Origin of the sequence: Bacillus sp. S/N-304-OC-R1 (assembly GCF_019749375.1) — a bacterium.
Lineage (GTDB): Bacteria > Bacillota > Bacilli > Bacillales > Cytobacillaceae > Cytobacillus.
The window spans coordinates 57,672-110,543 of sequence record NZ_JACWFE010000014.1 but is presented as its reverse complement, the minus strand read 5'-3'; the positions used below and the strand labels follow the sequence as shown (position 1 = coordinate 110,543).

The window sequence follows — 52,872 nt, the reverse complement described above, 5'->3', positions numbered from 1 at the left end:
TTGAGGGAACAAACTCTCAATTAAAATAGTCTAGTGGCGATAGCGAAAAGGTCACACCCGTTCCCATCCCGAACACGGAAGTTAAGCTTTTCAGCGCCGATGGTAGTTGGGGGCTCTCCCCCTGTGAGAGTAGGACGTCGCTAGGCTATATACATATTATTCCGCAGTAGCTCAGTGGTAGAGCATTCGGCTGTTAACCGAACGGTCGTAGGTTCGAATCCTACCTGCGGAGCCATTTTTAAATTAATCTAGATGAGCAGGTAGTTTTTGTGCTTCCATAGCTCAGCAGGTAGAGCACTTCCATGGTAAGGAAGAGGTCAGCGGTTCGAGCCCGCTTGGAAGCTTACCATACTATTACAATATATGGCCCATTGGTCAAGCGGTTAAGACACCGCCCTTTCACGGCGGTAACACGGGTTCGAATCCCGTATGGGTCACCAAAACGGAGGATTAGCTCAGCTGGGAGAGCATCTGCCTTACAAGCAGAGGGTCGGCGGTTCGATCCCGTCATCCTCCATTAATTTGCCGGTGTAGCTCAATTGGTAGAGCAACTGACTTGTAATCAGTAGGTTGGGGGTTCGAGTCCTCTGGCCGGCACCACAAATAAAAAATTATGGCTTTAAAGCTTGCCTTCTTTGAATGGTAATTTTTTATTTTTGTGACAAAGACCAAAGGACTTTGGAGCATGTTATAATAACTAACTTTATTTACACTATGGTGGGGTAGCGAAGTGGCTAAACGCGGCGGACTGTAAATCCGCTCCCTGAGGGTTCGGCGGTTCGAATCCGTCCCCCACCACCATTTTTTTTAATAAAAACATTAAAAATGGGACAAGATATCATTAGTCCTTTTTATTTTGTAAAATTTGATAAATCTTTGAATTTATTTTGTAGTAATATGAAGATTATGTCGGAATAATTAACTACAGAAGTATTTCAAGGAAGGTTACATCAATGGGCTATAGCCAAGCGGTAAGGCATCGCACTTTGACTGCGACATGCGTTGGTTCGAATCCAGCTAGCCCAGCCAATTTTTAAAAACTTCTGCGAAGCTTTGCTTCTCCGAATGGTTTTTTAAAAATTTGCGACAAAGACCGTAGGACTTTGGAGCAAGTTTAGGACTACAATCTTTATAAAAAATATTTAATATGAGCCATTAGCTCAGTCGGTAGAGCATCTGACTTTTAATCAGAGGGTCGAAGGTTCGAGTCCTTCATGGCTCACTTATTGTTGAAAAAACCTTTAGGAAAATCTATTCCTAAAGGTTTTTTTGTTTTTTAGAAAAAATGAACGGTTTTCATCGTTATGATGTCTTTGGTCTAAGAGAAGCATAACATAAAAATTACCAATTACATTTCAAACTAGAATACTTCTGCATAATGTGAGTGAACAAGAGTAGAAATTTTAAGTTAATTCTGCATATATATTCAGATTTTTGTCGAGTTGAGTCAATTCTCCGAAAGGGGTTAAAATATAGCTATGTAAATAATTCATCGTATGTAGGAGGACATAATTAAAATGAGAAAATTAGCTATTATTGGGATGCCTATGGATTTGGGGCAAGCAAGACGTGGAGTAGATATGGGCCCTAGTGCCATTCGATATGCAGGTGTAAATGAGCGATTAAAAGAATTATTTGATGATGTACATGATAAGGGTGATATTGCAGTTGGCAGACCGGAAGTGGAGGTTGATCCTGTATCTAACTTGCGTAATTTACATTTAATCGCAGAGAAAACGGAATTACTCGCTAAAGAAGTTGATCAAGCAATTCAAGATCAGGCCTTTCCACTTGTTCTTGGCGGAGATCATAGTATTGCAATAGGGACATTGGCAGGTGTATCCAAGCATTATAAAAACCTAGGTGTTATCTGGTATGATGCTCATGGAGATTTAAATACTGCTGAAACTTCACCATCAGGTAATATTCATGGTATGCCACTTGCTGTTAGTTTGGGCATGGGTCACCCGCTGTTAACAAATGTGTCCGGCTATGCTCCGAAAGTGAAGCCTGAAAATATTGTTATTATTGGAGCACGCTCTCTAGATGAAGGAGAAAAGGTCCTTATTAAAGAGCTTGGCATTAAAGTGTACACAATGCATGAAATAGACCGACTAGGAATGACAAAGGTGATGGAAGAAACAATCAACTATCTCAAGGAAAAGACTGATGGTGTTCACTTGTCACTAGATTTAGATGGTCTTGATCCACATGATGCTCCAGGTGTTGGAACTCCGGTCAACGGTGGAATTAGCTATCGGGAAAGCCATTTAGCCATGGAGATGCTTGCTGAAGCAGAATTGATTACCTCCGCTGAGTTTGTCGAAGTAAATCCTATCTTGGATGAGAAAAATAGAACAGCATCTGTAGCTGTAGCATTAATGGGATCTTTATTTGGCGAAAAGCTTTTATAAAATAAAAAAAAGTTAGGCAGAGCTATCTAAAGCTGCTGCCTAACTTTTTTTGTGCGCTTTTCGTATAAATTAAGAAGCTTGTCCAATTTTTTACTGATGTCGACGACTTGTGGGCTAGTTAAAGAAGAATAGGATGCCATTTCAATCATTTCTTTTCTGCAGTCTTCTATATCTTTTATTAGTTTACACACACACATAATACCAGCCCCTTTTTTCAGTGATGGGTGCTTAGGTTATGACACTTTACTTTTGAAATTGCTTGGAAGTTCGAGGATGAAAATCCCTAAGCAAGTAAATATCAATTCATCAAATTTATACTATAATTCCCACAATCAAAAATTATTAAACCACATCAGTAAAAATTTGTTAATATAGTTATAGTGGTATTTTTAAAAAAGTGAAACCTTTTCCGCTATCGATCGTAATATCGATTAGCCGCATAGAGCGGAGGTAAAAGAAAATGGAGACAATCGTAAAGAAAAGGATTAAGCAGGTATTAAAAGGAGATCAGGACGCTTACGCAGAAATAGTAGAAATCTATAAAGAGAAGGTTTATTTGATTTGCTACAGAATGCTAGGGAATAGACATGAAGCAGAGGATATTGCACAAGAGGCTTTTCTGAGAGCTTACGTTAACATTCATAGTTTTAATATAAATTTGAAATTCTCTTCATGGCTTTATCGAATTGCCACGAATCTTTGTATCGATCGTATAAGGAAGAAGAAACCAGACTATTATTTAGATGCAGAGGTAGCAGGTACTGACGGGTTAACAATGTATTCCCAAATTGCAGCTGATACGAGTCTCCCTGAGGAGGATTTAGAAAGTCTGGAGCTTCAGGAGACGATTCAACGAGAAATATCTAAGCTCCCGGAAAAATACCGTACCGTGATAGTTCTAAAATATATCGAGGAACTATCGTTGAATGAAATTAGTAAAATTTTGGATTTACCTTTAGGTACGGTTAAAACAAGAATTCATCGGGGAAGAGAAGCATTAAGAACCCAATTACGATATGTATAAGATAAGTATAATATGAAGAGGGTGAGAACTTTGAAGTGTCCAGCAGAAGTGGTTCTTTATATGCATGAATATTTAGATGAAGAGATCTCAGCCGAACATGAAGCAGAGTTAAGAGCACACTTGCAAAGCTGCAAGGACTGCCAAGCGCATTTCCATGAACTGCGAAAGACTATTGCCTTTGTCCGAAGCACTTCACATATAAAAGCACCAATCGATTTTACTGCGAATGTGATGGCTAAACTGCCGAAAGAGAAGCGGAAGGTAGGATTTCAGCGCTGGATTAGGCAGCACCCGCTTTTTACAGCTGCTTCTCTATTCCTTGTCCTTATGGTAGGAAGCTTATTTTCTTCATGGGAACAAGATCACGAGTTCTCGGTATCAAAACAGCCAAATTTAGTTGTGCAAAATGATACAGTCATTGTTCCTGAGGGAGAAGTAGTAAAAGGTGATGTCATCGTTAAAAATGGGAAATTAAAGATAGAAGGACAAGTAGAGGGGAATGTAACCGTTATTAACGGTGAAAAATATTTAGCTTCGGCAGGTCAGGTCACTGGTGAAATTCAAGAAGTGAACGCTGTTTTTGACTGGATGTGGTTTCATATCAAAAAAACTGCAAAAGAGGTAGTCAGTATTTTTGATGGCAGTGATCCAGAGACTGTTAAGTAACAATTAGTAATGGAATCTTGCTCATTAGGCAGGATTTCTTTTTTATTTCAATCACTTTACATAAAGTACACACGAGTGGTATTCCATGAATTTATGATATAATATGTAAGCTAAGTATATGAATAAAAGTGGCTTTCAATATATATTTGGAGGAAGGATAATGTCGTTTTCAGATTTCTCTATACTGAAATTATTAGCAAATACTGTTGACATTCTCCTCGTATGGTATGTCATCTATAAACTTATTGTCATTGTTAAAGGGACGAAAGCTGTTCAGTTGGTAAAAGGGATATTTGTCATTCTCCTTGTAAAAGTAATCAGTGATAATTTCCACCTCCAGACACTAGGCTGGATGATGCAGCAAGTACTTACATGGGGATTCTTGGCGATTGCAATTATATTCCAGCCTGAACTAAGAAGAGCTCTTGAACAATTGGGCAGAGGACGATTCTTTTCTAGATCAAGCAATCAGGAATCAGACGACCAGGAGAAGATCGTAGATTCAATTGTCAAAGCTGTTGATTATATGGCCAAGCGCCGCATCGGGGCACTCATTTCCATTGAACGTGAAACGGGAATGGGGGACTATATTGAAACGGGCATTGGGCTAGAATCAAAAATTTCGTCTGAATTGCTTATTAATATTTTTATTCCTAATACTCCACTTCACGATGGAGCTGTTATTCTACAAAAAAATCAAGTGGCTGCTGCAGCATGCTATCTTCCATTATCAGAAAGTCCCTTTATTTCAAAGGAGCTTGGAACTCGACATAGAGCCGCTCTTGGAATTAGTGAAGTGACGGATAGTATAACTGTCGTTGTTTCAGAAGAGACAGGCAGTGTGTCACTAACGAAAAATGGGGAGCTTCACCGTGACCTGCAAGCAGAAGACTTTAAAGAAATGCTTACAAATGAGTTAATTACACAAAGCCGAGTAAAGCAAGCTTCTTCCGCTCGTTGGAATTGGAGGGCGAAGAAAAATGGATAAGTTAATTGACAAGCTGATTGACACACGCTGGTTTATGAAAATAATTGCGTTAATTCTCGCATTGCTTCTTTTTACATCTGTTTACGATCCGCAAAAGGATGTTTCAAATATTAATGTGCCAAGCGGTGAGGATTATGAAATCCTTTCAGATATTCCAGTGAAAAGTTATTATGACACTGATAACTTAGTCGTTACAGGAGTTCCTGAAACTGTAAAGGTTACATTACAGGGTCCAAAAAATGTTCTACAGCCCGCAAAAGCGCAGAGAAATTTCGAAGTATATGTTGATCTCTCAAATGCAGAAATTGGTACAAAAAGGGTTCCGTTGGAAATTCGCAATCTGTCTGACAAGCTGAAAGCAACGATTGATCCTGCATATGTAAATGTCAACATTCAAGAAAAAGTAACGAAGGAATTTAAAGTAGATGTAGAGTTTGATAAAACATTGCTAGAGGCTGGTTATATTTCAGAGCCGCCTGAAGCAGAGCCAAAGACAGTTAAGATTACAGGGGCAAAAGATGTTATTGACCGAATTAGTTATGTAAAAGCAACGGTAAATATCAGAGGTTCTGTTAAAGAAACAGTTAGAAGGGAAGCGCAAATTCAAGTACTGGACCGGGATATGAATAAGCTCAATGTTACCCTCGATCATGAGATGGTGGATGTCATAATCCCAGTTAAAAGTTTAAGTAAAACGGTGCCGATAAGGATAGTTGAAAAAGGAAGCCCTCCTGATGGTATCAAGATTGACTCTATATCCCTTGATGTTAATGAGGCGAAGATCTATGGAGCTCAAGAGGTGTTAGACCGGACAGATAGTGTAAGAGTAGAAGTGGATGTCAGCAAGATTAATGGAAATACAGAAATGTCGCTGCCAGTCATTATTTCTGACGGAATAAGTGAAGTAAATCCCAAAACAGTAAGAGCGACGATTAGTACAAGTGAAAATCGGTTAGATACTCAGCAAGAAGAAGATAAGGATGAGAATAAAACGTTCTCAAATCTCCCAATTAATTTAACCGGCCTTTCTAATCAATACGAGGCAGAAGTAGTATCTCCGAATAACGGAGCAAGTTTAACTGTTTCAGGGAAAAGCAGTGTTATTGATCAATTAAAATCATCCGACTTTCTCGTTTTTCTAGATCTGACTAACTTAGGGACAGGGGACTATGATGTGAAGATTAATGTCACTGGTCCGCCAAATGTCAATTGGAACTTGGCAAATGATGTTGCAAAAATCACGATAACACAAAAGGAAGCTTAACGATAAAGTAAAATAAGTTTAAAGGAGCGTATGCTTTAATGGGTAAATATTTTGGTACAGATGGGGTACGTGGAGTTGCGAATAGTGAGCTAACACCTGAATTAGCTTTTAAATTAGGCCGTTTTGGAGGATATGTATTAACTAAAGATAAAAACCGTCCAAAAGTATTAATTGGCCGCGATACACGTATTTCTGGCCATATGCTTGAAGGGGCTCTTGTTGCAGGTTTATTATCAATTGGAGCAGAGGTAATGCGTTTAGGCGTTATCTCGACTCCTGGGGTTGCCTATTTAACAAAAGCTCTTGGAGCAGAGGCAGGAGTCATGATTTCTGCTTCGCATAATCCAGTAGCAGACAACGGAATTAAATTCTTTGGACCTGACGGATTTAAGCTTTCAGATGAACAGGAAAATGAAATTGAACAGTATATGGATCAAGAAGAAGATCAGCTTCCAAGACCAATTGGTGCTGAGCTTGGACAGGTGAATGATTATTTTGAAGGCGGACAGAAGTATTTGCAATACTTGAAGCAAACAGTGGATGAGGACTTTTCAGGGATACATATTGCGTTGGATTGTGCCCACGGAGCGACTTCATCTCTTGCTTCACACTTATTTGCGGATTTAGATGCTGATTTATCGATGATTGGGGCATCACCAAACGGTCTCAATATCAATGAAGGTGTTGGATCTACCCATCCAGAAACACTTGCAGCCTCCGTTAAGGAAAAGGGTGCTGATGTGGGTTTAGCATTTGACGGTGACGGGGACCGACTGATTGCGATTGATGAAAATGGCGAAATCGTAGATGGCGATCAAATTATGTATATTTGCGGTAAATATTTGAAGGAACAAGGAAGACTTCGCCAAAGCACAGTTGTTTCTACGGTGATGAGTAATTTAGGTTTTTATAAAGCATTAGAAGCTAATGGCATTAAGAGCATCCCAACTGCGGTTGGCGATCGTTATGTTGTCGAAGAAATGAAGAAGAATGGCTATAATCTTGGCGGTGAGCAATCAGGTCATATCATTTTTCTAGATTATATTACGACTGGCGATGGGCTATTAACAGGGATTCAGCTTGTTAACATTATGAAGATGACGAAAAAGCCTCTATCGGAGCTGGCAAAAGAAATGCAAAAGTTCCCACAAAAGCTTGTTAATATTCGTGTAACAGATAAGCATCATGTAACTGATAATGAAAAAGTAAAGGCAATTATTTCAGAGGTGGAAAAAGAAATGAACGGCAATGGCCGAATTCTAGTTCGTCCATCTGGAACGGAGCCGCTTGTTCGTGTAATGGCTGAAGCTCCTACAGAAGAGCTTTGCAGTTCATATGTAGAGAGAATTGCAGCAGTAGTTGTGGAAGAAATGGGATTAAAAGAAGAGTAAGTGGCAGCGTGCATAAGGGAACGAAAAGGTTCTCTTATGCATATTTTTATGGTATGGGGATTTTCCCCCTATAGTTTTTAATTGACTACAGAGTTTTTTGTGTGTATGATATTACTGTTTTTGTAAATTCAATTGAAAGGTGGATAGTTCTTTTGCTAGAGAATAAGTAGAAGCGCCTGGACTAATTCAAGAGCGGAAGTGAATTAGTTGACGAGGAGGAGGTTTATCGAAGTATTCGGCGGATGCCTCCCGGTTACGAGCAAACCGTTATCACATCTTTAAAACATTAGGGCAACTTAATGCACAAAGAGATGGGAATGCTATTCATAAGAGGACGATTGATTTAAACTGCCACTGTAAAGTCAATAAAAGGCTTACTAGTTGCTGTCTTAGAAAAAACGTCAACAGTAAATTACAGAGATAAGGGGCAAGAAACGCCCCAACCGGCTTCTTGCCCCTTCTATTTTAGGAGGAAAAAAAGAATGTGCGGTATTGTAGGATATATTGGAAATAGTGATTCGAAAGAAATTTTGCTCAAAGGCTTAGAAAAGCTTGAATATAGAGGATATGATTCAGCAGGAATTGCCATCTTGAACGAAGACACGGTTCATGTTTTTAAAGAAAAGGGCCGTATTGCTGATTTAAGGAATATTGTCGATTTTGATATTTTTGCACAGATAGGAATTGGCCATACACGCTGGGCAACACATGGGGTGCCAAGTGCAACAAACGCTCACCCGCACCAAAGTGCATCCGGCCGTTTTACACTTGTTCATAATGGAGTTATTGAGAATTATGAAATCTTAAAGCGTGAATATTTGCAAGGCGTACCATTTAACAGTGAAACCGATACAGAGGTTATCGTTCAATTAATTCAATTGTTCGCAAATGATGGATTAACAACACTGGAAGCGTTCCGTAAAACGCTTAAGCTGTTAAATGGCTCCTATGCAATTGCTCTTTTAGATGAGAAGGACCCTGAAACAATCTATGTCGCTAAAAACAAAAGCCCGCTGTTAGTTGGATTAGGTGACATGTTTAATGTAGTTGCTTCAGACGCAATGGCAATGCTGCAAGTAACGGATCAATATGTAGAATTAATGGATAAAGAAATTGTAATTGTAAGAAACGATCATATAGCGATTCAAAACCTAGAGGGTGAAATGATCGAACGTAATCCATATACGGCTGAGTTAGATCTTAGTGATATTGAAAAGGGCACATACCCGCACTATATGCTGAAAGAAATTGATGAGCAGCCTTTAGTGATGAGAAAAATCATTCAAGCTTATCAAGACGAACAGGGCACATTAACCATTGACCAGGATATCATCCAGGCTTTGAATGACGCTGATCGCATTTATATCATAGCAGCAGGAACGTCCTATCATGCAGGTCTTGTTGGAAAACAGCTCATTGAGAAAATGGCCAAAATCCCTGTTGAAGTACACATTTCAAGTGAATTTGGCTACAATATGCCTTTACTTTCTGAAAAGCCGTTATTTATCTTTATCTCACAAAGCGGAGAAACAGCTGATAGCCGTGCTGTTCTTGTGAAAATTAAAGAAATGGGCTACAAAGCCATTACGATTACAAATGTACCAGGTTCTACTCTATCACGTGAAGCGGATCATACCTTACTGCTTCATGCAGGCCCTGAAATTGCAGTTGCTTCCACAAAAGCTTATACAGCTCAGCTTGCTGTCCTGGCTATTCTTGCTGAGGTTACAGCAAAGAGCCGCGGAATTGACCTTGAACTAGACCTTGTCCATGAGCTTGGCATCATTGCTAATGCAATGGAAGTGTTATGTGATGAGAAGGAAGAATTTGAATCCATTGCACGTGAGTTTTTATCTGTTACTCGCAATGCATTCTTCATTGGCCGTGGACTTGATTTCTATGTTGGCCTTGAAGGAGCATTAAAGCTGAAGGAAATTTCCTATATTCAAGCAGAAGGGTTTGCTGGAGGCGAATTAAAGCACGGTACAATTGCTTTAATCGAAGATGGCACACCAATCATCGCTATAGCTACTCAAGAAAGTGTTAACCTGAACCTCCGAAGCAACATACAAGAAGTTGCAGCGAGAGGAGCCAACGCGTGCATCATCTCTATGAAGGGTCTGGAAGCGGATGAAGACACATTCATCATTCCAGCCGTGCACGAACTATTAACACCTCTTGTCTCTGTCATTCCATTACAATTAATTTCTTACTACGCTTCTTTACACCGTGACTGTGATGTTGATAAGCCAAGGAATTTGGCAAAGAGTGTGACTGTGGAGTAAAGGATTTTTAGGGGAAAGTTTACGTTGTTCACCCTTAATAAACTTTGGGTTTACACAATAATGTGTGTCCTTAAATAAAAAAGTCTGGTCAAGACCGAAGGAAATCAGGTGAAAGTCTGGTCGCCTTTCGGTCTTTTTTGCATGGGAAAAGCAGGAGAAAAAGCTCGAGTGAAATAAAAAAGGTAGGGGAAAAGTGGGAGAAAAAGTAGGAGAAATACAGGATTTTTGGACAAAGTTTCTTATGTCTGTGACCATGAAAATTGGGTACAAGTTTAGACAAAAGTGGGGAAAAAGACGGACAAAGATTTTTATGTGTCAACAACAGAACGAAGGTAAATGGATTACCAAAAATTTTGAACGTGAAGTTGTTCGTACGCTTTCCTAAACAATCGGGCGCAATTCTTGAAAAAGAATTGTGCCTTCTTTAGCTTTAGGGCCATTTAATGGAATAAATAAAATTGGAACTTACATTTGATAAATATTGTCTTAAATGTAAGTTCCATTTGAGTGTAATAATTTAAATTTTAGTCAGTTATATTTAATTAAAATATTATTTAACTTTTCCTTCATACATTCAATTAATTCAGATGGACTTTTAATAAAAGCTTCTTCACCAAAACTAATAAAATAATTACAGAAAAAGTAAATATCACTTTTTGAAATATTACCTTTCAAAATTCCAGTTCCATCTTCTCTTTTAGACAACTCTATATTTGCCCATTTTTCCGATTTATACATTTCCACTCCCTTGTTAGTTAGTTCCACATTTAATTGGTATGTATATTCTTTAGAATTAATAAGGCTAAAACGATTTTTTAAATAAATATTTGATAAATCTATAGGGCGATTATTTTCATCACGTTCTACGGATTTTATACGATCACATCTAAAGACTCGATAATCCTTATTTAGAAAATTATAAGATGGACAATACCACTTTCCTCCATTTGCATAAATACCAATTGGTTGAATACTTCTATTAGTCATTTCCCCATTTTTTTCATACTTTATTATAAGTACTTCCTGTTCGATTGATGCTTCCAATAATCGCTTTAAAAATGGGATCTTTTCCTGTTGGTAAACAGATACAAAATCAACTCGATTTTTCATTTTATCAATCGCATCTCTTATATCTCCAGCAAGATTTAAATAAAATTTCTTTTTTATAGATTCATACTCAGTATCAAAAGGAAGGGAAATGTAGTGTCTTAAAGCATGAATCGCAAAAAAAATAGAGATAGCTTCATCTTCACTAAAAGCAATTGGAGGGAGAATTCTTTCATTTAGGACTTGATAACCACCATGAGGACCTGCTTCAGAATATAATGGGACACCCATCTCACTTAATTCTTGCAAATCTCTCAATATGGTCCTTTTTGAAACCCCAAATTCTTGCGCTAATTCCTTAACGGTAAATCTTTGCTTTCGATTAACCATCATTATCATTTCATTTAATCTTTTTGCCTTAGACATGCATACCTCCAAAAAATAACAGTGACATAAGTTGTCACCATCATAATATATAATCACAAATAGATAAAGAATAAAGGAGATGTGAGTCTAATTAGAAATTCCTAATAAATACTATGAAAGTAACTGAAAAAAATAGGTCATTACAGCTCAATTGAATGGATTATGGAGGAATTAAATATGTATGTAACGGTTTTAGACTTTATTAGGGAATGGAATTGGGAAACAACGCTAACTCAAAAAGTGTTGGATGGTTTAACGGATAATTCATTAAATCAAAAAGTTTATCCAGAAGGTCGTACACTAGGAAGAATTGCATGGCATTTAACAACAAATATTCCAGAATACTTGGCTGAATTTGGGTTGAAGATAGATGTAGTAAAAAATACAGAAGATGTCCCAACATCTGCTAAAGAAATTGCTGAAACCTTTAAAAATATAAGTTCAAAAGCAGCCCAAATTATTGAACAACAATGGACTGACGAATCCTTAAGGGAGGTACAAACTGCTTTTGGAAGAGAACAATCAAATGCTACGATTATTATGGGACTAATCAAGCACATTGTTCATCATCGTGGACAAATTACTATTCTTATGCGTCAAGCAGGAATAAAACCTTTTGGGGTTTATGGTCCACCAAAAGAAGATTGGATTCATTTTGGGGTGGAAAATCCACCACTTTAATAATATTGTGCTAATGGGGATTTTCTCTAATAAGGTTATCTTCAGCAAACGGGATCATTGTCCCAACCAGCCTCTAATATGTTTCAACAAGTAGGCTGTGAACTGTTTTGCGGACAGGATCCATACGTTCTACCCCGGCTACAGTAATCATATATCGATATAAAAAATGCTCGACTAGAAATATCTGACTGACCTTATAATACGAAAGGGCCAGATAGTTTAAGAACATAATAAATGTTAATAATAGGTGAATCTTAGTAATTAAGTCTCATGGGTATCGCTTAACGAATAATGCCGAATTGTTGGCGAAGGAAACAGCACCTGACAAACAGGTAAAGAAGCAGAAACTATCGTGAGTTTGTCCGATACACATTAAACCATATGGCGAATAGAGTCCAAAGTTATTGGGGGCTATAATTATTGTATTTTTAATTATTATTTCTAATTCTAATAATGTGAACAAAAACATAAGCCAAGAACATTGGTTTTCTTGGCTTACTGTCCAGCTATAGGTTTAATAGCGAAGTTAATCCTTTTATTGAATATCCCTAGTTAAATTCACCATCATATCCTCATCCATAGGGCCGACTATTTTTTTAGAAATAATACCATTTGAATCAATAATATACGTTGTAGGAATGGTAAAAGCTTGATATTGTGTTCCAATTGCTGCGTTTTCGTCCAGGGGAATTGGGAAGGTAAGTCCGTATGCCTTAACAAAGGTCTTAATAGCCTCCTTGCCATTATCTATTTGTGTTAGGTTTACAGCCAATATCTCAATCCCTTTATCCTTATTGTTCTCATAGAAGTTTTGCATATGTGGCATTTCTGCCTTACAAGGCGGGCACCATGTAGCCCAAAAATTTAGCATGACTTTTTTACCCTTATAATCAGAAAGCCTTACTATTTCACCTTCTAGGGTGGTCAATTCAAAATTAGGTGCAGGATTGCCTTCTTGAAATTGTGAAAGATCAGAGCCTGGAATGCTCTTACTATTCGTGACTTCTTCTTTTTCTTTAGCAAGGTCCTTGTTTCCCTCAACAGAATAGGGTTTCCATAAATTTACGACTATAATAGCGACAGCCAGTATTAAAATAGCGAAAGATAATAAGTTTTTCTTCAAAATTTACTCCCCCTCCTTTTGATTGTGGAAAGAATGAGCATCGTTATTCCAATCCAAGTGAAGGATAATACCTCCACCGAAAGAAATGAATGGAATATACTAGAAACCAACAATTTCAACATGATAATCATGATTAAGATTTGATTGGATAATGATAGTTTATTCTTTTTAAGTAAGATTAAAAATCCTGCTAATATGCTGAAGTGAAGAATTATTTCAAGCGTTTTTTGTTGTAATATCTTCATAACTAGTTCATTACACAAAAAATAATACAGATATATTTCACCTGATTCATCATTAATAGACGGATGTTTCTTCAAGGCGAAAAAAAGCAGGTAAACGGACAGAATGACTAATGCGAAAAAATGCCCTTTAGTTCCTCCATTAAAATAGACGATGGAAAGTGGCATATCTAAAAACATGTTGAGATTAAACACGATATAGCTAAGTTTCCAAACAAGAAAATATATAAAAGAAGCAGTCCAATACCATTCGCCTGCTTTTTTTCTAGTCATAGTTATATTTAGTAAAGGTGCCAGAAAAAGGGCTGCTAATGAAGAAGCCCATATTGCAGGTATAGTTAAGCTGCCAAAATGGAAATAACTCAAAATTATTCACCATTTAACGGTAATATTTCAATCGTAAAAGTTATATCGATTGATTGAATGACAGACTGAATCATTCCACAATTTTTTATTACTAAATGAGCAATTTTATCTGCCTGCTGTTGTGTAATGGAAATTTGTAACTGAACATAAGCGGTGATGGAAATCTTTTCAATTCGATTCGCTTCATCCGGATTTCTAACAGAAGAAACTTCCATCTCAATTTTCTCGTATACTTGTCTTTTCTTTTGCAAAATATTTCTTAGCAAAGTTCCGCTGCAGCCTGCTAAAGAAGAGATGAAAAGCTCATATGATCGAAACCCGATTTTTTCATTAGGAGAAATTTGTATATTGCCAAAACCTAAGTTTGCTATAATGCTTTCCTTTTCAATTGTATATCTCATCATTACCACCCCTCTGAATAAGATTATAAATTTTGTTTGTTAAGGAATGATTAAGAGCAACAATTTTAATCATGCAAGCTTTATAGAAGTATCCCTTCATTTTATAAAAATGGGAGATTTATCAAAAAGGTATGACGGGTGCCATCCGTTTTTAGTCCAATATCTCCTTTGTGAGCCTCTATAATGCTTTTTGCGATGGCAAGACCGAGCCCTGCGCCACCTGATTTTGTGCTTCTTGACTGTTCTAAGCGGTAAAACCGTTCAAAGATCAGGTTCTTTTTTTCTGGATCAATGACTTGACCGGTATGAATAAAGGTAATGACATAATGATGATTTCTTATTTCTCCGTTAACTTCTAGTTTTTCTCCAGTGTTATAATCTAAAATATTTTGAAGAAGATTTGTAAACACCTGCATGAGACCGTCTTTATTCCCTAAAATGCTAGCATTTTCCGTATGGATGTGAATGTCCGTAAATTGATTATGCAGCTTCAAATGAAAGGCTGTTAAAGCTTCTGTTATCACATTGTTTATTTCTATTTGTTCAAATGACTTTTCTAGAAAATAGATTCTATTGTTCCAAGAATTCAATTCGGTAATTAGTTCGACAATTCTTGTAATCCGCCTAGATTCTTCTAGCAGTGACCTGAATAATTCAGGATCCCCTTCAATCACTTGATTTTGCAGAGCTTCTAAATAACCGTTTATATTGGTCAAAGGAGTCCGAAGCTCATGTGCAATATCACGAAGCATTTCCTCTCGCTGTTCTTGAACAGAATAGAGTGTTTCAGACATTGAATTAAAATTTTCAATCAGTTCCTGCAGTTCATCGGAAGTGGATATAGGGACTTTAGAAGGGGGGATGCCCTCCTTTATTTCTTTCGCAGCCTTTGATAGATGCTTAATAGGTCCTACAATTTTTTTTACAGAAAAATAATGAAACAGTCCTGCAGTCAAAAAGGCAAGGGTGCTTACAATCCACAGAAATCTATTCAGTGTATCCACAAAGTCCTGTCCGACTACTTTTTCGGAATTAACCAAAAAACAGGCGTAATCTTTGACTGACAATCCTGCAAGGAGAATGACTAGCAAAATGACAAGACTATTTAAAGCAACCAGCCTTGATAATACGTTGGACAATTTCCTATAGACCCACAAATTTATACCCCATTCCTCTCACAGTTTGAATATATTCTTTAGGTGTCTTTTCTTTAATTTTTTCTCGCAAGTTCTTTATATGAACATCAATGGTTCTATCAGACACTGCTTTTTCATTATTTTGATAGATATAATCAAGAATTCGTTCTCTTGATAGGACCTGGTTGGGATTCTGCATGAATGAATGAAGTATCTTGAATTCAAAATGAGTTATGTCAAGCTGCTCTCCATTTATCCACGCTTCTCCTTTTGCCGGTTTGATTGTAAATCCATTAAACGTTAGCTTTCCACAGCGGCTAGCGGTTCTTCTTAATACCGCCTCGAGCCTGACCATTAATTCAGCTGGGCTGAAAGGTTTCACAACATAATCATCTGCTCCTAATCTGAAGCCGTGTATTCGGTTTTTTTCCGACACCTTAGCTGATAGCATAATGATGGGCATCATGCTTTTTAAATCCTCTCGAACCCATCTGCAAATCTCTTCACCGCTGATTCCAGGGAGCATTAGATCGAGCAGCAATACACAAGGATCAAGCTGTTCGATTTTTTCCTTTGCTTCAAATCCATCAACAGCTTCGATTACTTCATAGCCTTCTTTTTTTAAATAAATTTTAACAAGATTTCGGATTTTGGGATCATCCTCCACCACTATTACCGATTTTCCAATTAAGTTATTTTGAATCAAGCTGGATCACCCTTTTTTAAAGTTGAAACAAACTATAAGCTGATAGCCAAGCACTAATTTTTTGCATTTTCCCACTTAACACAAGAATTCCAAGCGTAACCATTACCATGCCATTAATTACTGCAAGCTTGGACAAGTATCTATTAATTTTTCGCATCGTTTTTAATGAATAGGAGATAACAATTGAGATAATGAAGAATGGAATGGCCATTCCGAGAGAATAGGCACCTAGTAGGAATATTCCCTGGACCAATGTGTCAGATGAGCTTGCCAATAATAATATGGACGAAAGGGCAAGTCCAACACATGGAGACCATCCACTTGCAAATGCCATTCCTAGCAATACAGAACTGAGTATATTTTTAGATTTTTGTTCTGATTGAATTCTCTTTTCTCTCATTAAAAACTTAAATTTTAAAAGACCTGCCATTTGTAAACCAAATATGGTAATCAGTAAACCAGCAATCTGCATAATTATGACACGATAATTAATCAGAATTTTCCCGATAAAACTCGCTGAAGCCCCTAGAGCAATAAAGATTAAACTAAAACCAACAATGAAACCGATAGAACGCAAATAGAGTTTTGTTCGATTCACTTCCAGTTTAGAATCTTCAATTTTACCACCAGTTAAATGGGTAATGTATGCTGGCAATAAAGGAAATACACATGGCGAGAAAAAAGAGAATAAACCTCCTGCTAGAGCAAACAAGATTCCAATATCGTTCATGAAACTCACCTCTTTTTGTATCATTATGAAGATGCTTTGTTAAAATTTGATTAAGAAACATTAAAAAACAAATATTGATTTTATATCTATTCGATAATAATGGATAAATGGTAAATAATTGTTTGTTATTTTATAATCGGACTAATTCTATTTACAGAAACTTCACTTCAGAGGCAAGACACATTGGTACAGTTTTCAAGAATCTATTTCTCTATGTAAAGAAGTTGGAATGTATGTTGTTGTTTACGGGTTAAGAAATGTAGGTTTAACTAATACTTTGGCATATCTTATTCAGGGAACAGCAGATCAAGGGCTATTTCCGCAACGCTTGGAATGGGGTTCATTGCTGCCATTCTATCTTCTATTATGAATAACATGCCAACTGTCATGATAGATGCATTAGCATTAGCAATTGCAAATATAAATACAAGTGGAGTCATAAGAGAAGCACTTATTTATGCGAATATAATAGGTTCCGATCTTGGCCCTAAGATTACACCAATCGGTTCTCTAGCGACATTATTATGGCTACATGTTCTATCACAAAAAGGGTAAAAGCTATGAAAGAAGCTGGAATTGATATCTCAAATCAGACGTCTGATATTATTCATCCGGAAATATTAAATAATGCTTATTTAGTAGTTACATTATGTAGTGATGCAGCAGATAAGTGCCCGTTAACACCACCACATGTTAAGCTAGAGCACTGGGGATTGGATGATTCAGCGAAATCTGAAGGAACAGAGGAAGAAAAATGGGCCTTTTTCAAGCGTGTTCGTGATGAAATAGGGAACCGAGTCGAACTGTTTTTAGATTCAGTAAGATAATTCATAATACCCAAAATTACTCCTTTAAACGGATTTAAGAATATAGTATATGCTCTATTTTACATTTCCCCCTTATCGAAATTTGTGTATTAGTGCACTCTACTATAATGAAAAAAGAGATATTTGATTTATCATTATGAACATATTTAGTTATTCAATTAAAGGGCGCAATTGTTGAACAACATAGCTAGGAAATGTTCAAACTTCTTTATAAAAACCAAACTTAAATCTGCTGAAGAAGAATCCATTTTAAAAAAATGAATTCTATTTATTTACCGTAAAAATAGGTTTTTAAGGAGTTTTCTGATCATTAAAGCAATATTTAATTGTTATAAGAGGTCTGTTAAATAAAAAATGTGTAAATTTTTAGATAATTTAGAAATGAGTGGGTTTATTTGTGTTCTTTAAAGAATATTGACTAACCGTATGTTGCTATGCACATATAGAAAGGCTTGTAGCCTTAATCTGTCACAGGACTTTATTAAGATTTTAGAAACTGAGCTTCGTATACGAAATATTGATTATCAAAAGAAGACCATTAAAGTTAAAACTCTAAATTAATTTTCCCTATATTGTGTTACCCACCGTACTTTTCAAAATTCAAATCCTCCATTTAATGTAATTTTATAAAAAAGATTAATAATTTATAATAAAGTTTGATTAAAAATCCTGTGTTGATATACAGGATTTTTTTGTTCCATAATCGGGCCAATTAATTGAGGAAGGAATATCAAAAAAATTGAATATTTATGGTAATGATAGTATGGTGTTTGTAAAAGATTGTACTTAACGAACAAGCAGGTTAGACCGCTTGTCGATTTTTTATTTAACTGCCAATGCGGTTTTAAACATTCCCGTTGCAGGTAGCTGATCAAAGAATGACGGAAGGGGAAATTGCACGTATTGTCAGGGTTATTTTTAGCATCTTATGATTTAGGCTTTTCTTTAGGTGGGATACTAATGGGAATTGTAGTTCAGTTCGGTTCATATCCGATTATGTTTGCGACCCGTTAGTAATTGGCTTAGTTGCGATTGCATATAACTTTACTGCTCGCTCAACAAAAGAAGCACTCTTGATGAATACGAAAAAAATAATTAGATGAATATATAATGAATGTAGAAAACGAACCTTGTACAGTAGGTATCATTTGAGCAAAAATATCTTCAAAAGAAATTATATATAAGCTGTTATCCAAATTTAAATAATTGACAGCAATCATTTATCGTTATAAGATTTAATTCGTAATTATTACGATTTACTTTAGTTAATTGCTAATATTCTTAAAATCATGCAAAATAAATATTCGATTTAAATCGAAATAATTTCGAATTAAAGATAGTTTGGGAGGTAAATGAAAGTGAAAAGATTTTTAAGCTCATTTATTATTTTACTGTTACTGATAAGTGGTTGCTCCAATACAAGTTCAACAAAAAGTGAAAAAGCAAGTGAAGGCTCTAAAAAATTGCAAATTGTCACTACTTTTTATCCAGTGTACTATTTTGCTCAAAAGGTGGCTGGTAGTTCAGCAAACGTTGAACTATTAATACCAAGTGGTGTTGAACCACATGATTGGGAGCCAACGACAAAGGATATGGCAAAGATTCAAGATTCAGATGTTTTTATTTACAATAGCCGTTACTTCGAAACTTGGACAGAAAAAGTATTAAAGAGTATTAACAATTCTAATTTAAATGTTGTCGAGGCTTCAAAGGGAATTGAATTGATGGATGCACTAGAGTCAGAAGAAGAGGACGAACATGATCATTCGGAGCATACATCTTCTAAAGATCCCCATGTTTGGCTTTCTCCTGTATTAGCCCAGCAGGAGGTTGACAATATTACTAAGGCTTTAGAACAGGCAGATCCGCAAAATAAAGACCAGTTTCAAAAAAATGCAACGGCTTTAAAATTGGAGCTTGCCGATTTAGACCACTTATATAAGGAGACCATTGATCAAGCGAAGAAAAAAGAATTTGTTACACAGCATGCTGCATTTGGATATTTGGCCAAACAATATGGCCTTACTCAAATTCCTATTGCAGGATTATCACCTGATGTAGAACCAACATTAGGAAAATTAGCTGAATTAACGGATTCAATGAAGCAAAAAAATATCAAGATTATTTATTTTGAGGAAATGGCATCTTCAAAAGTGGCGGAAACATTAGCGAAAGAAATAGGTGCGAAAACTGAAGTTTTAAATCCATTAGAAGGTTTAACGAAAGAACAACAAAAACAAGGATTAGACTATATAGATGTTATGAAAGAAAATCTAGAGGCATTAAAACTATCGATTCTAGAGTAATTTTTTTATGTGAGGATATAATAAAAAGTTTGTTATGTATAGACTTTTTATTATATCTTCTTTTTTGGGTGAAGTTACTTTTAAGTTTTGTAGTTCTAAAGTTTAACATCGAACTTCAAGAATCTGGCGCGATTGAGGAAGAACTAAAGCCTAATTTCTCACTAAAAATACTAAGAAATTAGGCTTCTTCATCTCGTTGTAAATTCAGGATTTTATTCTACACCTGATTGGTTAATTTAAGGCGAAGAAATGGTTTAAATCTAATATATAATAATCCCCAGTTCCTTAAGTTAGGTATACAACAATTGCTTCAAATAGACCACGTTAAATAACGACCCTTCAAAAAGCAATGAAAACTACAGTAAACTGAGGTCCTCAGCCATTTAAGGCAGCTTCTTAAGCTGATAAGTTACTGCAAAACAGGTTTTATCAGCTAATCTGAAATGATTATAAAATTCTAATGTTAATCGGATAAATATATGGCTCCTTAGGCTCATTGACTTTTGACCAATCAGTTATTTTTATAAAGGGAAGCCCCATCCCATTATAAGTAGTGATATCCAAGACTCCATTTACTTCTATCCAAGTATCAGTATGATTGACGATGCTTCAGGAAGTTCTGTAAGAAATCCGACAATGCTTGCATCTGCTACACAGTGGGTAATAACAAATCTGGCTATTACGAGCTGATCTTGTTCAAAGCCATCCTCTTTATATGCAAAACCAGTTAATTGTATGGGTTTTCCTTTATATTTATGGAGTCCTTATGAATTTCCTCATAATAGGTTGAAAATAAGTAATCTTCCATAACGACGCTAGGTTTTTGAGCTAGCATTTTCTTCAATTGTTCATAATCTTCCTCTGACATTTCTTTCTGGGCAGTTAAATGCGGATCCATTTCATGCTCTTCTAGTTGGGCTGGATCTTCAAGGTTATTATTTTCCGAAATATCACTTTGATCAACTTCGTTATTTTCATCAGGTTGATTAGATTCCTTGCTTGTTTCTTTTTATTGCTGCTGTTTCTGATTCGCAATAATGGCCATGCCTCCCTTTTTATTAGCAATGGAAGCATCAAGGACCTTGGCTGGGAGCAAGAAGCCCGTTATTAATGGAAAAACAATCACCGTAAGAGAGTACCTTCTTTGAATTAAAAGGTGTGTCACCGTGATCATGGTGATGGCAGCAATTATCTTCGCCATGATGGCAATGATGATGTTTGTGTTCCTTGGCTGTCCAAATTCTTGTCAGCTGGATAAGAAATAATACTAGAAATAGTATCGCTGCTGTAATACTTAAGTCTTCATACTTAGGATTAATATATTTCGTAATCTCTCCTGTAAAATGAAGCATAAAAATAAAGACCGTGAAGCCTAATAAAATTAGAGCTCTGATAGCCTGCTGAAAATGAAAGTTCATAGATTTCTCCCCTTATAGAAAGCCTGACACTAATAGTAATGAAACAAAAATGATTGCAGCAACGAATGCTAGTACAGTCATAACAAATTTAAATCGAAAGACACTTAGCATCATCAGAGTATTTTTATATCAATCATAGGTCCAAAAATCAAAAAGGCTAAAATAGATGGAGTTGGAAAAATGCTACTAAAGGAAGCACCAATAAATGCGTCCGCTTCAGAGCAAAGGGATAACACATAAGTGAGTCCCATCATAACGATTATGGATGAAGCGGGACCGTTCCCGGCTTCTAGCAATGCTTTTGCTGGCATATAGGTTTGGACAAAAGCCGCCAAAAATGCTCCCATTATTAAATATTTCGCCATATCAAAAAATTCATCAATCGAATGGGTTAGCATGGACCATAGCCGCGTGATAAAATCCTCTTTTGGCTGTTTATGTATGTGAACAGTGGTGGCAGATGATTTGAATTGTGTTCCTTTGAAAAACAGGCTGACAGCAAATGCAACCATGACAGCATTGATAAAACCTAACCCCATGAGCAAACCTGCAATCGTCATATTATTACCAAAAGCCATGTAAGTGGAAGCGATCACAATGGGATTAATAAGAGGACCTGTCAGTATAAAGCCCATAGCTGCATATATCGGTACCCCTTTGCCAACGAGTCTCCGTACAATAGGAACAATTCCGCACTCACAGGCGGGGAACAATGCACCAACTACACAGCTCATGATTACCGCCAAGACTTTATTTTTTGGGATGCGGATGGAGAATTTGCTATATAAATTTTTTTATTAATAAATCTTGCATTGAAGAAAACTTTATAATATTATTTAAATCGTAATTATTACGTTTTATACAAAGAACTCTTTTCCACAAAGTCAGTAGGTGAGAAGTGTATATTCCTCCCTCAAGAGTTTCAGTAAGTTATAAAGTTTTGTGGATAGCTACAATATATAAATCGTAATGATTTTGATTTATAAAAAGAGGTGAAGAAAATGGTTGAAAAAATTCCAGTTACTGTCTTAAGTGGATATTTAGGTGCAGGGAAGACAACATTACTAAACCACGTATTATCGAATCGTGAGAATAAAAAGATTGCCGTCATTGTAAATGATATGAGTGAAGTGAATATCGATGCTTCTATGATCAAGCAAGGCGGATTTACTAGAACAGATGAGAAATTAGTAGAGCTTCAAAACGGCTGTATTTGCTGTACATTAAGGGAGGATTTAATTATTGAAGTTGAGAGGCTTGTACAAGCAGGAGATATTGATTATATCTTAATTGAATCTACTGGAATTTCAGAACCTATTCCTGTTGCACAAACATTTACATATGTAGATGAAGGTCTAGGGATAAACTTACCTGATTATTGCAAGCTTGACACAATGGTAACCGTAGTAGATGCGAATCGATTCTGGCATGATTTTGCATCTGGTGAAAGCTTGCTCGATCGTAAGGAAGCAATGGATGAATTTGATACACGTGAAGTTGTTGACTTATTAATTGATCAAATAGAATTTGCCAATGTAATAATTTTAAACAAAGCTGATTTAGTTGATAGGGAAAGTGTTCAGGAGTTAACGGCAGTTCTTCAAAGGCTAAATCCAGATGCTAAGATCATTGAGAGTTCACATGGTCAAGTGGAACTAAAGGAAATTTTGCATACAAATTTATTTGACTTTGAAGAAGCAAGCCAAGGCGCAGGTTGGATAAAGGAATTAAATGAAGAGCATACACCCGAAACAGAAGAGTATGGCATTTCATCGTTTGTTTATCGGAGAAAAAAGCCGTTTCACCCTGAAAGATTTACGCAGTGGCTTGAAGAATGGCCAGAAGACATCGTTCGGGCAAAAGGCTTCTTTTGGCTAGCCACTCGAAATAATATGACTGGATTATTGTCACAAGCTGGGCCATCTATCATTCTGCAAGGTGCAGGGGAATGGATTGCTGCTTATCCGGAATTGGAAAGAGAACAGATTCTAAAGGATGAACCAGAATTGCTTGAAAAATGGGATGAGCAGTATGGAGATCGAATGATCGAACTCGTTTTCATTGGGGTTGACATGTCACAAAATGAAGTTGAAGCATCATTGGATAAATGCTTACTTACGGATGAGGAGATGCAAATGGATTGGAATGATCTGAAGGATCCCCTTCCTCCATTTATTGCAGCAGCACAATAGTCGTAAGCTCGGCGGATATCTGCAACTAATGTGCAAATATCCGCCAGATTTCAAAATTATCCGTCATTTCAAAATTAGGAGATGAAAAACATGAGAGTGAAAATCACATTGGCATGTACAGAAACAGGTGATCGTAATTATATTACGACCAAGAATAAAAGGAACAATCCAGACCGCATTGAGCTAATGAAATACTCCCCGCGTTTAAAAAGACATACGCTGCACCGTGAGACGAAATAATTAAATAAGAATTTTTCTTTAAGGCCGATAAAATTATAGAATTAACGGAATTTATCGGTCTTTCATATATTCTCATTTGCTGCAGCTTCTTGGATTAGTTGATCAGCCTGTATTAATTTCTCTTTGATAGCTTCTTATCGCTACGGTAAAGAACAAGGATTAGATGATTTCATGGCAGACTTAACCACCGAATGAATCATAGACTGTGAAGATAAAAGAAGAAATCAAGAAAAAATTTGAAACGCATTTGGACGATGAAACGCAGTAACCTTATTCAACGATCAGGCGCGATTGTTGAATAAACTAGTAAAGAACATTTTTATAATGAAAACAACCGGTTTTATGGCAAATGTTACAACTATTAAAGAACTTTCTTTTTTTCATTAATTACACGTTATTGATTTTAATAGGATTTTTATAACATTTAGTAAAGGACTATTTTTTATACAACAGTGTTGTTTACCGATATTAATGTTAGTAACTATAAATTAATGTCGGTAACTAAACAAAATTGTTGGTGAATATACATTAAAGTAAGTAACTACTGTAATATTTATAGTTTGATAAAAATAATTGATAATTAATAATAGAGTTTGATTAAAAATCCTGTTTTTATTTGCAGGATTTTTTCTTATTCCATAATCGGGCCATTTAATGGTATAAACTATTGTGGAAATGATTGGAATTTGAAATGATTGTTATTAAACTAGACGGTAATTACATAACGAGAAGGGAAATTGAGGGGATTAAATGGAATTTTTTTATTAAGAATATTGAAGAATTAAAAACTGATTAGAAGTGTTCATCCTTATGAAGAACTAATAATTAACCTGATACCAATATTAAGCTAACTGTGTAAGTGTTCAAACGGAACTTTAGTATTGTTTTACCTTTGTTTAAAATAGTAAAAAACTACTATTTTTGTTAAAACGTGTTGAAAAATGGCGAATTTTAATGGAAATTACCATGCTAAAGTTTTATTATAAAAGTATCAGTTTGATAAAGGCAAACTTATTGAAAGATAAGGACGCAAAGCCACGAGTCTAAGGTGATAAGCTATGATAGTCGGGTTACCAAATGATTGGATACTGTTACCTATGATAGAATTAGCCTTTATCATACAAGTCCACCAATCTTTTTGGTGGGCTTTTTTTAAGATAGTTTTAGTGAATCTTAATTATTGAATAAATGGAAAAAAGGAGGAGGGATGATAAGTGACTGTGTTATTTGGTACAGTTGAATACTTTGAAAGAGAAATTTACAACTACCTGAATGAGAATCAATTAAAAGAAATAAGTGGAGATTCTCTACATGTCATTTTTTCAAAACTAAAAAGAGAACTTTTATATGATTTTGTTTGCGATGAAAGAATTCGGCTTGAATGTTTGGAAAATTTAAAATATGCAATTAGTATGATTACACATGGTAAGGAAGCAGTCGGAGTTTAGATAATTTTAGAAAGGTGTTATTTAAAAGATATCTTCTTTTTAATGTGGATTTAAACATCTAAACAGATATACTTCCTATAGTCAGAAATCAGCCATATGATTAATATAAATAGGAGCGTAATAGCAGAAAATGCAAAAAGAAAAGAGTGAATTTTCCGATAAAAAGAGGGCAAATGCAGGGGATATTATTCTTTTTGAAAGAAAAAGTAACATATATGAAGGTAAAGTGTTTCTTGTTCGGACTAATAGTGTATTAGTCGAAATTTCAAATAAGGATGCAAAAGCATTAGGATACGAACAACCAAATACAGTTGTTCGGCATGGGAAATATAATCTAGTGTGAATTTGAGAATCCAATTAATTGGATTTGGAACATTTGAAGTACGTGAACGTTAGCTAGAAAAGGACGTAATCCACAAACCGGTGAAGAAATAGATATTGCTGCTTCTATAGTTCATGCGATTAAGCTAAGTAAGGCGCGTTTATTAGGAACGCTCCTTTTTTATTTAAAGAGCACAAGTTTTCAAAAAAATACCCAAGCGGCTTTGTGCCAGCTCATTCAGAATAGGAACTTCAATTATATCTTTTTGGTTGGAAAAAATGAGGACGATTTCCTGATTTTTGAAAATATTTGATTGAAGGTTTAAAAGAGCATATATAAAAATATTTTAAAAGTAATATATAATAAGATAAATAAAACAAACTTCAATCGAAAGATGATGATTTCATGAGAAAATTAATATACTTTTTACTATTTATCGTGACTTTGCATGCATGTCTTTCACTCCCACTTTATATTCATTTTGAAAAATTTAATTTGATGGATTGGCAACGAAGAGTGTTCGAATGGAACTATATCGGAGTATTCTTTAATTACATTTTGTTCGTTCTGTTTATTGTTATAACAAAAACTAAACCAAGGGAAATTGGTCTGCATTCGGGCAGATGGAAAGAGACATGGTTATGGTATTTATTGATTTTATCAAGTGTCATAATGATTCCAAGGTGTATCGATTATTTTTCTAAAGGCGGTTTATTTTTCTCTTTGCCATCTTTAAACACTTTTTTCTTTCAGCTAATATTTGTGGCAATTGGGGAGGAATTGGTTTGGAGAGGGGTTGTTCAAAAACAATTTGGAATTTGGTATTCTGCTGTTGGTTTTGGGTTAATTCACTTCCTACCTTCTTTAGCAAATGGTGGTACATTCATGAATGCTATTTCTTACGGATTTTTTACATTTCTGCTCGGGTTAGTATTTTCTTGGGTTCGCAAAAAAACAGATTCACTTTATCCAAGCATTCTCTTGCATGGCTTGAATAACATTTTGAATTACTTGATTAAATAAAAAGGTTTGCCGAGCATCCATAACTAAATTTCAACAGATTACAACTTTCTTTCAATGAAACAGGTGTTCTTTAGACAACTAAATGTAACCTATCAGCTTAAAGCAGCAACATTATCATTATCTACATTAGCTTTCTTCTGGATTGAGAAAGGGTATAGCTGGTTAGGATTGTGGGAAACAGACAAAGTAGAAACACCATATCACCCCTCTTTAAGACACATTGCGTTACACGTTGACATTGAAGAAATTCAATCTGCGAAAGAATGGCTAGAACAAAAAGGGATACAAGTAAGGCCCAGTTTCGGATTTCCTCCAGAAAAACAGCCACTAGTTTTACCAAATAACCCTAATGCTCACGCTGCAATTTATTTTAGTGATCCTGATGGTAATTCACTTGAATTAATTGCTCCTTTAAGACTAGATTTTGAGGAAGATTTTAAAATGATGTCATTGAAGGATTGGGATAGACAAAATAATTAATCACAACATGTATCAATCCAGAGTTAGGAGGATTAGAAGATTTGATACTGAATGAGCAAATTGTGGGCATGGGGAGGATTGTTGGAGATGGGGCGATTTATTTTTACATCCAAGATATTGTAGTTCATCCTGACTATCACAATAAGGGTATTGGTAGTGAAATAATGAATCGTTTGGTTGAATACTTAAATACGAATGCTCCAGATAAGGCATTTGTTGGTTTGTTTGCATCACAAGGTAAAGAATCGTTCTATGAAAAATACGATATTAAAAACTTCGCACCTAACATGACGGGAATGTTCACTGTCATTTCAAAAAAATAGACCTGTAGAAGTTATATCGGCAGTACATAGTGAAGTCGGACGAGTAACGGTTTGTGCAGTAGCCATAAACAAAAAAGCCGATATGAAATAATCGGCTTTTAGACTTCCTCTTATTTGTTTTTATAAATTCTCCCATTCTGATAAATATAATACTTCTTTATCAGTCTTCTTATTTTCCTCTAAAATATGAATAAATTCTAATTCATTTCCGTCAGGATCAAGAAAATATAAACTAGCAGCGGGCATCCAAGTTAATACAATCGGTTCTTTCCCTTCGTGCCCAAAAGCGGAAATCGATTCAATTCCGCGATTTTTTAACCATTGTACGGAATTTTTAATCTCATCATAATTTACTTTGAAAGCAAAGTGGTTTTTTCTCATTTTATCTTCAGGTAGTTCCCATATGCCTAACATTTGATCTTTTTTATTATTTTTATCAAACCAAAAGAAGGCAACTTTTCTTTCAGGAATGACATGAGCTAAATCTAAACCTAATTTCTTATAAAAATCGATCGAATTCTCTAAATTAGTTGTATAAATATGTGTTTCGTACAAAGTTCCTGGCATCATATGATCTACTCCTTGATAAATATGTTAAATTTATCATATCTAAATTTTGAAAAGCGGAATAGTATAAAAGGATTGAGCTTTCCTACAACTTTAGATGTATTCTGAAAGAACAACAAGATCCTGAAAATTAACATTTAATTCTATTTATCTATTAAAAATGGCAATCAAGTTCAACCGAAAAAGTGGTTTCGCCATTTTTGCTTTTTACCTGTATTTCCCCTCCGTGCAATTCTACAATACTTTTCGTAATAGCTAGGCCTAATCCAGATCCTGAGCCACTCAGAGATTCTGCCCTTGACTTATCTCCCCGATAAAAGCGATCAAATAAATGATCTAGCTCACCTTTCGGAATTTCTTTCCCTTTGTTTTTCACTGATACTCGTATTTTGTGCGTTTCTTGCTGCATAACCACTTTTATCTTCCCTGGTTTTTCGCTATGCCTGACTGCATTCGTAAGTAAGTTTTCAAAAACTCTTACCATTTTTTCAGGATCCGCTAATAGAAAGTACTTTTCCTTTGGGATATCTCTAATGATCAAAACATGATACTCTTCACAAAAAATAGTGAATTCTTCTAAAAACTGTTCTAACAAATCATTCAAACAAATTTTTTGCTTTCTCAAGGCAAAGTTTGTATCTGTAAGCTTCGTATACTCAAATAAGTCATCGATAAGCAGCTTTAATTTTTTTGATTTATTGTAAATAATTTGGATGTAATTTTCCATTTGACTTTCATTCTTATATGCTTTATCTTTTACTAATTTTAAGTAGCCTAAGATGGATGTTAATGGTGTTCGTAAGTCGTGAGAAACATTTGTGATCAGTTCGGTTTTTGCCTGCTCAATTTCTTTTTCTCTATCAATCTTTAATTGTAGATCTTCTGCCATTTTATTAATATTGTAAGCTAATAATCCTAGTTCATCAGGGCTCGAAACATGGGCACGATAATTAAGTTGACCCTTTGATATTACTAATAATCCAGCGGAAAGCTCTTTGATGTAATTTACTTTCCTCTTTGTTAGAAAATAGAAGAGCGTAATAAAGGCGATTAATCCGACCAATAAGGCAAGGGGTTCCCACCCTGATATTCGAATATAACTTTTTTCCTCTGCTTTCAGAATGCCCTTAGCAACTAGGTAACAAGGCTTGCCATTCAATGTCATAGGATAGGCACTAGTAATCTCTAAATTCTCTAGCTCAGATTGTGTGTATTTATTGTATAGATGGTGATACATCAATGCCTTTCGAATGACCTCATCGATATTGATTTTTACTTCATTAACATTCGATGATTTAATTATGACCTGACCCTTCAGATCAACAACAATTATTTTGAGTCCACTACTTTGCGCACTATTCATAATCCTTTGAATAGAACCTGAGTCACTTTTGTTTACATTTGAATTAGAATTGGACTCTATCAAATCAATTATCTTCCATACTTGTTCGTCTCGAGCATTCATACTTCCCATATAATCCATATAGGTAATGCTCGTCCATTTCGATATGAAGGCAAAACTTCCCCATGTAATTAATCCTGAAAATACTGTGCATATTACAAAAGTAAAAATAAGCTTAGAACGCAGGCTTTTTTCTATTATGCCTTTTACCTTTTTTCCAATTACTTTGTAGAATGGAAGATTGGCTGGATTCTTTTTCACTTTAATTTTCAAGTTTATATCCAACTCCCCAAACGGTCTTAATGTATTCCGGCTTTCTCGGGTTGTCCTCTATTTTTTTTCGGATATTCTGAATATGTACAACGACTGTATGATCAGTCTCAAAAGCGGAGTCTCCCCAAACTTTTTCATATATTCTATCAATGCTAAATACAATCCCTCTGTTTCTAGCTAAAAGTTCAAGAATAGCGAATTCCGTTGGTGTTAAATTTATTTCTCTTTCACCAATTTTCACCTCATGAGTAGCTATATTTATGGAAAGATTATTGATGCTGATTTCGACTGATTCAGGCATATTTTGTGGAGCGTTCCATTTTAAATACCTTCTTAGCTGAGACTTTACACGAGCTACTAATTCTAAAGGATTAAAAGGTTTTGTTAGATAATCATCTGCACCTGAAGTTAGTCCGCTGATTTTATCAATATCTTGAGTCTTAGCTGATAACATAATAATTGGCATATGATGACTGTTCCTAACTTTTATACAAAATTCTATTCCATCCATCTCCGGCATCATGATGTCCAAAATGATTAAGTCAACATCGTTATTTTTCAGAATTTCCATTGCCATTTTTCCATTCTCAGCTTTCAAAACAATATATCCTTCATTCTCTAGATAAATATTTATTAAGTCTCTAATATCTTTATCATCATCAATCACTAGAATGGTTTTTTCCCCCATATAGAACCCTCCGTTGGAATGTGGTTTGTAAAAATCATAACATTTATTTCCACTAGAAAGCATGTAAAATTGGATTTCAAAATTAAATGAACCCGGCTGTCATAGCCGGGCTAGTTATTCCAAAGTTAACTCTTTTATAACAGTATTGTTCTTTATTTTGACAGCATAGCCCCATGAAACGAGAAAACCAATCAGGAAAACAATGGTGATTCCCCATATCCCATCTGTACTAATTTGAAATGGAGCATTTAATGAAACCGCAAAAGCTATAGATAATATACAGCCACATATTGTTCCGATAAAGGCAGCCATCCAACAGATTAGCATTCCCTGAGTAATCAAAAACATCAATAAATCACGAGGTGTTAAATAAATCGCCCTTAATATGGCATATTCTTTTCTATTATGATGAATCATGGCACTAAAGACATTGATTAAGCCAAATACTCCTACAATGCCGATGATAAATTGAAAAACTAGCACAATACCAAAACGTTGATTTACTTGTGAATTGATTTTTTGGAGCTCGGATTGTAAATCTCCCCAAGATAATTCTGGATATTGAACCTTTAATGTCTCAATCTGCTGTATAACAGGCTTTGTCATTCCTCTTTCCAAGTCCACAAATAATTTTTGAATACGGATATCTTTCACTTTTTGAACTAATTCGTTTGAATGATCGAAGAGTAATCTCTCCTGGTTCAATACACCTGGGATTTTATCAATTGTTAATACATTAAGAATGCTTGTTTGTTTTCCTTCATCTAAAGTGACTGTTATGGCATCTCCATTTTGTAAATGAATGGATTTGGCATAGCTCACAGGTATAAGAACGGTTCGAGACAAATCTACTGTCTTTTCTATTTTTATCATTCCAGCTTTAGCCAATTTATGAATATCTGAAATGATATAGTTGATATATTTGTCATCATTCACCCATCCTCCATAATCAACACTGAGAGGAATGGCAGCTTTGATCTCTTGCATCGATTCAAGTTCTAACTCGATATCATAGTGAATAGAACTTTGCATATTTAAATCACTTATCAATAATAAATCACTAATGTATTGTTCTCGTGCCGTTTTTTCTGCTCCTTGCTTTAACGTGTGCAAGATAGAGGAGCTTACAAAGACAAAAGCAATGGTCGATGAGAGTAACAAGATTACACCTGTTTTTTGCTTTTTATCAACGGCAAAGTTTTTAACAGCCAATAATATTTTTGGAGCGTTTATATATAAGAAAACATATTCGATACTCTTCAATACCATTCCCAGAACGTATTTGGCACTTAAGGAGATGGACAATGCAATGACAAAGCCTCCGGCTAATGCAAGTATTGCATGTAAAGGGCTGTCACTTTTGTTCGATAGCCATACTCCAATCAAAAGCGATAGAATTCCCATTCCCATAAAGAAAGCAAACAACCAATTTCTTTTCAAAAACGGTTTTTCTGGCTTATCCATTCTCACTAATCTTGTTTGCATTGGCAGGATTTTTGCTGCTTTATAAGCTGGGGAAAGACTAGCCATTAATAAAATGAACCAAATGATTGTACTTAATAGAAGAAGAGACATGAACGGAATGGGACTGGTGATAACGGGGATATGCAGCAGCTTTGCTGTATATCCAGACAGCAAGTTTGATAAGAAAATGCCAGTTATGAGCCCTAATAATATACCAACAGTATTGATCATAATCGCCTCGAATAAAATCATCTGAAACAAATGCTTTTTCGTTGCTCCGATTGCTCGAAGTACGGCCAGCTCTTTTTCCTTTTGACGGATCGCAAGTTGAAAATGACTTAAAACAAAAAGTATACTAATGAAGATGGACAATATCCCAAGTGTGATTCCAATGACTGCGAGGTTATTTATGTTAGCCTTTACTGCGTCATATTCTGAAATGATATCGATATCGAGAGCTGAATCGATATCATTTCTCAACTGATATTTAATTTCGTTAGCCTTTACGCCATCTTTAAGGTCAATTAATAGTAGATTTACCTTTTTTTCTAATCCTAGAGCGGATTGTAAACTTTCTAAGTGAAAAATGGCCATTGCAGGAGAACCTGGAGAGGATTGTTCACTAATAATTTCTTTGAGTTTCCAAGTTTGTGACTTCCCACTAGGAAATATAATGTTGACGTTTTTGCCTGCTGCTGCCCCTAACTTATTGGCTAATTTTTGAGATATGATTACTTCATTTTGGCCTAAATCTTTCGTGAACTTATAATATGACTTTGAAAGTTCACTATTTTCTACTCCTACATAATAAACGCCATTCCATAAACCATTGTATTCATTTGAGAATTTTTGGGGATTTACTAATATATTTGAAGAATCAAGCACCCCATCTGTTGTTTTTATATTCGTTATTTGTTCTTCTTCTAACAATTTGTTCAGCCGGTAACCCACTAGCATGTCGGTACTTCCATAACGCTGAAATAAATCTTGTTTGATAGATTGATCCATTTTTTCATAAAGCATATAAACACTAACAAGCAAATTTACTCCAAAAGCGACAGCCATTAAGGCAAAAAATGATTTCCGTTTATTTCTCCAAATTAACTTAGCTGTTATTTGTAATATATAGTTCCTCATTCGCAGGCCACCTCAGAAGATTGACGGAACAGTTCAGTAATATCTTTTAATTTTTCATCTCTTGTTTTCTGCTTTTCCCGATACTCGGCCATAATCTGGCCATCTCTGAACATTAAGATTCGATCACCATACAAAGCTACAAAAGGGTCGTGAGTTACAAGCATAATCGCCTGATTGAATTCATTTCGCATTTGGACAATGAGATTCATCATTTCTTCCGTTGTTTTTGAATCTAGGTTTCCTGTAGGTTCATCTGCAAGTAAAATGGCTGGTTTATGTATTAATGCTCTAGCTAACGCAACCCTCTGTTGCTGTCCCCCTGACAATTGGGATGGCAGATGCTTTTTTCTTTCATACAATCCTACCATTTTTAAAATTTTTTCTGTTTCTTTCTTAATAATATTTATCGGTTTCTTTTTCAATAAAAGTGGGAGCGAAACATTTTCGTATACAGTTAGACCCGAAAGTAAATTGAAAAACTGAAAAACAAATCCGATATATTTTTTTCGATAGGTTGAAGCTTGTGGTTCCTTATGAAAATCTTTAATTTCTTTTCCTTCTATAAAAATTTTTCCTTCTGAGGGCTGGTCCAAGCCTCCAATGATATTCAAAAACGTTGACTTACCTGAACCGCTTGCCCCCATGATGATGACTAATTCTCCTCTTTTAAGTTCTAAATCAACACCGTTTAATGCTTTTATTGGATGACCTTGCGCGCTATGGTAAACTTTTGATATATGTTCAACTTTTAATATGGACTCGTTCATAGACAATTCTCCTTTTTGTTTTGTAGGAGAATTGTAACGAAAAGGTATAAAGAAAATATCAAAGAATTTATAAAGAAAAAATAAAGATTTATGCAGTCGTTTTTAAAAAATTGAAGAGAGTTGCAATCAAGAAAAAGGAGTAATGGGGATGAATTGCTTAGTTTCAAAAGGCAGTATTCATTATGAAGTTGTTGGAACTGGTTTTCCGTTGTTAATATTGCATTCTATGGGGACAGATCATAGGTCCATGAAAGCATGGATAGAGCCTATTTTCCATGACATACAAGGTTTTCAGAGGATATACATAGATTTACCTGCTCATGGTCTAAGTTTAATAGACAAAGAACTTAGCTCTTCTGATGACATGCTTTTAAATATTTTAGACTTTATTGATAAAACAATACCCAACCAAGAGTTTTCTCTCATTGGCTTTTCATTTGGAGGGTATTTAGCACAAGGTATATTGCACAAAAGACGTAAAAGCGTGAAGAGCATTTGTTTGCTGGCTCCTGCTCTTCACTTGAAACAAAGAAATCTTCCTAATAAAGTTGTTGATATAAAAGATCAAGATTTATTAAATGAATTGGATTCTGATATAAGATTGGCATTTGAAACATTAATGAATGTGCAAAATAAGGAGAACCTAGAGTATTTCTTGAATGAAATACAGCCGGGACGTATATTAGCTAATCGAGATTTTCTTATGTCAAATTGGAGAGAGAATGGATATTATCTTACTGAGGAACCATTTAATGATGTTGATCTGCTTTCACAACCAGCTCTCATTATTTTAGGGAAACAAGATTCAATCTGTGGATATAAAGATCACTATTTTCTTGTAGATAAATTCTCGAAAGCTACATTTGTTATTTTGGATAAGGCTGGTCACATGCTTCAAATTGAAAAACGTGAAATGGTACAAGAATTAATGAAAGATTGGTTAATTAGGACAAATTCGGCTTTTTGAAGCAGGGAAGGATAACTAAGTTTTCTTAATCAAAAAGCCAGCTTCCTCTTTATATAGTTAGGAAGCAGGCTTTTTGAAGGAATACAAAAATCCCACTAATTAAATATTTGCATCGTAAAAATCTTTAATGGCTTTATCAACATATACCCAGCCCTTCCAGCCAATATGAATAGTATCCTTCATAAAATAAGGATCGTATTCGTGATCTGAAAAATCGGCTATAGGGAAACCTTCTGCTTCAATCTGCTGTTTAATTCGTTTGTAATAAGCCGTTCGGCCTTGCTTTGGAAAACCGGTATAATCATACCAAGTCCCATTGACCGGAACTGAAATGAATAGCGGCTTTGCCCCTGATTGTTTTAAAAGATCAAGTACAAGCTGGAAATCTAGATATTCAACAGATTTTCCGTATGAAGCACCGATTTTTGTATCTTTCAAAAAAGGCACTAGATGTTTAATAGCATTGTATTTAGAATCAATGATGTAAAAGTGATTATTTGTAGACTCCCGTTTACCCATTACGTTTGCTTGATGTTTTAATTCCTCCCAGGATTTATCCCGAACATTCGAACTGATATCCCGTTTACGGGAAATCCCGCTTACCAAAGTGTAATACAAATCCTTTTTCTCGAGGATTGATCTATATACATAGGCAAATGGACGAGCTAGATCAGCTTTTCTCTTATCCGAAGGGTTACTAGAAATTTCCGCTTGATACAGAGCTGAAAGTATTAAATCATCCTGCACCGGCTTGAATTTTAACAATCGTTTGATCGCCGTCTTTTTCACTTCGGGGTCAATCTTATTGTTAAAAGCAAGATCATATCCTTGGAGGATCGAAAAGTTTGGGACGAAGTGTGACAAATCGGCTCCTTTAGGTTTAAACCACTGTGGAGATATGATAAATACAAGCTTCTTTCCTTTAAGTTGGTCGATGTGCTCAGCAAAGTTGAGAAAATGAATTATAGAAATGGACCCCCCTCGGCCAATGAGAAAGGGAGTGAATCCATCATCATTTTCTGCGAAGTAATTGGATGGATGAAACCGATCAAGCCTAGCTAATTCTGAAGAACCGTATATGGGCAAGTAACGATCATCCTGTAGCATTTTATTTTGAACATATTTTCCTTGAAACATAAAGGGATTTAATTCTGTTGCAGCTTCACTTACCCTTTCTTTCGGAATGATACTTTCAATCCAGCTATTCGGAAAAATAATCAGAATAAAAAGGGTAAGAAAAGCAAAAATCATTGGTGCAAATAAAGCCCTTTTCATCTAAAATCAGCTAATTGTTCAGCAATTTTATTAGGTGTATTCCAAGTTTCACGATCGAATTCAGTAATAGGTACGTTAATTCCAAATCGTTCTTCTATTTGGACAAGCAGTTCTACTGTCCCAAATGAATCTAGAAGTCCGGAATCAAATAAATCAATATTTGGATCATCTTTAACTACATCGTCTTGGCAAACTTCTGCCACTAAAGCGATAACTTGATCAGTAAATGTCATATGAATCATACTCCCTTATGAATAAAGTATCCTGAAAATATATAGAATCCAAAGCAAATAAAGTGGAACGTGACGATAACAGACACGATATGAGTGAATTTATTTTGCGGCCACCAATGGCGTTTTTTATTAACCTGCTCAAACGTATTATAAGCAACCATTAAAACGGCGTGGTAAATTCCGTAAAGAATATACTGAATTTCTAAACCATGCCATAAGCCCATTAATAAGAACAACAAGATATATCCTAAGTTAGATATGATTTGACGATTTTTAATCCATTTTTTCTTATGAATCCAATAGACAAACCGCATAAATACATAATCCCTGAACCAAAAAGAAAGAGTCATATGCCAACGATTCCAGAAGTCCTTAATATTTCTGCTGATAAATGGTTTATTAAAGTTTTCCGGCGTTTTAACTCCCATAATGTAGCTGACTCCAATGGCAAAAGCGCTATATCCTGCAAAGTCAAAAAATAAATAAAAACTATAAGCATACATATAGAAAAGATGATGCTGGAAAGTACTGTGTGAAATAAAACCAAGGTTTAAAATAATATAGTGATTAATGGAATAACCAATAATGAATTTATAAAGAAAACCGAGAAAGATTTTATTGATTCCTTCGTAAAGAAGAAGTTTATATTTTTCACGAGGTATTTCTTCCTTTACATCCTTTTCAAATCTGCGGTACCGATCAATTGGTCCAGAAGAGATGGTTGGGAAGAAAAGAATGAAATACAACAAGCGGACAATCGAAATCTGGTTTTTAATTAATCCATCCCTAGTTTCCATGATCATTTGAATGCCTTTAAAGGTAAGATACGATATACCGATAAAGCCCCACATATTTTGAACGAATAGATAGGGTGATAATTTAGATAATAGAAGCGGCAGCAGTGAAAGAATGACTGCTAAACAAAAAGCGAACCCGCTGTTGGTCTTTTTTCGATACGCAATATAGCCTTTTATTAATAACACTTGCCAAATGGTAAAAAAGATTAGCGCATAGGTTTCTTGTAAATTGGAAGAAAAGATCAGCGCTAGAAAAATCAGCGTTACGAATATATTATAGGTCCGAAATTGTTTTCCGTTTAGCCCAAGGATAACCGTTGGTGCTAAAAGAATGGCTGTGATAAAAAAGAACAGAAATGTGCCATATGGTGTCATAGCAATACCTTTTCTTTGATACCTTTTCGGTCAATTTTTCCATTGGGAGTCATTGGCAGCTCTTGATCATATACAAACTTTCTCGGAATCATATAAGCTGGAAGTTTATCGGCAAGCTCTTTTTTAATCGCACTTGTTAGCTGATATTCCTTTTCAAATTCATGATTTGCAGGAACGATGGCTGCTGTTAAATATTCTATCTTGTCCTCTTTATAAACGGGAACAACCACTGCCATCTTGACATATTGTGAATGAGCTATATGCTGTTCAATTTCTTCTAATTCCATGCGATATCCATGTAATTTAATCTGAAAATCAATCCGGCCCTTATAGAAAAGCAGGTCCTTTTCCATTATGCCTTCATCACCTGTTCTATAGGCCTGTTTATCATTGATCCTGTAAAATGATTTTTCCGTTAGTTCCGGTTGGCCTAAATATCCTTTGCTTACGCTTGGGCCGACGATGATAATTTCCCCTTTTTCTCCCTCTTGTCCTTCAGCATTCAACAATAACAACTTAGTATCTTTTTTTGCTCTTCCAATTGGGAGAGTTGAATATTGGTCGAGTATTTCTTCCGTTATTTCCACATATGTGATGGCAACTGTTGCTTCTGTTGGACCATACGTATTATATACCTTTGCCTTTGGAAAACGTTCCATCAATTGACGGGCAATAGGTGCGGGTAAAATCTCGCCGCAAAATAAGAAAACCGTTAGTTCTGGAAGTAACTCTTGATTAAAAGATGGATCCATTAGGCACATTTGCACAAATGATGGGGTAGAAGTCCAAACCTGTATGTTTGATTGTTTGAAAGCTTCAAATAATATTTTTGGTTTTGCGATCATTTCTTTTGTAATAGCAAAGAGACTTCCACCTGTTGCAAGGCATGGGTAAAGATCCATTACTGAGAGATCAAAGGAGAAAGGTGCTTGATTTAAAAAGCAAAGTCCTCCTTTAATTGGGAAGTCTTCTACCATCCAATCAATAAAACTTTGAAGATTATTGGCTGATATTTGAACACCCTTTGGATTCCCTGTGCTGCCGGAAGTATAGATAATATAAAAGTTATTATCCTCTTTTACCCAATATTTCGTATCTACCTCATTTGATCCAGTAGGCAATATATCGCCCATGGTAATTGATCGAATAGATGGACTTTCAAGGTTCAATGGACCTCCAGAAACATTGATCATGATTTCTGCCTGAGAGCTTTCGATGATTCTTTCGATTCTTTCTGGTGGAATCGAAACATCAATGGGAATATAGGCATGTCCAGACTTTACACTTCCCAAGAAAGAGACAAGCATCTCTGGCTCCATGTGGCCATACACGATAATTGGTGAATCTGACCTAATGTCTTGTTTTAATAAATACGTGGCTATTTGTTCCGATTTTCGCCAAAGCTCACCATATGTAATTGAATTGTTTGGTGAAATAAATGCTACTGCTTCAGGATGAGTAAATGCAAAATCCTTTATGGTAGATAACATTCTCATTAGAAAGCACCTCCACTATTTAAAATTCAGTGTATATATAAGCCCCAGCATTGGCATCACTAAAGCCATACATGAAAAATAGTAGAAGCAGGATGAATAAATAATATAAGTAAAGAACAAATCCATTTGTTTTTTTATTATTGTTAGACATGACTTAAACATCACTTCCATTTAGTATAGAAATAGTAATGCATTCATAAAACGAATTTTTTTAAAATGTGTGTTTAGTTTAGAAACAAATTGTTTCTTTTATTATTAAATTAAAGAAAGAAATAGATTCATACAGAGTGATGGAAAATACTCCTCCTATTCCCATTGATTTACTGCGATTAAATCTCATACTTTCATTAGCCTGTTTAGACTTTTCTGCAAATTAACGACATTTGCGAGAAATAAAGAGAGGACTTAATCAACAATATTTAATATTATAGTGTAATAACATCATAACTAACAAATAATATATAGTACCATGAAACTAAAATTTTGCTTTTAGAAGTAAGGGACGGGAATCTATATAGAATTAGGAAGATAAAGGATTGAATAACAAAGGAGTCAGGAAATGACTCCTGACTCCTTTGGCACTATAATTCAACCTTAGTATCTGTTTGGCAATAATGCTCACAAAAGTGAGATGGATTTAATTTTTCTCCAGTAATTCTAGAGATCTTTTCATTCCAGTCATATAATGCACCTGGTTTGAAATATTGATGGATCAGCATATCCCCGGTTTCTTTCGTGAAAATTTCATTAGTAATTGATTTTTCGATGTAACGTTGTAATTGGGCAGCCATCAGTTCTCCCAATAAGTAGTTTTGGTAATAAACGGGAGCTAATGTAAAATGGATTTTTGCAGCCCAGTCTGGTTGATCGGTTGAATCTGGCGGGGTAACTAATTGAATTTCACTTACTGTTTTCCACCATAAAGCGTTTAAATCTTGATCAGGATTCTCATATAACTCTTTTTCAAAAAAGACAAAGGTGATGATCCATCTGGCTGCGATAAGCATTCCCAGCTGTTGCAGTTTTTCTAATTGAGGTGAAAGCTCGTCAATCAGCTCGTTATTCATATTGAGATATTTGCGCAGCCAACGCGGGTCTTTGCCCATTTTCCCAAACATCATAGCAATTGCTTCAGTCGTTAAGGTGTGACTGCAAGAACGCAGAATAAATGGGAGTTCGGAATCTACATATTTAAAATAGGCAGCGTGCCCAAATTCATGCAAATTGGTTTCCATCCAATATGAATCTTCCTGAAGATTGCATAAAACCCTAACATCTCCTTCACGATCGATGTCCATACAAAAAGCAGTTGGATTCTTCTTTTCTCTTGGAAATAGATCACTTTTCTCATATAGATCTGCCACTTCAATTCCCATATCTCCAAAAGTTTCTGTAGTCATCTGCAATAAATCCTTGCCGATATAGAATTGATCTAAATTGGTTTCGTCTGAAGTCGGAGCTTCTTGAAAAAATGGGTCAACATAATGCCAAGGGCGAATGTCAGAAGGGGCGATCTCAAACTTGGATGCAAGTCTTTCATCTAACTCCTTTTTCATGGAACGATAAGCAGTATCGGATTGTTCTATTAATCCCTCAAATATCGAAAATACTTCTTTTTGATCTAATTCCTGCAGGGCAAAGGCCATTTGGTAATGATTTTCATATCCGAGCAGTTTTGCAGCCTCATTTCTTTTTTTGACAAGCTCTAGGAGGTCTTTTTCGACAACTTTTCCTACTTCTTTACTCGCATACCAGACCTTTTTACGAAGCTCTTGATCATTACTATTGATTAATACATCTCTGATATCATTAGCTGAATATTTCTTTCCATCTACTTCAGGTGTAAAAGTGTTAAATAAAAGATTTAGGTCAGAAGATCGTTTTGACAAATCAGCTAGAATTTCTTCCGGGAGCTGATTTTCTTTCATCATATTAAGGAAAAGGAATAGTTGACGTTTTTCAATTTCTTGTAAATTTCCTTCCTCTAAATACTTTTTTGCAGTTTCATAAGTATCCTTTTGAGAAAACATGATATTAAGTTTTGTTTCCGCCTTGCTAAGTTTTTCGGCCCAAATAGGATCGCCAGTAGTTTGTGCCATCCAACTAGCTTCAGTAACATCACTCATTAATAATTGCATTTGATCATTTAATTCATGTAAAAAGGTTTGCACTTTTTTACCCATAACGGTTCATTCCCTTCATTTTTTGTAAAGCTCCTAATTTTTTGTTTCTAGTAAAAAATCTAAGATGTTTTGGCAAACTTCTTCTGACTGATCGAGAATCATTAGATGTTTGGAACCTGGAATGATGGATGTCTTAACAAATGTTTGCTTTTTCGCCTCATCAATATTTTTTAACTTTATCGCTAAGTGGTCTTCCTTTTCTGCTGGCAGGAAGAGAATCGGACAAGTTATATTTTTGTATAGCTCTTTGTATTGTAAATTGCAGACCATTTCCATTATCTGTACATTAATATATGGTGGGATTTGATAGGATATCCGGTCTTCTGCGACTTCATATAAAGAGACAAACTTAAACCATTCTTCAAAATAGAAATCCCACATCTCTTTAGGAAAAACACTTTCTGCATATTCCAATAGTTCGGCTTTAGAGGAAAAGCTATTTATTTGTCTATTTTTAAATTCTTCTAGTACTTCTTCTATCGTCTGATGTCTTTCTCCATCTTGACCGATATAATTGATCATGCCAGAGTCAATGTTAGTCAGCGAAATGATATTTTCTGGATAAATGGAGGCGAAGGCAGTCGCAATATCCCCTCCTAATGAACTTCCTACCAAATGTGCTTTCTGTTTTCCTAATTCCTCTAAAACACACTTGATGTCTCTACATTGCGATTGAATGTCATAACCGTAGGCGGGTTTATCCGATCCACCGTGACCCCTTAAATCCATTAATATGATATGGTAATCTTCTATAAAAGCCGGAAGTGCCTTTTCCCATATTTTCGATGAACTTCCTTGTGGGTGTAGAAAAAGGATAGCCTCGCCCGTTTTGTTACCGCATTCATAGATCTGTATTTCAATTTCATCTGCTTTAACTTTTCTGCTTATCATACAAGACAACACTTCCATTATCATTTTGCGCCGAAATATTTTCAGGATTAGAATGTATAAAGCTTTTTGGAATAAAGAATTTCTCTTATTTAGAAAGCCGTAATACACAAAGGTTTTTGCATAGTAGAAAATAATGTATTTACCTCATTTACTATTTCTGCAATATTTATTTCTGCCCGGCCAAAGTCATATAATTTTTTAAAATTGATTACACCCATAAACAGAGAGGATAAATCCGATATTTCCATTTTTATTTCTACATCGGCATTTTCAGCTTGGGAAATTGCTGCTTTCCCTTCTCTGAAATCGATAACTATTCTTCTGCTGTTTCCTTCTATAAAACTATCCATTATGTTTATGCCTAACTTTATCGTTACATTATTAAAATTGTATTCACTTAATTTTTCGATAAATGCATCCATGTTAATAATCCTATACATTAGTCCAATTCCAGCACTATTCGTTTCATGGTAGACACTAGGCATTAAACGATTGGATCCATTTCTTGGATCAGCAATTAAATACTCGATTGCATCATCTTGTGTAGTAAGCTCAATTCGATGTATTTGATCGTTCTGGCTATTAAGGAACGCCGCTATTTTGGATAACGCTTGCGGATTTCGGTAGATCATTTCTTTAATAACGATATTATTATGGATAAAATTTGTTTCACTCATCTTTTTGAACGTGAACACTATATAACCTTCTAGTTTCTCTCCATTAAAGCAGCCAACAATTTTATGATCCGGATTTTTGAACAATACCTCTACATCATAATCCGTTTTTAACATCATGCCATGAGTTTCTTTAGCATAAAGGTTATAGCAATCTTTAATGTGTTCTTTATGAGTCTTGTTTAGGAATGTAAGTCCTTCTTTAGTTCCTCTTGCAGGAAAGCTAGATGGTTCAATTAGATATTGATTCATCTTCGTTCCATAGCCAAATCCCATTTTTTTATAAAAATCTGGCCTAAATGGATAGAGAGCTAAGAATGATACTTCCCGGTTTACGAAATGTTGAATAAAGTAACTAATTAGTTCTTTTGCTATTTTTTCTTTTTTATGCAACAGGTCTACAGCTACTAATCCTACTCCACCAACATCTATAATTTTGGAGAATAAGTTCATTTGAAAGTAGTGAATCCTCATTCCTCCAACAAGCTTACCATCTCTAAACAAACCAAAAAATTCGATTGTCTTTTCTTTTTCTTGCAGTATAGTTATCATAGTCGAGAATCGCTCTTTGAAGTCGGGTGTATTCTGCATCACCCCTGGATAAGCATTAACGGCTATCTCAACGAAAGCTGGAATCTCTGATACTTCCAATTTCCTAATTAAACTTTTCATACATAAGCCCTCGCTATTAGTTACAGTTTTTTAACATAAAAACTTGATTGGCAATTTCTTTAAAGCCTAATCTTTCTAAAGCCATATACGTTAAATAACTTTTCTTTTTTGGGAGATTCGGTATGACTCTTCGAATATCTTCACGAAAATAGTTAAAAATATAGTTAAGCATGAAATCAATGATCTTATCAGCGTCATCTCTACTAGGATCTGCTTCACATTGAAATAGAATCGTTCCAACATGTGTTCCTTGGGGATCGAGGGAACGTTTGAAATAAGCATAACCTATTTCTATCCCTTCCATGTCCTTCACAATAATGGCCTGACCCTCTTTAGCTGCTTGCCAATGAGTTTGCCATGGATTCATCCCTTTATAAAAAGGAAGAGTACTAGTCTGCTGGGGAATTGCACTTTCAATGAAGTAATCTTGATTGGTATTGCCTTCTTCCATAATTACACTGCCTTTTAGTTCAAGATGGACCAAATTATCAACGATTTCATAGCCCATCTTTTTATATAAAGCAATTGCTCTCTCGTTATCACTAATGGCCTCTAGAGTTGCGATATCCACTCCTGCTTCTCGATAAACGTTTAAAGTTTCCTCCATTAGGATCTGCCCGATTCCTTGTTTTCTTACTTTCGAAGCTACTCCTGTACCCCCGTTCCAGGCTATCTTCTTTCCGTTGACTTCGCGAATCCCATTTTTAACAATTCCAATTGGCTCATTGTTTTTAAAGGCCACAATGGATAATTCTGAAGAAAGGCCTTCTGCTGCTAATCGGTTAATAAATCGATCAGGGCTTGTTGTTGCATCAAAATAGTAACCTTCAAATCCCGTATTCCAAGCTTTAACACCTTCTTCAATTGTGCAATCCTTTAGACGCTTTACAACTATCATAAGAACACATCCTAATTGAGTTTTAAATATTGTTTAATGCTATAAAGCTTCATAACTATTTGTTTTTAATGCAAAAATGACCAGTCGGTTTAATTTGATTAAACCATAAGATGTTGAAATTTTCAATTATTTTTCATTGAAGATCATTAGAAAAAAATAAGGAGTCTGCGGAAAAGCAGTAGGCTCCTTAACGTTTTCAGGAAGTGTTTAACGAATCATGAAGGGTGTGAAAATTCGTGGGGGGAGCAGTTAGATGAATACTAAAACGTATTATGTTGTTTTTAGCTCCTTATTAATTTCTTAATAAAGATTTCCCTTTGCCCTTTTATGATTTCATCGTATGGATAATTTGGAAATAATAATTTATGGGTTACGGCACCATCAACAAAGGACCAAAATAATTCTGAGTATAATTCAGCATCTATTTCTTTTTTAAATTCTCCATTTTCTATTCCTTCAAGCATGACATCGGCAATCATATTAATTTTTAAAGCACGTCTTTCTTCTAATAGTTTCATGATGTCTTCTCTACGTGATGAAAAAAGTTCAAATTCAGATTGGACTAAAAAGGAATTTAACAAATTGGAATTTAAATCTTTGCTTAGGTATTCTGTAAATAAAGATGATATTTTATCTAAATAAGTTGTATATTTTGCTAATATAGTTTGTATGTCATGAAGTACTTCATCTGTGTTTTGATACATTAACTGAACGTAAATTTCTTCCTTGCTTTTAAATAACTTATAGATTGACCCCTTACTAATACCTGAATGATCGACAATATCATTAATCGTTGCTGCCACATAACCCTTTGAAGAAAAACATTCTAATGCACCGGCCAAAACTTTATTTCTTTGTATTTCTTTGTAATTTTCTTTTTCAAAAGTCATAAAGCCCTCCTGAATATCTTTAGGTAAGGAAACTTCCTATTGACACGAAAAGATCATTGTAATTTCACCTTTTTTTAATTTCCTCAAGATACATTTCTTTCATTTCCCTTAAAACTTCATAGTAAGGGAAGTCTTTATAAATGGTCTGCAGAGAAGCACCATCAATAATTAGCCAAAACTTATGGGCATATAAATTAGTATCGATATTTTTATCAATTTCACCTTGTTCTTGACCCTCTTCCAGCGTTTCTTTAATGAGATTAATTAAAAAATTCCCTCGTTCAGTTATCACATCTAACAACTTTTCTGACCTCGTACAATGAAAAGTAAATTCATAAAATACAACTGTTTTACCTAGTCGATCAGGATTAAATGGATCTAAAGCTAAGAATACATCAAACATAAAATTGATCTTGCTATAGGCTGAACGCCGTTTAGCGAAATTTTGGGTAATGTCTTCTTTATCATTATCAGTTGCTTTATTTAGTAATTCCAAATATATAGATTCCTTGCTGTCGAAATATGTATAAATTGATCCTTTGCTTATCCCTGAATGGGCTCCAATATCGTCAACCGTTGTTGTTTCGAAACCCTTTTGGGCAAAACACTCTAGAGCACTCTTAAGAATCTTCGACCTCATTCTTTCTTTATATTCTTCGGAAACAATTGGCGGCATAGTACATCACATCCAATATTTATTTTAAAAATAAATGATCAGTGTCAACTCTTTTCTTGTATATTATCACATTTTTAAATTTAACAAAGGACACTTTCGTCTAGTAGAGGATTACCCTGTTAAAAATCCTCTTTATATAAAGTTCATTTATGTTAAGATAAATTATTATGTGCATGAATATACCATTAGTATTATATTAATTTTATAGAAACTGAACACCTAGGTTTTCATTAAAGCATTCTATTAAAGAAAGAAGGTTTATTGTGAAGAAGTATAAGGGTGAACTGCTAATGCTCATTACCGCTGTCATGTGGGGGAGCGGTTTTGTAGGGATGGCAATTGGATTAGAGCATTGGACAGTTATTCAGTTAATGGCGTTGCGATTTACTTTGGCAACCATTTTGCTTGCTGTTGTATTTCATAAAAAATTAAAGCTCATTTCACGCAGTATCATGTGGAAAGGTTCAGTGTTAGGAGCTATTTTATTTATTGCTTTTGTCTTGCAAACGATGGGTCTTGCTTATACAACACCTTCAAAAAATGCGTTTTTAACAGCTATTAATGTTTTGATTGTCCCGATTATTTCATATGTCATTTATAAACGCAGGATCGATCGATTTGAAGGTATTGCGGCTATTATTGCCGTCGCTGGCATTGGACTTTTATCTTTACAGGACTCGCTGTCAGTTAATATTGGTGACTTATTTTCAATACTTTGTGCAATTGGGTTTGCATTCGATATTTTTTATACAAATGTATTTGTGAAGAAGGAAGATGCCTTAGCCTTAACAATTGTTCAATTTTTTGCAGCCTCGATTTTTAGCTGGGCGGGTGTGCTGATTTTAGGAGAGGTACCAACTTCAGCTAGCACGGAAGGGATTTTGACAATTGTTTATCTAGCCGTCTTTTGTACGTTAATTGCATATGTCTGCCAAAATATCGGCATGCAATATGCAAATCCAACAAAGTCTGCTATTATTCTTTCAACGGAATCACTATTCGGTACAATTGCCTCGGTCATTGTCTTAAATGAAATTTTATCCGGTAAGATGATACTAGGATGCTTTTTAATCTTCATTGCCATTATTGTGGCTGAAGTAAAGCCATCCCTTAACAAATCCATTATAAACGCATCACAGAAAAGCTAGGCTTCATTACCGAAGCCTAGCTTTTAATATGAAGTCCATAAACTTTACAGACTGATCGACCATTGGTTATGGCTGTTTTATGACTTCCTTCCAATAGTTCCATGCGTTTAAGTAATCTCCAAAGTCATTTGGATGATGTTTAATACAAGTACCTATCCTTAAATATAATCCGATCAAAACTTCTGCGTATAAATTAGAACTGTAAATATCCTCTTTATTTAACAAACTAACAGTTGATTCTATTGTTTCTTTTGTTAGATCATCTGTTGAAGAGCAAAACGCATAGATTAAGTCATATAGAGGAGGACCGATAACGGGGCTCGGGTCAATCACACCATCTAATCGCCCATCATTGAAAATAAAATTATGTACTCCACAATCTCCGTGCAACAAGTATGGACTTCTAGCGGAGTTATTTTTTTGAAGGAGGTGAAGAACCAAGCTATGATCGTCGTGTGTTAAGCGTGAATCTATAACCTTCCGAGCTTCAAGAACTCTATTGTTGAGAAACCTTTCCCAAGAATCTGCTGGATCGTCTGCCCATCCCCAGCCAGAGTGATTAGGCGCTTTTTTATAATGATTTAAAAGGCCTTGAACAAGGGCATTAAGTATATCTTTTTTATTATTTTTAACATAATTCGTTGAGCCTGTTATGAAAGAATAAACGATGTACCTATAAGATGGCTCAACATACAAGAGCCGAGGCAATAAGTTTGATTCCTTGTAGTATCCGAGAAAAAATGCTTCTGATTGAATAAGCTGAGCATCATTTAACTTAACGACATATTTACTATCATTATGGCAAAGGAGATACAGTTCACTGACTGTTCCTCCTTTTAATTGTTCATATTTTGTTGGCTCTGATTGAATGATTTTCTCTTGAACTAAATTTGTAATGATTTTTTCGATCTCCATAAATCTCCCCACTTGATTACGGGCGTAGAATGTATAAATATACTATCCCGTAGAATTAAAAGCCAAACCCTTTGATTTCTATAATAAGGCAATTATTCCTGTAAAAAAAGTGATTGTTATTGTCTAATTTTTAGCACACTACTTTAAGGTGCGATTTTTTAGCAAGGAGAAAAATATTTTATAGGAAAAATGCTTAAGGTATCTTTGAAAAAATTTTTTTAAAGAAACATTTGGGGATTGCCAAAAAATAAATTTTAATCTATTATCCCAATATAACAAATCTTTTTAAAGTTTATGATGTTTTATATGAAACCGTATTCATAAAGGGGGAAGGTATTAATGAACTTACAAGAGAACACAGCTCATGAATTACAGAGAACGATGAAGGCTCGTCACTTATTCATGATCTCCCTTGGCGGTGTAATTGGATCTGGTCTTTTCTTAGGATCTGGCTATACGATTAGCCAAGCTGGCCCAACAGGTGCCATTCTTTCTTACTTGGTTGGCGGCATGATTATGTTTCTCACTATGCTTTGTTTAGGGGAATTATCTGTAGCTATGCCAGTATCTGGATCATTCCAAACGTATACCACAAAATTTATCGGGCCAGGTACAGGATTTGCACTCGGTTGGCTTTATTGGCTCGGCTGGTCTGTTACTGTGGCATTAGAATTGCTATCTGCAGGACAGCTTATGCAAAGATGGTTTCCAGATTCTCCTGTATGGATCTGGTGTGCGATATTTGCCATTGTATTATTTTCATTAAATGCTCTTTCAGCCAAGGCTTTTGGGGAAACAGAGTTTTGGTTCTCAAGTATTAAAATTTTTGCCATTTTGGCATTTATCGTCCTTGGAGGTGCCGCAATGTTTGGCATCATCCCGATGAAAGGAGGACAAGCTGCTCCATTTTTATCAAACTTTACCGCACATGGCTTATTGCCTAATGGATTTACTGCCCTAATCATTACTATGATTGCTGTGAACTTTTCATTTCAAGGAACTGAATTAATCGGGATTGCAGCGGGGGAAAGTGAAGAACCAGAGAAAACTATTCCTAAATCCATTAAGCAAACTGTTTGGCGTACATTGGTTTTCTTCGTATTGGCAATCTTTGTATTATCTAGCTTAATTCCTATGGACAAAGCGGGTGTTGTTGAAAGTCCGTTTGTTGTAGTATTTGATAGTATCGGAATTCCTTATGCAGCTGATATTATGAACTTTGTTATCCTGACAGCATTACTATCAGTTGCAAACTCTGGATTATATGCGGCGACACGGATGCTGTATGCCATGTCTAAAGAGAAGATGACAAGCCCTAAGCTAACAAAGGTTAATAAACAAGGTGTGCCAATTAATGCCTTAGTTCTAACGATGGGAATCGCCCTATTATCATTGTTGTCAGGTTTTTTTGCAGAAAAGACCGTATTTGTTTGGCTGCTTTCCGTTGCGGGATTAGGCGCCCAGGTTGGTTGGATCTCTATTTCTGCATCACAAATAGCTTTCCGCAGAAGATTTATTCGTGAGGGCGGCAAAGTGGAGGATCTTAAATTTAGAACACCACTTTATCCAATTCTTCCGCTTATCGCATTAACTTTAAATTGCATTGTGTTGGTTAGTCTTGCGTTTGACTCTGAACAACGCTTAGCCCTATATTTAGGTGTCCCGTTTGTTATTGCATGCTATGTCATTTATCATTTAAAAATAAAGAAGAATCGTGAACAGGATGGTACAGAAGAACAAGCTTTGCAATTAAAAGATAATAAACAAATGCGGATATAAAAAGTGGAATAAGCGTTTCTAGTATTTCTGGATAGAAGTATTAGAAACGCTTTTTTGTGTGAACAATATTCCTCAGTTCCCCCTCTCATGATTTTTCCTGGTTGAGTAATAATAGTAGTACAGATGTATAAATGGAGGACCAACAATGCCGGAATTACCTGAAATGGAAACGTATAAATCTATGCTGCAGCAGTTTGTCAGCGGCAAAATGGTTACAGAGGTTGCAATTAATCGGGAGAAATCGATCAATATACCGGTAGAACAATTTTCTAATCAAGTAAAGAATCAAAAAGTTGCAGCTATTGAAAGAAGAGCAAAATATTTAATTTTCAAGCTCCAAAATGGTCAATGTTTACTTCTGCACCTCATGTTAGGCGGAAGGATGTTTTTTGGACGGGAAGAAGAGAAACCAGATCGAACAGTGCAAGTACAATTATCCTTTGGAGATTATCATCTTTATTTTATTGGACTTCGCTTAGGTTATTTGCATCTTTTAACGCCGGAAAAGATTAAGGAAGTATTTCAGGATATTGGCTCAGAGCCGCTTGACCCTAATTTTTCACTAGAAGTGTTCCAGGATAGGATAAAAAGTAAAAGAGGCGGATTAAAAACAACACTGCTAAATCAAGAGGTGATAGCGGGGATTGGGAATCGGTATTCGGATGAGATTCTATGGCATGCGCAATTACTTCCCGAAAGAAAAATACATGAATTAGATAATGGTCAAATGAATCATCTATACGAATCGATTCGATATATCCTTCAGCGGGGGATCCAACAGGGAGGTTATATGGAGGAACCTCTTTATAAGGGAGACGGAAAAACAGGAGGCTATAGGATGTATGTACATGACCGTGATGGGAAGGAATGTCCACGATGCAGTTCACCTATTGTGAAAACGGAGATTTCTTCACGTAAAACATACTTTTGTCAAAACTGCCAGCATTAGGAGAGGAGAGTGCGTATGATATTTGGCTGCCATCTTTCTATTAGTGAGGGTTTTTTAGGAGCTGCCAGGACAGCTGCTGCAATGAAAGCCGCTGCTTTTCAATACTTCCCGAAAAATCCACGAAGTTTATTAGTAAAAGATTTTAACAGGGATGACGCTGATCTATGTAAGGAGTTTTGCAAAGAACACGGCATGATCTCTGTCAGCCACACACCTTATCCTACAAGTATTACACCGAATAATGAAGAAAAGCGCAGACTGGTGATTCGTTCGTTGGTAAATGATTTGGAGATAGCGGAAGCTTGTGGTTCTATAGGTGTTGTTGTTCATTTTGGAAAGCATATTCCCCCTTCAACCCTAATTGAAAGCTATCAGCTAATGATCGAGATGCTAAATGAAATTCTTAGCGAATGGGAAGGGGAAGCCAAAATATTACTAGAAAACAATGCTGGATTACCCGGAACAATAGGAACAACTCTGGAAGAGCTAGTGCAAATACGGAAGTTAAGCGATCACCCAGAGAAAATTGGCTTTTGCTTAGATACATGTCATGCGTTCTCCTGTGGATTATGGAATGGTGAAAATTGGGCAGAAGTAGTGAAGAAAGGGACAGATTTAGGATATTTTGATGTCTTAGAAGTAATTCATTTTAATAATTCGAAGTATCCATCAGGAGAAGGAAAAGATCGGCATGCTCCCATATTTGGAGCAGGCTATATTACAGAGTCTCAATTTGATCAGCTCATTAAGACTCCCCAACTTAAAAACATCCCTTTTATTTTGGAGACACCGAAAGAAGAACTTCCACATGAAAAGGAAATAAAGCTGCTGCTTGAAAAGTGGGGAAGTGAATGATTTCAAATTTCCCGAGCTTCTCAATTAAAATTGGGTATTTTTTGCTATGTGAAAGTATTCAATTTTTTTCTCAAAATCCTCATAGTTCGACTTTATCTCCATCTTAAGTTGCATTGAAATAATACCTGCCATATGGAAATATTAAGGTGAATATTTTTCCATATATAGGGAGGTTTGTGCGATGGGAAAGAGGCAAATAAGATTACTAATGATTTCAATATTTGCAATCCTCATGTTAGCAGCATGCAGCAATGAAAAATCATCTAAGGAAAAAGATATAAAGAGCAACGCCGAAGAGCAGGTTACAAAGGATGGTAATGATAAAGGTGATCAGGAGGAAAAGACAGGAGAGAGTAATACTTCTGAAAAAGAGGATGCTGAAGATACGTCAGGTGCAGTGAAGCCTCAATCGGCAGCAAAAACAGTCTCTTTTACTCAAGTAACATGGTTTTACGGTTCACCTAAGAGAGAGTTAAATCCAGGGGTATGGTATTATACAGCATCAGATCACCCAGAAAAATTCGCTACAACATTTGACTGGGAAGAGGAAGATGTGCTTCTTTGGCAAATTGGTGATGAGAAATATAAAGGATATGGCGCGGAGACTGAACAGCTTCAAGTTTTGGATAATGATGTAATTAAAATTATTGTTAAACTTGAAGATGAATCTTGGGAGGAAATGCCGAGAAGATTTCTGAAGGTGGCAAAAGGGCATTAGAAGGTAAAAGCTTTATCATCGAAACTGTTGATGGCGAGCGTCTCTCTCTACAATAAAGGACATAGAATGAATGCTGAATAGCTTTTGCTCAGTATATCAAAATAAATCCAAGATGAATCTGCCCAGCCCTCTAAGCAGCCAAAGAGATAATCTGAAGGGCAAAATGATTAATTCTGGTATCCAAAAGAGAACATCGAAAATAAAATCCCCAAATGTGTAGGAATTACTGCTTTGCTTAATTTTTCTCTTCTCTTTCCTTTTATTCCATCTTTCATTCATTTTCATTTCTCCTCATTTTACCCAATTGGAATATATTTCTACTTTAATAAAAGTACAATTATATTAACAATCTTAACAACTATAGTGCTATTCCGCATTCCCTAACACATAAGACTCCAAAGCAATAATCGACATTTTCACAGAAAATTTCCCAGGAAAATATAAATTTATACAATAAGGTTTCGACAAAAGACAAAGAAAAAGTAATGAAAGGTCTATAAAAATTTTTATGCAGTAAGATCCAGGTCAATTCTTAATTCACTTTGATTGTCATGTTTTTTTCTCATTGAGGAATAATGGTATTAAAGATGCCAATATATCTGAAATCTGATTATAACAAAATGAGAGAGAAGTGAGGAAAATGGTAAGAGATAGAAGTGCATTTATCCATATAATTTTGCTGCTGTTTGTTACGGCTGTTATTATTTGGTCGGT

General features: G+C 35.4%; 51 protein-coding genes, 8 tRNA genes, 1 rRNA gene, 6 pseudogenes and 1 riboswitch (1 of these 67 cut by a window edge). Of the genes and pseudogenes, 36 read left to right on the top strand and 30 right to left on the bottom strand.

Translation table 11 applies throughout. The features are described from left to right. Positions 1-29 precede the first annotated feature (29 nt). The 10 genes from rrf (at position 30) to rocF (ending at position 2,414) form a co-directional block, all read left to right on the top strand. A 5S ribosomal RNA gene (rrf, locus tag H0173_RS13065) occupies positions 30-146 on the top strand. Positions 147-160: 14 nt separating this feature from the next. Next, positions 161-235 (top strand) — tRNA-Asn (locus H0173_RS13060). A gap of 36 nt (positions 236-271) precedes the next feature. Beyond that, positions 272-344: transfer RNA gene (locus tag H0173_RS13055), tRNA-Thr, on the top strand. 21 nt (positions 345-365) lie between these two features. Beyond that, a tRNA-Glu gene (locus H0173_RS13050) sits at positions 366-440 on the top strand. 4 nt (positions 441-444) lie between these two features. Beyond that, positions 445-517, top strand: a tRNA-Val gene (locus tag H0173_RS13045). A 7-nt stretch (positions 518-524) separates the two neighbouring features. Next, positions 525-600 (top strand) — tRNA-Thr (locus H0173_RS13040). A gap of 116 nt (positions 601-716) precedes the next feature. Further along, positions 717-801 (top strand) — tRNA-Tyr (locus tag H0173_RS13035). Between the two features lie 153 nt (positions 802-954). Further along, positions 955-1,029, top strand: a tRNA-Gln gene (locus H0173_RS13030). Between the two features lie 120 nt (positions 1,030-1,149). Continuing rightward, positions 1,150-1,222 (top strand) — tRNA-Lys (locus tag H0173_RS13025). Positions 1,223-1,517: 295 nt separating this feature from the next. Further along, positions 1,518-2,414, top strand: coding sequence for an arginase (rocF, locus tag H0173_RS13020; protein ID WP_221846979.1), 897 nt, complete (start codon positions 1,518-1,520; stop codon positions 2,412-2,414). Positions 2,415-2,440: 26 nt separating this feature from the next. On the opposite strand, the gene H0173_RS13015 is transcribed toward rocF, so the two are convergent. Then, positions 2,441-2,611: an aspartyl-phosphate phosphatase Spo0E family protein gene (locus H0173_RS13015; protein WP_221846978.1), complete on the bottom strand. Its 171-nt coding sequence runs from the start codon at positions 2,609-2,611 to the stop codon at positions 2,441-2,443. A 263-nt stretch (positions 2,612-2,874) separates the two neighbouring features. Between H0173_RS13015 and sigW the strand changes: the two genes are divergently transcribed. From sigW to glmS, 6 genes are all read left to right on the top strand, one after another. Beyond that, positions 2,875-3,438, top strand: coding sequence for an RNA polymerase sigma factor SigW (gene sigW, locus H0173_RS13010; RefSeq protein ID WP_221846977.1), 564 nt, complete (start codon positions 2,875-2,877; stop codon positions 3,436-3,438). A 30-nt stretch (positions 3,439-3,468) separates the two neighbouring features. Further along, entirely contained in the window at positions 3,469-4,104 is a 636-nt protein-coding gene (locus tag H0173_RS13005) for an anti-sigma factor family protein (protein WP_221846976.1), read from the top strand. Positions 4,105-4,264: 160 nt separating this feature from the next. Further along, positions 4,265-5,092 (top strand): diadenylate cyclase CdaA, encoded by an 828-nt coding sequence (gene cdaA / locus H0173_RS13000; protein ID WP_221846975.1) that lies wholly within the window; start codon positions 4,265-4,267, stop codon positions 5,090-5,092. Further along, entirely contained in the window at positions 5,085-6,356 is a 1,272-nt protein-coding gene (locus H0173_RS12995; RefSeq protein ID WP_221846974.1) for a CdaR family protein, read from the top strand. Before cdaA ends, H0173_RS12995 begins: the two co-directional genes overlap by 8 nt. Before the next feature lie 38 nt (positions 6,357-6,394). Beyond that, positions 6,395-7,747, top strand: coding sequence for a phosphoglucosamine mutase (glmM, locus tag H0173_RS12990; protein ID WP_221846973.1), 1,353 nt, complete (start codon positions 6,395-6,397; stop codon positions 7,745-7,747). 482 nt (positions 7,748-8,229) lie between these two features. Next, a complete protein-coding gene (gene glmS / locus H0173_RS12985) occupies positions 8,230-10,032 on the top strand; it encodes a glutamine--fructose-6-phosphate transaminase (isomerizing) (protein WP_221846972.1) in 1,803 nt (600 codons plus the stop codon). Positions 10,033-10,560: 528 nt separating this feature from the next. Here glmS and H0173_RS12980 read toward each other — a convergent pair. After that, positions 10,561-11,505 carry a helix-turn-helix transcriptional regulator gene (locus H0173_RS12980; RefSeq protein ID WP_221846971.1) on the bottom strand — a complete coding sequence of 315 codons (945 nt, stop codon included), beginning with the start codon at positions 11,503-11,505 and terminating at the stop codon, positions 10,561-10,563. A gap of 177 nt (positions 11,506-11,682) precedes the next feature. Between H0173_RS12980 and H0173_RS12975 the strand changes: the two genes are divergently transcribed. Continuing rightward, a complete protein-coding gene (locus tag H0173_RS12975) occupies positions 11,683-12,186 on the top strand; it encodes a DinB family protein (protein WP_221846970.1) in 504 nt (167 codons plus the stop codon). Between the two features lie 535 nt (positions 12,187-12,721). Here H0173_RS12975 and H0173_RS12970 read toward each other — a convergent pair. The 5 genes from H0173_RS12970 to H0173_RS12950 all read right to left on the bottom strand — a co-directional run bounded on the left by H0173_RS12970 (position 12,722) and on the right by H0173_RS12950 (position 16,890). After that, a complete protein-coding gene (locus H0173_RS12970; protein WP_221846969.1) occupies positions 12,722-13,309 on the bottom strand; it encodes a redoxin domain-containing protein in 588 nt (195 codons plus the stop codon). 610 nt (positions 13,310-13,919) lie between these two features. Continuing rightward, the gene (locus tag H0173_RS12965) at positions 13,920-14,318 is read right to left on the bottom strand and encodes an OsmC family protein (RefSeq protein ID WP_221846968.1); all 399 of its coding nucleotides are present in this window, start codon (positions 14,316-14,318) and stop codon (positions 13,920-13,922) included. A gap of 101 nt (positions 14,319-14,419) precedes the next feature. Further along, on the bottom strand, positions 14,420-15,457 hold the full coding sequence (locus H0173_RS12960; RefSeq protein WP_260631170.1) for an ATP-binding protein: 1,038 nt from the start codon (positions 15,455-15,457) through the stop codon (positions 14,420-14,422). Positions 15,458-15,461: 4 nt separating this feature from the next. After that, positions 15,462-16,160 carry a response regulator transcription factor gene (locus H0173_RS12955; RefSeq protein WP_221846966.1) on the bottom strand — a complete coding sequence of 233 codons (699 nt, stop codon included), beginning with the start codon at positions 16,158-16,160 and terminating at the stop codon, positions 15,462-15,464. Positions 16,161-16,176: 16 nt separating this feature from the next. Continuing rightward, positions 16,177-16,890 carry a cytochrome c biogenesis CcdA family protein gene (locus tag H0173_RS12950; RefSeq protein ID WP_221846965.1) on the bottom strand — a complete coding sequence of 238 codons (714 nt, stop codon included), beginning with the start codon at positions 16,888-16,890 and terminating at the stop codon, positions 16,177-16,179. A gap of 223 nt (positions 16,891-17,113) precedes the next feature. Here H0173_RS12950 and H0173_RS12945 point away from each other — a divergent pair. From H0173_RS12945 to H0173_RS12930, 4 genes and pseudogenes are all read left to right on the top strand, one after another. Beyond that, positions 17,114-17,442: pseudogene (locus H0173_RS12945) on the top strand (ArsB/NhaD family transporter); the annotation flags it as partial. After that, positions 17,442-17,717 (top strand): annotated as a pseudogene (locus H0173_RS12940) (arsenate reductase/protein-tyrosine-phosphatase family protein); the annotation flags it as partial. The pseudogenes H0173_RS12945 and H0173_RS12940, both read left to right, overlap by 1 nt. A 426-nt stretch (positions 17,718-18,143) precedes the next feature. Continuing rightward, on the top strand, positions 18,144-18,278 hold the full coding sequence (gene sda / locus H0173_RS22765) for a sporulation histidine kinase inhibitor Sda (RefSeq protein WP_221846963.1): 135 nt from the start codon (positions 18,144-18,146) through the stop codon (positions 18,276-18,278). A 791-nt stretch (positions 18,279-19,069) separates the two neighbouring features. Next, complete coding sequence (locus H0173_RS12930) at positions 19,070-20,023, top strand: metal ABC transporter substrate-binding protein (protein WP_221846962.1); 954 nt, start codon at positions 19,070-19,072, stop codon at positions 20,021-20,023. A 447-nt stretch (positions 20,024-20,470) separates the two neighbouring features. On the opposite strand, the gene H0173_RS22760 is transcribed toward H0173_RS12930, so the two are convergent. The 5 genes and pseudogenes from H0173_RS22760 to H0173_RS12920 form a co-directional block, all read right to left on the bottom strand. Next, positions 20,471-20,563: a hypothetical protein gene (locus H0173_RS22760; RefSeq protein ID WP_396021234.1), complete on the bottom strand. Its 93-nt coding sequence runs from the start codon at positions 20,561-20,563 to the stop codon at positions 20,471-20,473. A gap of 38 nt (positions 20,564-20,601) precedes the next feature. Then, positions 20,602-20,760 (bottom strand): TIGR03943 family putative permease subunit, encoded by a 159-nt coding sequence (locus H0173_RS22755; RefSeq protein ID WP_396021233.1) that lies wholly within the window; start codon positions 20,758-20,760, stop codon positions 20,602-20,604. Then, positions 20,751-20,921, bottom strand: coding sequence for a hypothetical protein (locus H0173_RS22315; protein WP_260631169.1), 171 nt, complete (start codon positions 20,919-20,921; stop codon positions 20,751-20,753). Before H0173_RS22315 ends, H0173_RS22755 begins: the two co-directional genes overlap by 10 nt. A 111-nt stretch (positions 20,922-21,032) precedes the next feature. Next, positions 21,033-21,375: pseudogene (locus H0173_RS22545) on the bottom strand (DUF1980 domain-containing protein). 78 nt (positions 21,376-21,453) lie between these two features. Further along, positions 21,454-22,205 (bottom strand): annotated as a pseudogene (locus tag H0173_RS12920) (permease); the annotation flags it as partial. Between the two features lie 237 nt (positions 22,206-22,442). Here H0173_RS12920 and H0173_RS12915 point away from each other — a divergent pair. The 8 genes and pseudogenes from H0173_RS12915 to H0173_RS12880 all read left to right on the top strand — a co-directional run. Then, on the top strand, positions 22,443-23,633 hold the full coding sequence (locus H0173_RS12915; protein ID WP_221846961.1) for a GTP-binding protein: 1,191 nt from the start codon (positions 22,443-22,445) through the stop codon (positions 23,631-23,633). Between the two features lie 90 nt (positions 23,634-23,723). Beyond that, positions 23,724-23,873 (top strand): 50S ribosomal protein L33, encoded by a 150-nt coding sequence (rpmG, locus tag H0173_RS12910; RefSeq protein ID WP_150930639.1) that lies wholly within the window; start codon positions 23,724-23,726, stop codon positions 23,871-23,873. 994 nt (positions 23,874-24,867) lie between these two features. Further along, positions 24,868-24,951: riboswitch (cyclic di-GMP riboswitch) on the top strand. Positions 24,952-25,087: 136 nt separating this feature from the next. Further along, the gene (locus tag H0173_RS12905) at positions 25,088-25,321 is read left to right on the top strand and encodes a hypothetical protein (RefSeq protein WP_221846960.1); all 234 of its coding nucleotides are present in this window, start codon (positions 25,088-25,090) and stop codon (positions 25,319-25,321) included. Between the two features lie 130 nt (positions 25,322-25,451). Next, on the top strand, positions 25,452-25,664 hold the full coding sequence (locus tag H0173_RS12900) for a DUF2187 family protein (RefSeq protein WP_221846959.1): 213 nt from the start codon (positions 25,452-25,454) through the stop codon (positions 25,662-25,664). A 5-nt stretch (positions 25,665-25,669) separates the two neighbouring features. Then, a pseudogene (locus H0173_RS22300) lies at positions 25,670-25,800 on the top strand (HU family DNA-binding protein); the annotation flags it as partial. A 248-nt stretch (positions 25,801-26,048) separates the two neighbouring features. Further along, positions 26,049-26,666 (top strand): CPBP family intramembrane glutamic endopeptidase, encoded by a 618-nt coding sequence (locus H0173_RS12890; protein WP_221846958.1) that lies wholly within the window; start codon positions 26,049-26,051, stop codon positions 26,664-26,666. Positions 26,667-26,720: 54 nt separating this feature from the next. Further along, a complete protein-coding gene (locus tag H0173_RS12885) occupies positions 26,721-27,146 on the top strand; it encodes a VOC family protein (protein WP_221846957.1) in 426 nt (141 codons plus the stop codon). A 50-nt stretch (positions 27,147-27,196) separates the two neighbouring features. Next, positions 27,197-27,469 (top strand): annotated as a pseudogene (locus H0173_RS12880) (GNAT family N-acetyltransferase); the annotation flags it as partial. 120 nt (positions 27,470-27,589) lie between these two features. On the opposite strand, the gene H0173_RS12875 reads toward H0173_RS12880, so the two are convergent. The 5 genes from H0173_RS12875 to H0173_RS12855 all read right to left on the bottom strand — a co-directional run bounded on the left by H0173_RS12875 (position 27,590) and on the right by H0173_RS12855 (position 33,767). Continuing rightward, a complete protein-coding gene (locus H0173_RS12875) occupies positions 27,590-28,039 on the bottom strand; it encodes a VOC family protein (RefSeq protein WP_221846956.1) in 450 nt (149 codons plus the stop codon). Positions 28,040-28,190: 151 nt separating this feature from the next. Next, the gene (locus H0173_RS12870) at positions 28,191-29,711 is read right to left on the bottom strand and encodes a sensor histidine kinase (RefSeq protein ID WP_221846955.1); all 1,521 of its coding nucleotides are present in this window, start codon (positions 29,709-29,711) and stop codon (positions 28,191-28,193) included. Beyond that, entirely contained in the window at positions 29,701-30,399 is a 699-nt protein-coding gene (locus tag H0173_RS12865) for a response regulator transcription factor (protein WP_221846954.1), read from the bottom strand. Before H0173_RS12865 ends, H0173_RS12870 begins: the two co-directional genes overlap by 11 nt. A gap of 114 nt (positions 30,400-30,513) precedes the next feature. Continuing rightward, positions 30,514-33,000, bottom strand: coding sequence for an ABC transporter permease (locus tag H0173_RS12860; protein ID WP_221846953.1), 2,487 nt, complete (start codon positions 32,998-33,000; stop codon positions 30,514-30,516). Then, positions 32,997-33,767 (bottom strand): ABC transporter ATP-binding protein, encoded by a 771-nt coding sequence (locus H0173_RS12855; RefSeq protein ID WP_221846952.1) that lies wholly within the window; start codon positions 33,765-33,767, stop codon positions 32,997-32,999. Before H0173_RS12855 ends, H0173_RS12860 begins: the two co-directional genes overlap by 4 nt. A gap of 148 nt (positions 33,768-33,915) precedes the next feature. On the opposite strand from H0173_RS12855, the gene H0173_RS12850 reads away from it, so the two are divergent. Then, positions 33,916-34,734, top strand: coding sequence for an alpha/beta fold hydrolase (locus tag H0173_RS12850; protein ID WP_221846951.1), 819 nt, complete (start codon positions 33,916-33,918; stop codon positions 34,732-34,734). A gap of 99 nt (positions 34,735-34,833) precedes the next feature. On the opposite strand, the gene dltD is transcribed toward H0173_RS12850, so the two are convergent. The 11 genes from dltD to H0173_RS12795 form a co-directional block, all read right to left on the bottom strand. Next, positions 34,834-36,009, bottom strand: a complete 1,176-nt coding sequence (dltD, locus tag H0173_RS12845) for a D-alanyl-lipoteichoic acid biosynthesis protein DltD (protein WP_221846950.1) — start codon at positions 36,007-36,009, stop codon at positions 34,834-34,836. Further along, on the bottom strand, positions 36,006-36,242 hold the full coding sequence (dltC, locus tag H0173_RS12840; protein WP_221846949.1) for a D-alanine--poly(phosphoribitol) ligase subunit DltC: 237 nt from the start codon (positions 36,240-36,242) through the stop codon (positions 36,006-36,008). The genes dltD and dltC overlap by 4 nt, the downstream gene beginning before the upstream one ends. A gap of 5 nt (positions 36,243-36,247) precedes the next feature. After that, on the bottom strand, positions 36,248-37,414 hold the full coding sequence (gene dltB, locus H0173_RS12835; RefSeq protein WP_221846948.1) for a D-alanyl-lipoteichoic acid biosynthesis protein DltB: 1,167 nt from the start codon (positions 37,412-37,414) through the stop codon (positions 36,248-36,250). Continuing rightward, complete coding sequence (dltA, locus tag H0173_RS12830) at positions 37,411-38,910, bottom strand: D-alanine--poly(phosphoribitol) ligase subunit DltA (RefSeq protein ID WP_221846947.1); 1,500 nt, start codon at positions 38,908-38,910, stop codon at positions 37,411-37,413. Before dltA ends, dltB begins: the two co-directional genes overlap by 4 nt. A gap of 19 nt (positions 38,911-38,929) precedes the next feature. Next, on the bottom strand, positions 38,930-39,061 hold the full coding sequence (dltX, locus tag H0173_RS12825; RefSeq protein ID WP_221846946.1) for a teichoic acid D-Ala incorporation-associated protein DltX: 132 nt from the start codon (positions 39,059-39,061) through the stop codon (positions 38,930-38,932). Positions 39,062-39,491: 430 nt separating this feature from the next. Next, positions 39,492-41,093: a M2 family metallopeptidase gene (locus H0173_RS12820; protein ID WP_221846945.1), complete on the bottom strand. Its 1,602-nt coding sequence runs from the start codon at positions 41,091-41,093 to the stop codon at positions 39,492-39,494. Positions 41,094-41,126: 33 nt separating this feature from the next. Continuing rightward, positions 41,127-41,984 (bottom strand): alpha/beta fold hydrolase, encoded by an 858-nt coding sequence (locus H0173_RS12815; protein WP_221846944.1) that lies wholly within the window; start codon positions 41,982-41,984, stop codon positions 41,127-41,129. An 89-nt stretch (positions 41,985-42,073) separates the two neighbouring features. Further along, entirely contained in the window at positions 42,074-43,330 is a 1,257-nt protein-coding gene (locus H0173_RS12810; RefSeq protein WP_221846943.1) for a GNAT family N-acetyltransferase, read from the bottom strand. 16 nt (positions 43,331-43,346) lie between these two features. After that, entirely contained in the window at positions 43,347-44,228 is an 882-nt protein-coding gene (locus H0173_RS12805; protein WP_221846942.1) for a GNAT family N-acetyltransferase, read from the bottom strand. A 281-nt stretch (positions 44,229-44,509) separates the two neighbouring features. After that, positions 44,510-45,118 carry a TetR/AcrR family transcriptional regulator gene (locus tag H0173_RS12800; RefSeq protein ID WP_221846941.1) on the bottom strand — a complete coding sequence of 203 codons (609 nt, stop codon included), beginning with the start codon at positions 45,116-45,118 and terminating at the stop codon, positions 44,510-44,512. Positions 45,119-45,182: 64 nt separating this feature from the next. Beyond that, on the bottom strand, positions 45,183-45,794 hold the full coding sequence (locus H0173_RS12795; protein WP_221846940.1) for a TetR/AcrR family transcriptional regulator: 612 nt from the start codon (positions 45,792-45,794) through the stop codon (positions 45,183-45,185). A gap of 263 nt (positions 45,795-46,057) precedes the next feature. Between H0173_RS12795 and H0173_RS12790 the strand changes: the two genes are divergently transcribed. Next, positions 46,058-46,942 (top strand): DMT family transporter, encoded by an 885-nt coding sequence (locus tag H0173_RS12790; protein WP_221846939.1) that lies wholly within the window; start codon positions 46,058-46,060, stop codon positions 46,940-46,942. A gap of 66 nt (positions 46,943-47,008) precedes the next feature. Here the strand turns inward: H0173_RS12790 and H0173_RS12785 are convergent, their stop codons facing one another. Further along, positions 47,009-47,857: an aminoglycoside phosphotransferase family protein gene (locus tag H0173_RS12785; protein ID WP_221846938.1), complete on the bottom strand. Its 849-nt coding sequence runs from the start codon at positions 47,855-47,857 to the stop codon at positions 47,009-47,011. Positions 47,858-48,196: 339 nt separating this feature from the next. Here H0173_RS12785 and H0173_RS12780 point away from each other — a divergent pair, with 339 nt between their 5' ends. The 4 genes from H0173_RS12780 (at position 48,197) to H0173_RS12765 (ending at position 52,158) form a co-directional block, all read left to right on the top strand. Next, positions 48,197-49,636 (top strand): amino acid permease, encoded by a 1,440-nt coding sequence (locus H0173_RS12780; RefSeq protein WP_221846937.1) that lies wholly within the window; start codon positions 48,197-48,199, stop codon positions 49,634-49,636. A gap of 145 nt (positions 49,637-49,781) precedes the next feature. Next, positions 49,782-50,585: a bifunctional DNA-formamidopyrimidine glycosylase/DNA-(apurinic or apyrimidinic site) lyase gene (mutM, locus tag H0173_RS12775; protein WP_221846936.1), complete on the top strand. Its 804-nt coding sequence runs from the start codon at positions 49,782-49,784 to the stop codon at positions 50,583-50,585. A gap of 15 nt (positions 50,586-50,600) precedes the next feature. Continuing rightward, on the top strand, positions 50,601-51,440 hold the full coding sequence (locus tag H0173_RS12770) for a deoxyribonuclease IV (RefSeq protein ID WP_221846983.1): 840 nt from the start codon (positions 50,601-50,603) through the stop codon (positions 51,438-51,440). 181 nt (positions 51,441-51,621) lie between these two features. After that, positions 51,622-52,158, top strand: a complete 537-nt coding sequence (locus H0173_RS12765; RefSeq protein WP_221846935.1) for a hypothetical protein — start codon at positions 51,622-51,624, stop codon at positions 52,156-52,158. 96 nt (positions 52,159-52,254) lie between these two features. Here the strand turns inward: H0173_RS12765 and H0173_RS12760 are convergent, their stop codons facing one another. Then, on the bottom strand, positions 52,255-52,437 hold the full coding sequence (locus H0173_RS12760; RefSeq protein WP_221846934.1) for a hypothetical protein: 183 nt from the start codon (positions 52,435-52,437) through the stop codon (positions 52,255-52,257). Between the two features lie 361 nt (positions 52,438-52,798). Here H0173_RS12760 and H0173_RS12755 point away from each other — a divergent pair, with 361 nt between their 5' ends. Continuing rightward, positions 52,799-52,872 carry the beginning of a DUF2238 domain-containing protein gene (locus H0173_RS12755; protein ID WP_221846933.1) on the top strand. The gene runs 547 nt beyond the window's last position, so only the first 74 of its 621 coding nucleotides appear in the window; its start codon is at positions 52,799-52,801; its stop codon lies off the right edge, out of view.

Coding starts and splice junctions, on each gene's coding strand:
- H0173_RS12915 (WP_221846961.1), top strand. CDS start 22,443: ATGGTTGAAAAAATTCCAGTTACTGTCTTAAGTGGATATTTAGGTGCA.
- dltC (WP_221846949.1), bottom strand. CDS start 36,242: ATGACATTTACTGATCAAGTTATCGCTTTAGTGGCAGAAGTTTGCCAA.
- mutM (WP_221846936.1), top strand. CDS start 49,782: ATGCCGGAATTACCTGAAATGGAAACGTATAAATCTATGCTGCAGCAG.
- glmS (WP_221846972.1), top strand. CDS start 8,230: ATGTGCGGTATTGTAGGATATATTGGAAATAGTGATTCGAAAGAAATT.
- rpmG (WP_150930639.1), top strand. CDS start 23,724: ATGAGAGTGAAAATCACATTGGCATGTACAGAAACAGGTGATCGTAAT.
- dltX (WP_221846946.1), bottom strand. CDS start 39,061: ATGTCTAACAATAATAAAAAAACAAATGGATTTGTTCTTTACTTATAT.
- H0173_RS22760 (WP_396021234.1), bottom strand. CDS start 20,563: ATGGGGCTTCCCTTTATAAAAATAACTGATTGGTCAAAAGTCAATGAG.
- H0173_RS12855 (WP_221846952.1), bottom strand. CDS start 33,767: ATGAACGAGTCCATATTAAAAGTTGAACATATATCAAAAGTTTACCAT.
- H0173_RS12900 (WP_221846959.1), top strand. CDS start 25,452: ATGCAAAAAGAAAAGAGTGAATTTTCCGATAAAAAGAGGGCAAATGCA.
- H0173_RS12860 (WP_221846953.1), bottom strand. CDS start 33,000: ATGAGGAACTATATATTACAAATAACAGCTAAGTTAATTTGGAGAAAT.
- H0173_RS12800 (WP_221846941.1), bottom strand. CDS start 45,118: ATGACTTTTGAAAAAGAAAATTACAAAGAAATACAAAGAAATAAAGTT.
- H0173_RS22315 (WP_260631169.1), bottom strand. CDS start 20,921: ATGGATCCGCATTTAACTGCCCAGAAAGAAATGTCAGAGGAAGATTAT.
- H0173_RS12950 (WP_221846965.1), bottom strand. CDS start 16,890: ATGAACGATATTGGAATCTTGTTTGCTCTAGCAGGAGGTTTATTCTCT.
- glmM (WP_221846973.1), top strand. CDS start 6,395: ATGGGTAAATATTTTGGTACAGATGGGGTACGTGGAGTTGCGAATAGT.
- H0173_RS12810 (WP_221846943.1), bottom strand. CDS start 43,330: ATGAAAAGTTTAATTAGGAAATTGGAAGTATCAGAGATTCCAGCTTTC.
- H0173_RS12820 (WP_221846945.1), bottom strand. CDS start 41,093: ATGGGTAAAAAAGTGCAAACCTTTTTACATGAATTAAATGATCAAATG.
- H0173_RS12890 (WP_221846958.1), top strand. CDS start 26,049: ATGAGAAAATTAATATACTTTTTACTATTTATCGTGACTTTGCATGCA.
- H0173_RS12765 (WP_221846935.1), top strand. CDS start 51,622: ATGGGAAAGAGGCAAATAAGATTACTAATGATTTCAATATTTGCAATC.
- H0173_RS12930 (WP_221846962.1), top strand. CDS start 19,070: ATGAAAGTGAAAAGATTTTTAAGCTCATTTATTATTTTACTGTTACTG.
- H0173_RS12975 (WP_221846970.1), top strand. CDS start 11,683: ATGTATGTAACGGTTTTAGACTTTATTAGGGAATGGAATTGGGAAACA.
- H0173_RS12865 (WP_221846954.1), bottom strand. CDS start 30,399: ATGGGGGAAAAAACCATTCTAGTGATTGATGATGATAAAGATATTAGA.
- H0173_RS12875 (WP_221846956.1), bottom strand. CDS start 28,039: ATGATGCCAGGAACTTTGTACGAAACACATATTTATACAACTAATTTA.
- H0173_RS12780 (WP_221846937.1), top strand. CDS start 48,197: ATGAACTTACAAGAGAACACAGCTCATGAATTACAGAGAACGATGAAG.
- sda (WP_221846963.1), top strand. CDS start 18,144: ATGTTGCTATGCACATATAGAAAGGCTTGTAGCCTTAATCTGTCACAG.
- dltB (WP_221846948.1), bottom strand. CDS start 37,414: ATGACACCATATGGCACATTTCTGTTCTTTTTTATCACAGCCATTCTT.
- dltD (WP_221846950.1), bottom strand. CDS start 36,009: ATGAAAAGGGCTTTATTTGCACCAATGATTTTTGCTTTTCTTACCCTT.
- rocF (WP_221846979.1), top strand. CDS start 1,518: ATGAGAAAATTAGCTATTATTGGGATGCCTATGGATTTGGGGCAAGCA.
- H0173_RS12850 (WP_221846951.1), top strand. CDS start 33,916: ATGAATTGCTTAGTTTCAAAAGGCAGTATTCATTATGAAGTTGTTGGA.
- sigW (WP_221846977.1), top strand. CDS start 2,875: ATGGAGACAATCGTAAAGAAAAGGATTAAGCAGGTATTAAAAGGAGAT.
- H0173_RS12760 (WP_221846934.1), bottom strand. CDS start 52,437: ATGAATGAAAGATGGAATAAAAGGAAAGAGAAGAGAAAAATTAAGCAA.
- H0173_RS12795 (WP_221846940.1), bottom strand. CDS start 45,794: ATGCCGCCAATTGTTTCCGAAGAATATAAAGAAAGAATGAGGTCGAAG.
- H0173_RS12805 (WP_221846942.1), bottom strand. CDS start 44,228: ATGATAGTTGTAAAGCGTCTAAAGGATTGCACAATTGAAGAAGGTGTT.
- H0173_RS12885 (WP_221846957.1), top strand. CDS start 26,721: ATGAAACAGGTGTTCTTTAGACAACTAAATGTAACCTATCAGCTTAAA.
- H0173_RS12965 (WP_221846968.1), bottom strand. CDS start 14,318: ATGAGATATACAATTGAAAAGGAAAGCATTATAGCAAACTTAGGTTTT.
- dltA (WP_221846947.1), bottom strand. CDS start 38,910: ATGAGAATGTTATCTACCATAAAGGATTTTGCATTTACTCATCCTGAA.
- H0173_RS12980 (WP_221846971.1), bottom strand. CDS start 11,505: ATGTCTAAGGCAAAAAGATTAAATGAAATGATAATGATGGTTAATCGA.
- cdaA (WP_221846975.1), top strand. CDS start 4,265: ATGTCGTTTTCAGATTTCTCTATACTGAAATTATTAGCAAATACTGTT.
- H0173_RS12770 (WP_221846983.1), top strand. CDS start 50,601: ATGATATTTGGCTGCCATCTTTCTATTAGTGAGGGTTTTTTAGGAGCT.
- H0173_RS12815 (WP_221846944.1), bottom strand. CDS start 41,984: ATGATAAGCAGAAAAGTTAAAGCAGATGAAATTGAAATACAGATCTAT.
- H0173_RS13015 (WP_221846978.1), bottom strand. CDS start 2,611: ATGTGTGTGTGTAAACTAATAAAAGATATAGAAGACTGCAGAAAAGAA.
- H0173_RS12995 (WP_221846974.1), top strand. CDS start 5,085: ATGGATAAGTTAATTGACAAGCTGATTGACACACGCTGGTTTATGAAA.
- H0173_RS12785 (WP_221846938.1), bottom strand. CDS start 47,857: ATGGAGATCGAAAAAATCATTACAAATTTAGTTCAAGAGAAAATCATT.